The sequence below is a fragment of the Sphingomonas sp. SP3 genome, from assembly GCF_058514305.1.
Window position 1 is genome coordinate 1,769,400 of the sequence record NZ_JBZSOE010000001.1, and the last position, 54,920, is coordinate 1,824,319.

Here is a 54,920-nt window from a genome sequence, read left to right on the forward strand (position 1 = left end):
GGCCAGCGGCGGCAATCCCAACCTCAAGCCATGGCGCGCCAAGGAGCTCGACGTCGCCTACGAATGGTATGGTGACAAGGCGACATATTTCAGCGTCAACGCATTTTACATGCACGTTGACAGCTACATTTATAACCAGCTCATCCCGGGCGACTTCTCGGCCTTCCCGCTGCCGCCGTCGGCGTCAGGCATCCCGAGCAACGTGGTCATCAGCCCGATCGGCACCATCAATGCACCGGCCAACGGCCAGGGCGGTAAAGTGTATGGCGTTGAAGTCAGTGGCGCGGTCGATTTCGGCAGCTTCGCCAAGTGGCTGGATGGCTTCGGCGCGATCGGAAGCGTGTCCTATAGCAAGTCGAAGCTCAAAACCGAGGCGGCGACCCAGCTTGACCAGCTGCCGGGCTTCTCGAAGTGGGTCTACAACGCTACCGGCTATTACGAGAAGAACGGCTTCCAGGCGCGTGCGAGCTATCGTTACCGCTCGAAGTTCAAGGGCGAAGTGGTCGGACTGTTCACCAATCCGGACTTCCCCTTCATCCTGGCCGACAAGCAGCTTGACGCGCAGGTCGGGTACACCTTCCCGAAGGGCACCAAGTTCGAGAACCTTGGCGTCCTCCTCCAGGTGAACAACCTGCTGAATTCACCCTACCGGACGACGATGGTGGTCAACGGTACCCAGTTCCTCAACGTGTACGAGGAATGGGGAAGCCAGTGGCTGCTTGGCGTGAATTACAAGTTCTAGGACTGCTCAAATGCTGGCTTTGATTAAGGACGTGGGCGCCCGCCCACGAGTGATCCTTGGCGTCCTCGCCACCCTGCTCGCGTCGTGCCAGACTCCTCAGGCGCTATGGCCTCGCGCCGTCCCGCCTGTCGTGGCGTCCGACGCGGCGATCGACGCCAGGGCGCGCGCCATCGTCGCCGGCATGACGCTTGAGCAAAAGGTCGGGCAGATCACCCAGGCCGACATTCGCTCGGTCACGCCCGACGAGGTCCGCAAATATTATCTCGGCTCGATCCTCAATGGCGGCGGCGCATGGCCGGGCATGAACATGCACGCGAGCGTTGCTGACTGGTTGAAGCTGTCGGACAATTATTATCGAGCGTCGATGTCGACGGACATGGCGGTCAAGGTCCCGGTGCTGTGGGGCACGGACGCCGTCCATGGCCATAACAATGTCTACGGCGCCACGCTCTTCCCGCATAATATCGGGCTTGGTGCTGCGCATGATCCCGCTTTGATGACGCGGATCGGCCGCGCCACGGCCGAGCAGGTGCGCGCCACCGGTATTACCTGGGCGTTCGCCCCGACCCTCGCTGTGGTTCAGAACCCGCGCTGGGGCCGGACCTACGAAAGTTACAGCTCCGATCCGGCCGAAGTCCGCGCTTATGGCGAGGCAATGGTCAGCGGGCTCCAGGGGCAGCTCGGCTCGCCTACGTCGGTCCTGGCCACCGCCAAGCATTGGCTCGGCGACGGCGGCACCTGGCACGGCGTCGACCAGGGCGAAACGAGGACCAGCGAGGCTGATCTCTACCGGACCCATGGTGCGGGCTATTACGGCGCGCTTGCCGCCAACGTGCAGACGGTGATGGTCAGCTATTCAAGCTTCACAGACACCGCCACCGGCCGCGCTTGGGGCAAGATGCACGGGAACGGCTATCTCAACACGGACGTGCTGCGTGGCCGCCTGGGCTTCGACGGACTCGTCGTCAGCGACTGGAACGGCATCGGCCAGGTCCCCGGATGCACCAACTGGCATTGCCCGCAGGCAATCAACGGCGGGATCGATCTCGCCATGGTCCCGGACGACTGGAAGAAGTTCATCGCGGCGACAATCGAAGACGTTCAGGCCGGACGAATCCCGATGAGCCGGCTCGACGAGGCGGCGACGCGGATCATTAAGGTCAAGCTGCGCAGCGGTCTGTTCGATGCGTCGCCTGCTGCTGGTCCGCACCCTGACGCAGGCGTCATGTCATCGCCGGCCGTTCGCGACCTTGCACGCGAGGCGGTGCGCAAATCGCTCGTCCTCCTGAAAAACGATGGAGCCGCGCTGCCGCTGAAGCGCGGACGGATCCTGGTCGTCGGCAAGGGCGCCGACAGCCTGCCGATGCAGACCGGTGGGTGGTCGCTCACCTGGCAGGGCGACAACACCAAGACGTCCGATTACCCCAACGCCGACACGGTGCTGGCTGCCCTGCGCAAATCGCTTGGCAATGACGCGGTCGATTACAGCGCCGACGGCGCTGGCGTCGACATGAGCCGCTACAGCGGCGTGGTCATGGTCGCGGCCGAGGAGCCTTACGCGGAAACCGCGGGTGACGTCGTGTTCCCGGCGTCGCTGCGCCACACCGGTCGGTATCCTGAAGACCTCGCTGCGCTCAGCCGCGTGAGCGGTAAGGGAGTCCCGGTCGTCACGCTGCTCTTCTCTGGCAGGCCGGTGTCAGCCAACGACCTGATCAACCGCTCGGATGCATTTGTCGTGGCCTGGTTGCCGGGTACCGAGGGGCTGGGAATCGCCGACATGTTGCTGGGCGCCCAGGACTTCACCGGCCGCTTATCGTTCGACTGGCCAGCTGGCGACTGCCTGCCGCAGCAAGGCGGATATCAGTTCCGCCGCGGCTATGGGATGTCCTTGTCGAAGCCCTTGCGCGTGGGCCCACTGCCTGAATCCGCGCCAACCGTGGCTTGCCCCGCCGAAAGCCGTTAATCCGGCCGTTATGAAGAAGATTCTGATCGTTGGCGGCGGCACTGCGGGCTGGATGACCGCGGCGCTGTTCGGCAAGCTGTTCCAGGGCCTCTACGACATCGAGCTCATCGAGAGCGAAGCGATCGGCACCGTCGGCGTCGGCGAAGCCACCATTCCTGCGATCAAGAAATACAATGAGCTGGTGCAGCTCGACGAAGTCGAGTTCATGAAGCGCACCCAGGGGACGTTCAAGCTCGGCATCCAGTTCGTCGACTGGCTTCGTCAAGGCCACGATTATGTTCACGGGTTCGGAGTCATTGGACAGGATTGGGAATGGCTCCGCTGCCACCATTATTGGTTAAGTGCTAACCAGCGCGGCCGCGCCCGTGACTTCGCCGATTTTTCGATCAACACCGCCGCGGCGCTCGCCAACAAGTTCATGCACGCCCGGCCGGACATGTCGGAATCGCCGATCAGCCATATCGCTTACGCGTTTCATTTCGATGCCTCGCTCTATGCCAAATACCTCCGCAGCCTCGCCGAGATGCACGGGGTCAAGCGCACCGAAGGCAAGATCGTCAATGTCCAGCAGCATAAGAACGGCGACATTGCGTCCGTGACCATCGAAGGCGACCGCAAGGTCGAAGCCGACTTTTTCATCGACTGCTCGGGCTTCCGCGGCCTCTTGATCGAGCAGACGCTGAAGACCGGCTATGACGATTGGTCGCGTTGGCTGCCGTGCGACCGAGCGATGGCGGTGCCGTGCGCGCGGACAACGCCGTTGACGCCTTATACTCGCTCGACTGCAAAGGAGCCGGGCTGGCAATGGCGCATCCCGCTCCAGCACCGCACCGGCAACGGGCTCGTCTACTCGAGCCAGCATATCGACGACGATGCGGCGGAGAAGCTGCTCCTAAGCGGCCTCGACGGCGAGCAGCTCGCCAACCCCAACCGCCTCCGGTTCACCAGCGGCAAGCGCAAGAAGATGTGGAATCGCAACTGCGTCGCGCTTGGCCTTGCCGCGGGCTTCCTGGAGCCGCTTGAATCGACCAGCATCCACCTTGTCCAGTCTGCCGCCATCCGTCTCGTCAGGCTGTTCCCCGACGCTTCCACCGACCAGGCAACGATCGACGAATTCAACCGCCAGTCGGATTTCGAGTGGGAACGGACCCGCGACTTCATCGTGCTTCACTACTGGGCCAACCAGCGCGACGGCGACTTCTGGAAATATTGCCGGGAGATGGAGCTTCCCGCGACCTTGCAGCGCAAGATCGACCTGTGGCGCAATAACGGCCGCATCTTCCGCGAGGACGAGGAATTGTTCAGCGAGGAGAGTTGGATCCAGGTGTTCCTTGGCCAAGGCGTGGTCCCGAACAGCTGCGATCCGCTCGTTGCGATCAAGAGCAACGCGCAGATCGAGCAATTCCTCGGCAATATCGCCGCGACGATCGACCGCTGCGTCGAAGTGATGCCGACGCATGACGAATATGTCGCGCGCTACTGTCGGGCGGAGGAGATCGCTTGAGGCGCCTTGCGGCCGCGATCGCCGCCGTCGCGCTGACCGGTTGCGCGACTCTTCCGGCACCTCAACCGTCATCGGCGCAGACATGGCTGACGACGGCTGACGAAACGCAGAAGCTCGCGTCCCAGCCGGCGCTGACTCCGCTCGGCCCGGCGACCGGCGACGAAACCATCGCGATCGACAGCTCGAAGCGCTTTCAGCGGATGCACGGCTTCGGCGCGGCGATGACCGACGCGTCGGCAATCCTCTTTTCCGGCCTGCCGGAGGGCAAGCGCCGCGCAATCATGGCCGAGCTGTTCGGGCGCGCGAATGATGGATTGGGCCTGTCGTTCACGCGCCTGACCGTCGGCGCGTCGGACTTCTCGCCGACCCATTATAGCTATGACGACACGCCCGGGAATGCGCCGGACCCGGAGCTTAAATATTTCTCGATTCAGCCGGCCCGCCAATATGTCCTGCCGCGCGTGCGCGACGCGCTAGCGATCAATCCCGAGCTCAAGGTGATGATTAGCCCGTGGAGCGCGCCGGCGTGGATGAAGACCACGCGCAGCCTGATCCAGGGTCAGTTGCAGCCGCAATATTATCCTGCCTTTGCCAGCTATCTCGCGCGGACCGTCGAGGCGTTCGGCGCGGAAGGCGTGCCGGTGTCGATGCTGACCATCCAGAACGAGCCGGACTTTGAGCCCGACAGCTATCCGGGGATGCGGGTCAATTCGCCCGATCGTGCGAAGATCATTGGCGGTTTCGTCGGGCCGGCGTTGCGCGCGCGCGGCCTCAAGACGCAGATCCTCGATTACGATCACAACTGGGACAATCCGGAGATGCCGTGGACCGTGCTCTCGGACCCCGTCGCCCGGCGCTACGTCTCGGGCGTCGCCTGGCATTGCTACGAAGGCGACGTGCCGGCGCAAAGCCAGATCCACGACGCTTTCCCGGACAAGGATACGTGGTTCACTGAATGCTCGGGCGGTGACTGGTCGCCCAAATATGCCGAAGTGCTCGGCTGGATGACCGACAAGCTGATCATCGGCGGCGCCAACAACTGGTCGCGCGGGGTGCTGCTGTGGAACCTCGCGCTCGACCCGGCGCACGGCCCGCACAAAGGCGGCTGCGGCGATTGCCGCGGGGTGGTCACCATCGATCCAGCGACCGGTGCGATCACCCGCAATGTCGAATATTACATTCTCGGCCACGCCAGCCGGTTCGTACTTCCGGGAGCCTATCGCGTCGGCACGACCAAGCGCGATGACGGGGTGGAAGCCGCGGCCTTCATCAACCCCGACGGCAGCCGGGTCGCGATCCTCCATCGCGACAAGGGCGATGGGCCGGTGACCATTGCCCTCGATCGCACGCGTTACGCCGTGCCGTTGCCGGCCGGCGCGGTCGCAACGGTCCGCTGGAGCAGGTGAACGCGGCAGCGCAGGACAGCCGGCGTACAGCGCTGGCGCTCGCCGCGGTCACAACCTTGTTCTTCGCCTGGGGCTTCATCACCTCGAACAACGACCCCCTCATCGTGACCCTGCGGGCGGCCTTCAGCCTCAATTACACCGAAGCGCTCCTGACCCAGATCGTGTCCTTTCTCGCGAACGGATTGCTATCCCTGCCCGCCGCCTGGCTGTGCAGCCGGATAGGCTCGGTCGACACCATTCTCGGGTCGCTCGCACTGATGATGCTCGGCTGCCTCGCGGTCGTGCTCAGCACCGACGCGAGCGGCTTCGCGCCAATCCTTGCCGCATTGTTCGTGCTTGCGGCTGGGTTCACCGGCTTGCAGGTCGCGGCCAACCCGCTTGCCGCCGATCTAGGGCCGCCAGAGCGGAGTCATTTCCGTCTGAACTTCGCGCAGGCCTTCAACTCGCTTGGCGTCGTCCTCGGCGTGCATTTTGGCTCGCTCGTCATGCTCGGGGATCTGGCACCCGAGGCGAAAGCACCGGCGCGAAACGCGATCCTCGCCTCGGTCGACCGCGCTTATCTGATCATGGCGGGATTGCTGTGCGCGCTGCTCGTGCTGTTCGCCATGCTGCACAAATTCCTGTCCAGCGTCGCGCCCGACCAGCTCCGCCCGGCGCCGACCGGAATGTTCGAGGCGCTGCGTTCGCGTTGGGCGGTGTTCGGTGCGCTCGCGATCGCGCTCTACGTCGGCGCGGAGGTGTCGATCGGGAGCATCATGATCAACTTCCTCAACCAGCGCCAGGTGCTCGGCGTGCCGTTCGAAACGGCGGGCGGGTACCTCGCCAACTTCTATTGGGGCGGAGCGCTGTGCGGCCGGCTGGTCGGGACCGTTCTCTTGACTAGGATGCGCGCCGATCGGCTGCTCGCGGCGTGCGGAATGATTGCTTCAGCGTTGTGCTTGACAGTCCTGTTCGGCCGCGGCCCGTTGATCGGCTACGCCGCGCTCGCCATCGGTTTTTTCAATTCGATCATGTTTCCGACCATTTTCACCCTGACGCTGGAGCGCAGCGGCGTTTCGCAAAGCGCGACCTCCGGCCTGCTTAGCGCGGCTATCCTCGGCGGCGCGGTGCTGCCCCTTGCTGTGGGCGCGATCGCCGACCGCTTCGGCCTTAGCGCCGCCTTCGGCATCCCGCTGATCGGCTACGTATTTATCGGAATATTCGCGCTGGCGGCGCGCGAGGTTCGCGGCAAAGGTGCGATCCTGCCCGTGCAGGAACCGCCGTTTCCATGATTATTGCTTTCGCCCTTGCAGCCGCCTCGCCGTTCACGGTCACCAACTCGACCTATGCCGGCCCGGTGCGGCGGCCGGCCGGCATGCGCCTCGTCTTCCGCGACGAGTTCAGCGGCCGAACACTCAACCTTGCGAAGTGGCGTTACGAGACCGAGCGTAACAAGCGCGGCTGGTTCAACAAGGAACGGCAATATTATTCGGCCGGACGTTGGAAGAACATTCACGTGTCCAAAGGCCGCCTCGTAATGTCCGCGTACAAGGAACGGCTTGATCCGAAGCGCTATCCCGACTGGGGCGGCCAGGATTACACGTCGGCGCGGATCAAGTCGCGGCAGGCCTGGACTTACGGCTTCTATGAAATCCGCGCGAAGCTCCCCTGTGCTGCGGGAACCTGGCCGGCGATCTGGATGCTCCGCAAGCCGCTCAAGAAATGGCCCGACGACGGTGAGATCGACATCATGGAGCAGGTCGGCGCGGAGCCGAACCTGATCTACTCGACCTTGCACACCAAGGCCTACAACCACACGATAGGGACGCAGAAGAGCGCGCAACGCCTCGTGCCATCAAGCTGCGACACCTATCACCGCTATCAGCTCGATTGGCGGCCTGGCTCCATCACCATCGGGGTCGATGGCCGCGGCATTCTTCGCCTCCGCCGCCAGCGCACGGGCACCAAGGCCGAGTGGCCGTTCAACCGGCCGTTCGACCTGATCCTCAACCTCGCGATCGGCGGCGACTGGGCGAGCCAGAAAGGGATCGACGATGCTGCGCTGCCGCAGCGGCTGATGATTGACTATGTACGGATCTGGCAGGCCCCGCCGAGGGCCAGGAAGCGCGACAGATGGAAGACATCGAACAGAAGCTCGCTGAGCTAAAAACGAAGTTCCTAGCGCTCGGACTACAGCGCGCCGATGCGCTGGAGGCGGCGCTTGCCGCCGGCGACCGCGACGAGGTCAAGGCGATCGCTCACGGCATTTCGGGCACTGCCGGCATGTTCGGCCTAACCGACATCGGCCGGAGCGCCGCACGGCTGGAGGCGATCATCTTCGAAGGCGGCGATCCGCAAGACCAGGCGCAAAGCCTGGTCGCCGCGCTCCGGCAGCTCGGTGACAGTTAGAAGAGGAAGCTGGTCGCGATCGCCCCGTAAGCGCCGGCCTTGCGCGCCGACTGGTCGCGAATGCCGGCGGACAATTGGATCTGTGCGTCCTTCTGGAACTGGGTTCCAACGAACACGCCCGCACCTCGCGCCTTATATTTGGGGTCGCCCTGAAGGGAGCCCTCGACGCCAATCCTCGTTTGGGACTTGGAATCGATGAAGGGACCAACATCGGCCTTCACCAGGTAGGCGCCATCGCGGATGCCGACCGATCCGAGATAGGTCAGCCGCCACTTGGGATCGAAGTTGAAAGCGCCGTCGATCTGCGTGCCCACATCCCAGCGGCTGCCATCGCGCTTGTTGTCGGGGTCGTTGGGCGACAGCGATGTGTGCGTCAGGCGCGGGCCGGCGGAGATGTTCGACCAGCCCCAGTCGCCCGAGAATTGATAGACCAGTGCCGCTTCGCCGCCGATATATTTGCCGTGGATCCGGACGCCGGTGCCGGTGTCGTAGCGATAGTTTCCGCCGATCAGCGTACCTCGCACCGCAAGCCCGTGGCCGAGCCTTGCACCCGGCACTGCGACGACAAGTCCGGCATAACCGTTGGTCCCTTGGCCGAGCGATCCGCCCGCATATCCGACGCCATGATAGTCCTGCGCGTTGGCCGTGGCGGAGACGGAGCTAAGCGACATCGCCGCCAGCAATTTTGTCAGTTTCAACGGACTGCCTCCCTTTCGCCGCCCAACCCTTCGACGACGCCCGAGTTGCGCATAGCGCAAAATTCATAACAAAGGAGCGTTACGCAAGATGGCAGCGAGCGATATCTCTCTCCGGATCCTGGTCGTCGAGGACGATGAGATCGCGGCTGAGTTCCTTGCGCTCAAGCTCGCCCAGCTCGGCTGCACGGTGGAGACCGCCGCCGACGGCGAAGCCGGTCTTGCGCGATTGTCGGAAGCGCGGTTCGACGTGCTCGTCACCGACTGGATGATGCCGCGGATGGATGGGATCGAGCTCGTCCGCCGGGCCCGCGCGCTCGTCGACCACTACCTCCATGTGCTGCTCCTCACCGCTCCGGGCGAGGAGCGGACGATGGAAACAGCGCTGGAGGTCGGCGCCGACGACTTCCTCTACAAGCCGATCACGCCGGTCCAGCTGCAAATCGCGGTGGCGACCGCGCGCCGCGTCCTCGGTCTTCAGCGCCGCCTTGAGGACCGCAATCGGGAGCTCGCCGAGACCTACAATCAGCTGAAGGCGGACGTCGAAGCGGCGGCCGACATGCAGCGCAGCCTGATCCCTCGTGACGGTGTCACCGGCGCTCTCCGGCACGCTGCATTCCTCCAGCCCTCGATCGACATGGGCGGTGACAGTTTTGGCGTCGCGAAGGTCGCTGGCGGGACTTTCTTCTTTGCGATCGACGTGTCGGGCCATGGCGTTCCCGCGGCGCTCAACAGCTTCGCAATGCACCAGCGGCTGATGGAGCTGGCGACCGGGGGCGCCGGGCTTGAGGCCATTGCGGCGACGGTCAATCGCGAGCTCTTCAGCCAGCCCAACGACTCCTATCTCACCGCGCTGATGGGCCTGGTGCGCGAGGGCGGCTCGATGGAGCTGCTGCGCGCGGGTCATCCGCCGCCCTTGCTCATCGGGCACGGCGGCTCGTGCGGCAAGCTTGAGGATGGGGGCCTGCCGCTCGGCATGTTCGACAATGTCGGCTTCAAGCCGGTCGAGATTGCGTTTGGCGCGGGCGATCGCCTGGTCTGCTACAGCGACGGCGTGATGGAGAGCGGCATGGACGAGATGGGCTTCCATGATTTCTGCCGCGCTTCAGCCGGTTCGACGATCGATAAATTCGTTGCAACGGTACAGTCTGAGCTTGCGACGCGGCGCCGGGGACATGCGCCAGACGACGACATTTCCGTGTTAGCGATCGAACGAGTTTCGGGAGGCGATGAACAGTGACGAGCATTGAAGGTGACGGTGAATTGGCGGTGGTCCGGATCGGTGCGGACCGCCTCGATGCGGCAGTAACACCCGCATTCAAGTCGGCGCTGGATGAACAACTGCCGGCGGAGACCCGCCAGGTCATCCTCGACGCGAGCGGTGTCGGTTTCGTCGATTCGACCGGGCTCGGCGCGATCGTGGGATTGATGAAGCGCCTGCCGGAAGGTGGAACGTTGGTCGTCGCATCGGCACAGCAGCCGCTTCGCCGGCTGCTCCAGGTCACTGGCCTCGACGGGCTTTTCCAGCAGTTTGATAACGTCGAGGAAGCGCGGGCCGCCCTTGGCCGCTGACGATCGCTCGACCGTGATCGATGCGGACCTTGAGCAGATCCGCTCGCTCGCGTCATTCGTGCGGGATCGCGCCATCGCCGCCGGCCTGTCCGACGAGGCGCTGGCCGATCTCGAGCTCGCGGTGGTCGAGGCAGCCAACAATATCGTGCTCCACGGCTATGCAGGCGATCGCGGAAGCATCCGTGCGACCGCGGGTCTCACCGAAAACGAATTCATGGTCGAGCTGAGCGACGACGCGATCGCGCTGCCCGATCCCTTGTTCGGCGATGATCCGCTGCCCGCGCTGACGGCGGAAAGCGGGCGTGGCCTCGCGATCATCGCGGCTTGCGTCGATCGGGTCGCTTACCGGCGCGAAGGCGGCCGCAACTATCTCACCTTGTTCAAGGCGCGATAACTTCGCAGCTCGCGGCCTGGCCGCGAAGCTCGGCACAGGCTTGCTGCGCCTTGGTCGTATCCGGGAAAGTGGCGAGGATTCGCGGTTGCTGCATGGCGGCGTTGTGCCGCGAATTGGGATTGTTCGGATCCTGGGATTCGGCCCACAGGATGAAAGCCGCCGCGGCAAGCAGACCGGCGATGAAAATGAAGTGGCTGCGCCCTTTGATGATGTTGCTCTTGAAGCTCACTGGGCATTCTCCGGTTTCCAGAAGGCCGCTCGGATCATCAGCGACATTGCGGCGATATTGTTGATTCCCCAAAGCGTGTTCGCGAGCACGCCTTCCATCGTGTAATGCGCGGCCCCGCGCGACAATTGGAAGATGCCGTACGCGATTGCGAGCAGCGTCCCCACAGCGATCACCGTCTGCGGCCACACGATGTAGAGGAAATTCCCTTCCTGTCGCTGCTTCGGGGTCACGTGAAACTTGATCGGCTTGCCGCGGAGCACAGTCCACAGCGCCTGGAGCGACAGCGGAAACGAGGCGAGGAAGCTGATCTTGCTCTTATATCCGCTGTACCCCCAGAAACCGAACAGCATCGACAGTTCGACCGCGATCAGCACGGGAATGAGGTGGATAAAGAAGTCGGCGGTGTAGGCCGAAACCGGCGGGATCGAGGTCGCCAGGTAGATGATCGGTGAAACCAGGAACATCACATTCCAGATTGCGCCGAGGTACGACCAGAAGGTGCTGAGGTACATCAGCCGCTGCCCGAACGAGAGGCCCGGCTCCGTGACCGGATTGTCGTGCAGCATGATGTCCAGGCTTCCGCCCGCATATTTGAAGCGCTGGATCGTCCAGGTAAGCAGGTCCTGCGGTGACAGCATCCGCGATTCGACATGCGGGTGCATCACGCTTTTCCACCGGCGCGTGCGGTCCTGTTGGAGCACGATCGACGTGTAGATGTCTTCTGAGACGTGGAACTTGTACGGCGTCAGTTCCTCTTCGCGCGCGGCTTCCCACAGGCGAAGCGCGGCCGCCTCCGGATTATCGGTGCGGCGCCGGATGCGCTCGAGCAGCGAGCGCTTCTCCGACGACGCGCGCTTGATCGCCTCCCCGAACGCGCGGAGCGCGACGAACATCACCGCTTCGCGACGGTGGATCGAGCCCGCGCCGCAGCAAAAAGCTGCATTCGCCCGGTTTCGCCGGCGAAGGATCACCTGGTAGAAAATCGACGCGTCGTTGTTGAACGGGTCGGCGCGCACCTGAATCTTGCCGAACACGGCCTCGACCGCTTTCGCCGCCCACCGGCCCGGTCGCCCCACCGCCTTTTCCCAACTGTCGGGCAGGCGCTCGCCGGGCGGCAAGTCGTAGAACCATTGCGGTGTCTGGACGAACGCGACCTCGGGGTCGCGGAAATATCCGAGCGTGTGCTCGATCATCTGCGGGAAGAGGCGCGTGTCGGCGTCGCAGATGACGATGAAATCGCCGTGCGTCAGCTCCATCCCGTTGCGCAAATTCCCGGCCTTGAAGCCGATATTATTGTCGCGCGTGATGTAGTTGACGCCTTCCTCTTCCGCGACCGCACGCATGGTCGCGCGCCGTCCGTCGTCGAGGACATGGACCTGGAAGCTGACGCCGGGCGGCGCGACCGCCGCCTTGGCATCCTTGATCGATAGCCGGACGAGTTCCTCGTCCTCGCTGTAGGTCGTCAGGAAGATGTCGATCGTGATCCCGCGGTCAGGATCGGGCGCGTTCGGATCGCAATCGCCGATCCGCGTCGGAAGCGCATGGCGCGTCGGATCGTCGATCCCCCACAAATTATAGAAGAAAAGGATCAGGCCGAAGTAGGCGCAGGTCTCGCCGACCGCGAGCGGGATCGCGAACCACAAGGCGTCGTAATTGAGCGAGCTCGTCCAGCGCCAGGCAATGTACCAGCCGCCGAGCACGATCGAGATGGTGGCGAAGAATTGCCACAATGCCATCACCAGCGCGGTGGGATTTACAGGCGCGCCCGGACGCCGATTCTCGAACTTTTCGAAGTAGAACGGCGACGTGCTCACGAAATCGACACAGCCCTCTGTTCAGCCCGGTCTAATCGCTTAAACAGGTTAGTATCGACTGCAAGGTGCACGATTTTGGACCGGATCGTCTTCACTCCGCCAGCGATCTCAACTCGACGCCCCGCGTGACGGCAGCCAGGGGGCCCATCTTCGACACGGTCATGGGGCGGCGCATCCTCGCCGTGGCTGCGGCAGTGATGCTCGTACTGCTGGTCGTCATCCAGGTCAGTTCGGTGCGGGAAAGCCGCAATCTTCGGATCCAGCTCGATCAGACCTACCAGCACCGCATCTTGCTCGATCGCCTGCTATCGCTTCATCAGGACGTCGAAACCGGCCAGCGCGGCTTTACGATCACAGGCAATCCGGATTTCCTCCAGCCCTATTTGAGAGCGCTGCCGCAGATCGCATCGACCTTCGCGGCGGTGGATCGGTCGTCTGCGAACACGGGCGAGGGGAGCGATCTTGCCGCGCTGAAGCAGCTGAGCGCTGAGAAAATCGCGGTTTCCGAAAACGTGATCGCGGCGCGCCGTTCCGGCTCCGGTTCCGGAGCGGCGAGGCTGGTGGCGTCGGGCCGCGGCAAGCGGATCATGGATCGCTTTCGCGACGAGATCACGCGCCTTCGCAAAATCGACGATGCCCGTCAGCAGCGCCTCGTTTTGTCTTACTCGTCGTCCAATTTCCGTACCCAGTTGTGGACCGCGATCCTGCAGCTGCTGCTCGTGGGGCTGCTCCTCCTCGCCTTCGTGGCCTATGTCGCCAACCTGTCACGGCTGCGGCGGCTCAGCGCCATCGCTCAGGACGTCAGCAACCGGCAGGTGGCGATCTTCAACGCCGCGGGCGACGCCATGATGGTCGTCGACCAGGCAGGCTGCGTAGAAAGCCTCAACCCGGCCGCCGAAAAGCTTTTCCAGCTCGATGCCGGGGCACTGATCGGGAAGAGCGTCACCGAGATGTTCGAGGGCGGGACCCTTTATATAGAGGGCTTCAATGAGCGCCGGCAGAAGCGGCGCAACGGCGGCGCGTTCAGCAACCTCGTCGGTATCCGCGGCGACGATTCGCGCTTCGAGGCTGAGATCGCGACCAGCACCGTGACCCTCGCCGAGGGCGCGCGGACCCTGCTGCTGGTGCGTGACGCGACCGAACGCAACCGGATCGAGCGGATGAAGAACGAATTCGTATCGACCGTCAGCCACGAACTGCGCACGCCGCTCACGTCAATCCGTGGCGCCTTGTCGCTGCTCGACCATGCGATCGGCAAGGCGATGGACGCCAAGCCACTCCAGCTGCTCAAGATCGCCAAATCAAATTCGGAGCGGCTCAGCCTGCTCGTCGATGACATCCTCGACATCGAGAAGATCGGCAGCGGCAAGTTCGAGCTCGACCTACATGAAACCGATATGCGCGAGGTCGTCGAGCGAGCCGAGGAGCAAAATCGGACATATGCCGCGGATCGGAACGTGCGGCTGATCGTCACCTCGCAGCCTGAGCCGCTGATGGTTGTCGCCGACGAGAGCCGCCTCATCCAGGCGCTGACCAACCTCATTTCGAATGCAGCCAAATTCTCGCCCAAGGCCGGGGTCGTCAGCATCATCGTCGAGCGAATGGACAAGGCGGCGCGCATCAGCGTTGCCGATCAGGGGCCGGGTATTCCTGTCGAATTCCGGTCGCGCATTTTCGACCGTTTCGCGCAGGCGGCGGGCCACGAGAGCCGCCGCGCCGGGACCGGCCTCGGCCTCGCCATTGCCAAGGCCATCATCGAACAGCACAAGGGCAGCATCGAATATGAAACCGCGCTCGGCCGGGGCACGCGTTTCTGGATCGACCTCCCGCTTGCAGGAAAAACCAGGTGATGACTGATCAGCGCCGACGCATCGTCCTGGTCGAGGACGACGACGACATCGCGACCCTCGCGACCATGGCGCTGCAGGATATTGGCGGGTTCGAGGTTACGCGTTTCTCATCGGGCGAGGAGGCGCTTGCCGGGGTCGACAAGGCTAAGCCCGACGTCTTCATCCTCGACTTCTCGATGCCCGGCATGACCGGAGGGGACCTTCTGAAAGAGCTGAAGGCGCGTCCCCAAACCGCGAATGTTCCCGCGATCTTCATGACCGCGAGCGTGATGCCGTCGCACGTCGCCGAGCTCCGCAAGCTCGGCGCGATCGACGTGTTCAAGAAGCCGTTCGACCCGATGACGCTCAGTGACCAGCTTCGCGCGACGCTCGCCAAGGCGGGCTGCTAACCGCTGAGCGCATAAGAAAAGGGCGCCGCGGTTTCCCGCAGCGCCCTTCTTTCGCCTCCCCTGGCTTACCAGAAGAAGCTGTAGATCACGTCCACGACCTGGCCGCTCCACATGTCGACGAGGATCGCGTCGTCATAGTAGCGGACCCAGCGTGTGCCCGGCGGCGCGTAGGGCAGGCGATACTGCCACGGATCGTTGATCCAGTAGCGGCTGCCGTAATAGCTCGGCCATAGGCGCCACCCGATCTGGTAGGGATTGTAGCCCCAGCCGAACGGATCGAAGTAGAAGCCGAGGTGGAACAGCGACCGGTGATGGCGCCGGTGATTGTGCCAATCGTACCTGCTGTTGTTGCGCCAGCTGGTGCTCCACTGCGGCGCGGCCGTAGGGCGAACCGCCGCGGGCGGCGGCGGCTGGGTGCCAGCGCGCGGAACGTTGCTCACCACCGGCGTGCCGCCGCGATGGACGCGCGGAAGATCCCGGTTCGCCTGCCGGGTTTGCCGGTCGTCGCGAATCTGGTCGACGACCTGCTGGCGCTGGTCGAGCCGCTGCTGGCGAGCCGCATCGGCCGAGTCGCGCCGCGCGTCGCGGGCGTCGTTGCGATCCTGCAGGCGGGCCTGCCGGTCGAACTGCTGCTGCTGTTGCTGCTGCGGGACCTGGACCTGCCGCTCGGGACGCTCGGGACGGGCAGCCGCCTGCCGCTCGGCATTGTTGTTCGACCGCTCCTCGCGGGTCTGCTGCCGTGCCTGCTGGCGCTCTTCGCGGGCCTGGGCTCGCTCCTCGCGCTGCTGCTGGCGGTCGGTGTCGTCATTGGGCTGCGCAAACGCCGGGCTCGCCGCGGCGCCTGCCAGCAAAACGGATATCAGGAACTTACGCATGACAGTGACCTTTCAAGTTCATTACCCGGTCAAATGCGCCTGATCTGCTGACACGAAGCTTAACCGTTTCGGCGCCGTATATTCATGTTTGTAAGTTAGCCGACGGTGTTGGTTCTTGGCCCGGTCTCGATTGCGCCGCGCGGCGGATCGCCTTGCGAATGCGCGCGTACGCGCCGCAACGGCAAATGTTGGGCAGCGCGTTGACCTGTTCGTCGCTGGGGTTCGGGGTCGAATCGAGCAAAGCGGCAATCGCCATGATGAACCCCGGTTCGCAATAGCCGCACATGGTGACCTGCTCGGCGAGCCACGCCTGCTGCACCGGATGGCGTCCGCCGAGCCCCTCGATCGTCGTGACCCGCGCGCCCTCGAGGTCCTTGAGCGCAACCGCACAGCTCAGGGTCGCTCGGCCGTCGACGATGACGGTGCACGCGCCGCAATCCTTGCTGTCGCAGCCATATTTGGTGCCCGTCAGGTTCGACGCATCGCGCAGCGCCCACAGCAGCGGCATTTCGGGGTCGAGCTTATACTCAAGCGGCTCGCCGTTGACGGTCATCCTTGCCATTCGGCAAGGCTAGCGCGCCGCCCGCTGCGCTGCCAAGGGGAGCTTATGGCTCGGGTCCGCACAAATGCTGGCTATGACATTGGCTATGCCGAATCGGGCGGCGGCGAGAAGATGCCGATCGTCTTCCTCCACGGCGTCGGCTCGGACAAATCGGTGTGGCGCCCGCAGCTCGATCATTTCGGGCAGGAGCGGCGCACGATCGCCTTCGATTATCCAGGCTACGGCGACAGCGACCCCGCACCCGAAGGCACGACGCGCGACGATTATGCCGGGGCGATTGTCTCGGCGCTTGGCGCGCTCGGCGTATCGAAAGCGCATATCTGTGGCCTGTCGCTCGGCGGCGTCGTCGCGATCGCCATCCACCATGCCGCGCCCGACCTGTGCGCCTCGCTGATCCTCGCCGACACCTTCGCGTCGCACCCGGATGGGCAGGCGATTTACGACCGCTCGATCGCCGCCAGCGAACAGATGCGCATGCTGGCCGAGGGCCGCGTCGATGTTCTGCTCGCCCAACCTGCCGATCCGGCGGTTCGGCTCGACGTTATCGAAACCATGGCGCGGATCAACCCAGCGGCGTTCCGCATCGGGGCGGAGGCGGTGTGGCTCGCGGACCAGGCCGAGCGCGCCGACGCGATCCGAGTGCGGACGCTCGTCGTGTGCGGGACCGAGGACAAGGTCACGCCGCCGGCGCTGTCGACCTCGCTGACGCGGATGATCCCCGGCGCGCATTACGAGCCGATCGAGGGCGCGGGGCACATCTCCAATCTCGAGCGGGCGGACACGTTCAACACGATTGTCGGCGCCTTCATCCGCGGGGTGGATTCGCACAGCTGACGAACGCGGTGCAATTAACGCGCGATTTCCTTGCTCATGAAAATGCTGACGTCCCGAAATGTCTCGGGGATCGCATAATAAGCCTCGCACCGCACGAAACCCGCCCCTTCGTACAATCGCATTGCGCCCTGCATGAAACGGGTCGTTTCAAGGCACATGCGCGAATAGCCCGCAACCACCGCTCTTTCGACGAGCGAAGAGACCATCATCTGACCTAGCCCCGTCCCCCGAAATGTGGGCCGCACGTAGAGTCGCTTCAGCTCGCATGTTCCTGGAGTCATTTCGCGGTAGCCGATGCACGCGGCCGGGATCGAGTCTGCCGAAGCAAGCAACGTCATTGCCGGTAATTCATGTCCAACGGGATAGTAGAATTCCGCCATTTCATCCGCCGAAATACCGAGCTTTCGTGTTTCAGCGATGTCCCATGCGGCGAGCTCGGCGGCGAGCTCTGCCGCACTCGCAAAATCCTGCTCGCTCTCGCACTGCTTGATGGTGAACATCGGTTGGCGTGGCTTTCCCGCTCGGGTCCGCTAGGGTTAGACGTTGCCAGGGGGAAAAACCATGCAGCGATTAACCCAAGTTCCGCTCGGGATGCGGATCCTGGCGGGCGTCTTGGTGGGAATCGCACTCGGCCTTTTCCTCCCAAAGCCAGGAGCCGCGGCGTGGGCAGACGCTCTCGCAACATCAGGCCAGGTCGCCGGGCAATTGTGGCTTGCGTCCTTGCAAATGACTGTCCTGCCCCTCGTCTTCGCGTTGCTGACGACGGGCCTCGCCCGGGCTGGCTCCGGCGCCGGCGGAGGAGGCACTGCAAAACGCGCGGTTCTGGTTTTCGCCGTCCTCTATGCTCTCGGCTTGCTGACCGGCATCGTCCTCAATGTCTTGCTGCTCAAGCTGTGGCCGGTCTCTGACGCAGCGCTGGCGGCGTTTCAGAACGTCCGTTCGGCGTCGACAGATGTCAAAGCCCCGCTGGTCGGCGATGTCGTCTTGGGAATCGTCCCGCCGAACGTTTTCGCGGCCTTGGCTGCAGGCGCGGTTCTGCCGGTCGTTGTTTTCGCGGTCCTGTTCGGCCTCGCGATGACGCGGACCGATGAGCCACGGCGCAGGAGCATCATGAAGCTCATCGATACGATCGCAGATATCATGTTCACGATTGTCGGTTGGGTTCTCCTTCTGGCACCGCTCGGTGTGCTTGGCCTGGCGATGGGCACCGCTCACAGAACCGGCGTTGGAATGCTCTGGGGCTTGGGGGGCTATCTGCGCCACATGGTCACTGTCCTCCTTGTGATGCTCGCCCTCGCCTATCCGGTGGCCGTATTTTGGGGCCGGATCGGCCTTGGTCGGTTTTCAGCGCGCGTATTGCCAAGCCAGATGGTCGCGCTCGGGACGCAAAGCAGCGTGGCGTCGCTGCCCGTGATGTTGAAGTCCGCCGACGCGCTTGGTGTTTCCAAGGAGACCGCCAATGTAACCTTGCCGCTGGCCGTTTCGGTGTTCCGGTTTGTCGGACCGCCTCTGACCCTCACATATGCGGTTTACGCTGCGGCGATGGCGGGCGTCCCGCCATCGCTAACCTTGGTGGTTTTTTGCGCGGCTATTTCGATGTTGATGGAGTTCGCCGCGGTCGGGCTTCCCAATCAGGTCAGTCTTTTTGCGGTTGCCGCCCCCGCGTTCGCCGCCGTGGGCGCGCCTCTAGGGCTTCTGCCCGTGTTCCTGTCGGTCGATGTGATCCCTGACGCGCTCGCAACCACCGGGATCGTCAGCATGGACGTTGCTGCAACGACCGCAGTGAACCGAATGCACACTGCCGCTCGCGATAAGCCGCGCGTCCGCACGAAGCCGGGTGCGCTTTCAGCGCGCGCCTGATTCCATCTGTCCTACAGCCGCGCTGCTGTGCCATGTTACTGCTATGCGACTGGCAGCGCCCGGAACTGATCTCCCAATAGCTGCTCGAAACGCAGCGACTCCCGCGCGCGCGCGTAGAGGCGTGTGCTTCGTGTACTTTGGCGGCCCGTCGGCATGAAAATCGCCTGCGTCGGAGGCGGGCCCGCAGGCCTGTATTTCGCGATCTCGATGAAGCTTCGCGACCCGGCCCACGAGGTCGAGGTGTTTGAGCGCAACGCGCCCGGCGTTACCTTCGGCTGGGGCGTGGTCTTCTCCGACCAGACGGTCCAGAACATCAGCCGGAACGACCCGGTCTCGGCCAAGACCATCACCGATGAGCTCGCACACTGGGACGACATCGACGTCCATATCCACGGGGCAACCATCACCTCGGGCGGCCACGGCTTTATCGGCATCGGCCGCAAGCGCCTGCTCGAGATTCTGCAGGATCGTGCGCGCGAGCTCGGCGTGGTTCTTCATTTCGAGGCGGAGTGCGATCCGGCCGATCAAAGGTGGAAGAACTACGACCTGGTCATCGCCTCAGACGGCCTCAACTCGCGCTTTCGCAACGCGAACCCCGAAGCGTTCGGGGTCGACACCGACATCCGCAAGAACAAGTTCATCTGGCTCGGTACGAGCAAGGCGTTTGAGGCCTTCACCTTCGCGTTCGAAGAGACCGAGCATGGCTGGATCTGGGCGCACGCCTATCGCTTCGCGCCCGACTGCTCGACCTTCATCGTCGAATGTTCGGAGGAAACCTGGCGCGCGTTCGGCTTCGATCGAATCGAGCAGTCGGAAACGATCGCGATCTGCGAGCAACTGTTCGCCAAATATCTTGACGGCCATTCACTGATTTCGAACGCGGCGCACCTGCGCGGCTCGGCCGCCTGGCTCAACTTCCCGCGAATCAAGTGCGAGCGCTGGGCGAGCGGCAGTGTGATCCTCCTGGGCGACGCCGCCCACACCGCGCATTTCTCGATCGGCTCGGGGACCAAGCTCGCGCTCGAGGACGCGATCAAGCTAGCCGAGGTGTTGAACCGCCCCGGCCTCAGCCTCGAAGCCGCGCTCGACGAATATCAGGCCGAGCGGAACCTGGAGGTGCTGAAGCTCCAGAACAGCGCGCGCAATTCGACCGAATGGTTCGAGACGCTCGACCGCTACCTCCATTTCGAACCGCTGCAATTCGCTTATTCACTGCTCACGCGAAGCCAGCGCATCAGCCACGAAAATCTCCGGCTGCGTGACCGCGAATGGCTCGAGACGGTCGAGCGCTGGTTCTGGAAGCGCGCCACCAACGGCAAGTCGAACAAGACCGCGCCGCCGATGTTCGCGCCGCTGAAGCTCCGTGAGATGCAGGTCGAGAACCGCATCACCGTCTCGCCGATGGCGATGTATTCGGCGGTCGACGGCACGCCGAACGACTTCCACCTCGTCCACCTCGGCGAGCGCGCGCTCGGCGGCGCGGGGCTCGTTTTCACCGAGATGACCTGCGTTTCGCCGGAGGCGCGGATCAGCCCCGGCTGCACGGGCATGTGGAACGACGAGCATGTCGCCGCGTGGAAGAAGATCGTCGATTTCTGCCATGCTAATTCGAAGGCCAAGATCTGCCTCCAACTCGGCCATTCCGGCGCCAAGGGCTCGACCAAGCTAGGCTGGGAAGGAAATGACGTTCCGCTGGACGACGGTAACTGGCCGGTGATGTCGGCCAGCGATGTGCCCTGGTCGCCAGTAAACCAGGCGCCCACTCCCATGACCCGCGCGGACATGGAAGCGGTCCGCGACCAGTTCGTCGCGGCGACGCGGATGGCAATCGTCTGCGGGTTCGACATGGTCGAGCTTCACGCCGCGCATGGCTATTTGCTCTCCAGCTTCGTCACGCCGCTGCAGAACAAGCGTACCGACGAATATGGCGGCAGCCTCGAGAATCGCCTGCGCTACCCGCTCGAAGTCTTCGCCGCGATGCGCGCGGCCTGGCCCAAGGACAGGCCGATGTCGGTGCGCATTTCAGCCAATGATTGGGCGGGCGAGGATGGCATCACGCCCGGGGACGCCGTGCTGATTGGCGAAGCCTTTGCGCGCGAAGGTGCCGACCTGATCGATGTTTCGGCCGGGCAGACCTGGGCCGACCAACAGCCGGTCTATGGGCGCATGTTCCAGACGCCGTTCAGCGACCGCATTCGCAACGAAGGGCGACTCGCGACGATGGCCGTCGGCAACATCTACGAGCCCGACCATGCGAATTCGATTCTCGCTGCGGGCCGGGCCGACCTGGTCGCGTTGGCCCGGCCGCATCTCGTCGATCCGATGTGGACGCTGCGCGCCGCGGCGCAGTTCGACTACCGCGACATCTACATTCCACCGCAATATCTGAATGGAATGAGCCAGCTCGCGCGCAACCTGAAGCGCGAAGCGGAAGCCGCTGCGGCGCTCCGCGTTTAGAGGATCACCGGGTCGACGAACGCGCCGCCGCATTCGCCGCCGCGTACCCAGCGGATCACCGCGGCAACGGCGGGCAGTTTGTCGACCTTCAGCGTCACGCGCGACCCGACTTCGAGGCCGGTATCGCAACGGAGGCGAAAACCCATCGCCGACAGGTTGACGATTTGCGCCTCGAACGCATGGCCCTCGCAATCCACCTGGACGTCATAAGTGACGTCCGTTCGCGCCGGCCGGATTTCGCTGCCTTCCAATCGTCCTTCGAATTTCATGCCCTGGTCCCACTCTTTCACAGGACGCGCGAAAGCACACCGTTACGGCGGCCGCTCGTCAGATTTGATGGGATGGCGTCCACTCCATCCGCATCGGTTCCACATTGCTTGAATTTGCCCGGGATTAATTAATCAGCCGTCCAACAAAGGAGGTTGCCGCGTGGTTTACCTTGTTGTCACTGCCCAAGCGCTTCGGCGATCAGCTTGCGGCTGTTGTCGATCCCGTACAGGGCGATGAAACTGCCCATGCGCGGTCCCTGGCTCGACCCGAGCAGGGTTTCGTAGAGCGCCTGGAACCAGCCGCGCAGGCTCTCGAACGGATGGCGCTTGCCGACTTCGAACACCTGCGTTTGGATGTCTTCCGCCGACGCATCCGCCGGAAGCTTGGCGAGCTCCGCATCGAGATCGCGCAGCGCTTCCGCTTCCATCTCCGTGGGTGCGCGGCGCTTCAGCGTCGGCACGACGAAATCTCGCGCATAATTGACCGCAAGGCCGATCAGCGCGTCGAGCTCTTCATCCTTCTCGGGCGACGTATCCGGCGCGTAGCGCTGCACGAACTTCCAGGCGATGTCCTTGTCCTGCACGCCTGGCAGCGAGACGAGGTTGAGTAGCAGGCCATAGGTCAGCGGCAGCTCGCCCGCGGGGACGTCGCCGCCATGGATGTGATGCGCCGGGTTACCGAGCTTCTGCTCGATCGGCTGGCCGGGGTAATTGCCGCGGAACTGGTGATATTCGTCGACCGCGCGCGGCACGAGGCCGAGATGGAGGTTCTTCGCCTTCTTGGGCTCGCGGTAAAGATAGAAGGCTAGGCTGTTGTCGGAGCCGTAGGTCAGCCAGTCTTCGATGCCGAGGCCGTTGCCCTTCGACTTGGATATTTTCTCGCCCTTCTCGTCCAAGAACATCTCGTAGATCAGGCCTTCTGGCTTGCGGCCGCCGAGCACCGCCGCGATCCGTCCGGACTGGACGCCGCTATCGGTCAGGTCCTTCCCGTACATTTCATAGTCGACGCCAAGCGCGACCCAACGCATCGCCCAGTCGACCTTCCACTGGCACTTGGACTGGCCGCCGAGCGCCGATTGCTCGACCCGGCCGCCGTCCTCGTCGGTGAACGAGATCATTCCCGCGTCGGCATCGACGACTTCGACCGGCACCTGGAGGACGCGGCCCGAAGTGGGCGATACCGGCAGGATCGGCGAATAGGTCTGGCGCCTTTCCTCACGCAGCGTCGGCAGCATGATGTCGAGGATTTCGCCCCAGCGGCGCAGCACGTTGCGGATCGCATCGTCAAATCCACCCGAATTGTAGCGGTCCGACGCCGACACGAACTCGTAATCGAAGCCGTACTGGTCGAGGAAGCGGCGCAGCATGGCATTGTTGTGGCCCGCGAAACTTTCTTCACCAGTGCCGAAGGGATTGGGAATCCGGCTCAGCGGTTCGCCGAGATGCTTGGCCAGCATTTCCTGGTTGGGGACGTTGTCCGGGACCTTACGCAGGCCGTCCATGTCGTCGCTGAAGGCAATCAGCCTCGTCGGGTTGCCGGTCAGCTCTTCATAGGCCCGGCGGACCATGGTCGAGCGCAGCACTTCGGTGAAGGTGCCGATGTGCGGTAGGCCTGAGGGGCCGTAGCCAGTCTCGAAGATCATCGGACCGCCACCCGGCTTGCCATCCGGCCAGCGCTTCAGGAGCTTGCGCGCCTCCTCATAGGGCCAGGCCTTGGACGTCAGTGCTGCGGATCGGAGGTCGGTCATTTAGCAGGGCTCCTAGCGAAGGGGCGGCTGCGCTGCTAGCCGACAGGGGTGATGCGGCCGATCGCCGAACATGGACCGATGGATCGGGCGAGCTTCGAGCGCGAGATCGTCCCCAAGGGCGAGCCCGCGGTATTTCGCGGACTGGTCGATGACTGGCCGCCCGTCCGGGCCGCCAAGGACGGCGCCGAAGAGCTCGCTGGGATGCTTCGGTTTGCCGCGAATGATGAGCCGTTCCAGGCATGGATCGCCCCGCCAGAGGTCGAAGGCCGGTTCAACTACAACGCCGATTACAGCGGCTTCAATTTCGAGCGGCGGCTGGCGACGGTCGACCAGCTGTTGGAGTTGCTGCTGAACGAGCGCGGTGCCGAGAAGCCGCGTTCGATGTACGCCGGCGGGATTCCAATCCGTAAGCATTTGCCGGAGCTTGTTCCGAACATCCCCGTGCCGATGCTGGATATGACTCGGGAAACGATCATCTCCCTGTGGCTTGGCAACCGGACCCACACCGCGACCCACTGGGACCAGTCGTCGAACCTTGCCTGCGTCGTAGCCGGCCGCCGGCGGTTGACCCTGTTCCCGCCGGATCAGCTCAAGAATCTGTATGTCGGGCCGCTAGAATTCACACTCGCCGGCCAGCCGATCAGCACGGTCGACATCGACGCGCCCGACCTGGGCGCCCACCCTCGCTTCGCCGAGGCGTTGAACGAGGCGCGGCGGGCGGAACTCGGCCCGGGCGATGCAATCTATATGCCCGCCATGTGGTGGCACGATGTCCTGTCGCTCGAGGATTTCGGATGCCTGATCAATTTCTGGTGGCATGAAAGCGAAGTGCCGCAGCTGTCGCCGCTCGAGGCACTCTGCCATTCCGTGATAGCCCTGAAGCATTTGCCTCCGAACGAGCGGGCGGCATGGCGCGCGCACTTCGATCATTACGTCTTTGGCGAGCACGGTGACCCGGCCGCCCATCTTCCCGCACAGGCGCGGGGCATCCTCGGCGCCCGCACCCCGGATCTTGTTGAGCGCGTGAAAAAGCTGCTGATCAAAGCTCTTAGCTGACGATTTCGCGTTCCATTTTCGTTCCGCTCTGGCTTAAGGTCCGGCGATGCCCTCGCTGACCCTTCCGACGTTGCATGCGACCCACGCGGGAATCTGGCTGGCTAGCGGCGATGGGGAGGTTCGCGAGGCCACGCGAGGGGAGGCGATCGCACGTGCCGCGGAAACGCCGCACATCCTCCTTAACGCGCCATTGGTGGGCCAAAGGCTCGGTTATCCCGAGTTGAGCGGCCTCGATCTACTCGAGTTATTCGCGTTTCTCCATCCAGCCCGATTCGCGGTGCCGACGGTGGCCGGGTTGTGCAGAGCGCTGGCTTTGGCCCCGCCCGCGGCGGAAATCGATGCCGCCGGGCGCCTGCGCGAGATCGCAGAGCGCCTGCTGGCTGTGTTGGGCGATGGCGAATGGGGCGAGCGCGAAGGCGCATGGACGTCGAACGCGACCTTGCACCGCTTGGGCTGGGGTTGGGCGAGCCTGGTCGGCGCGCGGCTTGAGCGGCCGGAGCGGGGCGAGCGCATGCTGTTTTCCCGCCTGCAACAATGGGAGGAAGGCGGCGAACGGCCGCCTCCGCGAACGGTGCTCGTCGACCCGGCAGACGCGAGAACCACGCTTGACCGGCTGACCGGTCGGGTCGAGCCCCGCGAGGGCCAAAAGGCGATGGCGGAAGCCGTCACCCAGGTCTTCCATCCGAAGCCCGCAAAGGCCGTCCCCAACCTGCTGCTTGCGGAAGCCGGGACCGGGATTGGCAAGACGCTCGCCTACCTCGCGCCGGCATCGCTCTGGGCCGACCAGTCGGGCGGAACCGTCTGGGTTTCCACCTTTACCAAGGCGCTCCAGCGGCAGCTCGATGCGGAAGGGCCAAAGCTGTTTGCCGACCCGCAAGAGCGCGCCCGACGGATCGTCGTTCGCAAGGGACGCGAAAACTATCTGTGTCTGCTCAATCTTGAGGATGCGCTGCAGGGCGCATTCGCCGGGCGCGCCGCGATATTGGCCCAGTTGGTCGGGCGCTGGGCGGCGTACACTAAGGATGGCGACATGGTCGGCGGAGATCTCCCCGGCTGGCTGCCGAGCCTGTTCCGGAGAGCCGGTGCAGCCGCGCTCAGCGACCGTCGCGGCGAGTGCGTCTACGCGGGTTGTCCCCATTACAGGCGCTGCTTCATCGAGCGCGCCGAGCGAGCGAGCCGGGATGCCGATATTGTCATCGCCAATCACGCGCTCGTGATGGTCAATGCCGCCCGCGCCCGCGAAGATGCGCCCGGCCGGATCCTGTTCGACGAGGGCCATCACCTGTTTGACGCGGCCGATTCGACCTTTGCCGTCGCGTTCGGCGGGCAAGAAGCGATCGAGATGCGGCGCTGGATCGTCGGGCCCGAGGGCCGATCGCGCGGCCGCCGGCGCGGTCTCGCCGCGCGCCTCATGGATGTTGCGTCCTACGACGAAGAAGGCGCCTTTGCGCTCGACGCGGCGGTCGAGGCGGCGAAAGCACTTCCGTCGGACGGCTGGCTGCAGCGGCTGGTCGAAGGATCGCCCTTCGGGCCGGTCGAAGCCTTGCTCGCAGAGGTTCGGGGCACCGTCTACGCGCGGGCCAAGGCGCAGGAAGCCGGCTACGGGCTTGAGACCGAGCTTGCCGAGCCCGACGGCGCATTGGTGTCTTCCGCCGCAGCCGCCGCTGAGATTCTGGAAAGCCTGCACAAGCCGCTCTCAGCGCTCGCGCGCCGGCTCGAGGCGGTTCTCGAGGACGCGCCGGACTGGCTCGATTCGCAGGCTCGGGCGCGGGTCGAAGGCGCGATTCGCGGGCTGACCTGGCGGCGCGAAACGCTCGCTGCATGGATCGCATTGCTTGGAAGGATAGGCGGCGAGGCGGACCCCGAATTCGTCGACTGGCTTGCGGTCGATCGGATCGACGGGCGCGAATATGACATCGCCATTCATCGTCGCTGGCTGGACCCGACCAAACCGCTGGCAGGTGTGGTGATGGCGCCCGCGGATGGCGTGCTCGTGACCTCCGCGACCCTACGCGGCGGTGAGGAATGGCCTGCGGCCGAGGAGCGCACCGGAGCTCTCCATGTGCCGGGAGCGGTCCGGCATTTCGAAGCAGAAAGCCCGTTTGATTACGCTTCTTGCTCGGAGGTGCTGATCGTCACCGATGTCAAGCAAGGCGACATTGCCTCGCTTGCGGGGGGCTATGCGCGCCTGATCGAAGCCGCCCGCGGCGGTACGCTGGGGCTATTCACTGCGATCCAGCGGCTGAAGTCGGTTCATGCCCGGATTGCGGACCGGCTTGCGCGGGAGGGCTTGCCGCTGCTCGCGCAGCATGTCGATCCGATCGATGCGGGCACCTTGGTGGATATCTTCAGGGATGATCCGCGCGCCTCGCTGCTCGGCACCGACGCGCTTCGCGACGGAGTCGACGTGCCTGGCGAATCGTTGCGGCTGGTCGTGATGGAGCGGGTACCGTGGCCCCGGCCGACCGTGCTTCACGCAGCCCGGCGCATGGCCGGTGGCGGCAGCGCCTACGACGACCGCGTGGTCCGCGCCCGCCTAGCACAGGCGTTCGGCCGGCTGATCCGGCGGCAGGGCGATTGCGGAACCTTCGTGATCATGTCGGCGGCCATGCCGACGCGGCTTTTGAAAGCTTTTCCATCCGGCGTTCCGATCCACCGCGTCCCGCTCGACGTCGCAATCCAGCGCGTTCAGGACCGCTCAGCTGTGTCGGGAAGTGGCGAACTAAGGGTCGATGGCGTCAGCGAGACGGTTGCGCAGGCTGATTAGCCGGAAGACATCGACGGAAGGCGGCTGCGGCTCCGGCATTTCGGCCATCACGGGCGACGGACTAGCCACCTCATGGACCGCGTGCGCGACTACTACGGTCTGCGCTTCCTTGTCGCGCAATAGCTTCTGGACGCCCCGGACCGTATAGCCTTCCTGGTCGAGCAGGCGGTGGATCCGACGCGCGAGGTCCACGTCGGCGGGGCGATAATATCGGCGATTGCCGGCCCGCTGCATCGGTTTGAGCTGCGGAAAGCGCGTTTCCCAATAGCGAAGGATATGCTGGGCAACGCCCAACTCCTCCGACAATTCACCGATCGTCTTTAGCGCGCCCGGGTCTTTGTCTCCGGCCGCCACTCCGGGTTCAGCCCTTTGCGATCCGGTCGCGCATGATTTGGCTGGCGCGGAAGGTCATCACGCGCCGCGGAGCGATCGGCACTTCGATACCGGTCTTGGGATTGCGCCCGACCCGCTGGCCCTTGTCGCGAAGGATGAAGGTGCCGAAGCCCGAGATCTTCACGTTTTGGCCGACGGACAGCGCATGGCACATGTGATGGAGCACGCGCTCGACCACGCCCGCCGACTCCGCGCGTGACAGGCCGAGCCTGCGGTGGACAACGTCGGCGAGGTCCGCCCGCGTCAGTGTCCCGTTTGCGTCAGCGTCACTGTTGAGCCGCGCGATGCCGAGGTCGGCCATGATATTCTCCCGCCCTTAAAACGACGTGCCCCCGTCGATTCAATTACACTTTCGTAACGGAATTCGGGCTTGTCGGCAATTCGACAATCGCCGGATATTCCAATTTTTTCAATACCTGAGCGCAGCTGCGCCCCAAGTAAATCCTCCACCCATCGCTTCCAGCACGACAATGTCGCCGCGCTTGATCCGGCCATCCTTGACCGCCGTGTCGAACGCCAGAGGCACCGATGCTGCCGAAGTGTTCGCGTGCTGGTCGACCGTGACGACCACCTTTTCGGCAGGAAGCCCCAATTTCCGCGCGGTCGCATCAAGGATTCTGGCGTTGGCCTGATGCGGGACAACCCAATCGACCTCTGCCGACGTGAGCCCCGCGGCGTCGAGCACTTCATTCAGGACTTCAGCAAGATTGACGACCGCATGGCGGAAGACCTCGCGGCCCTTCATCCGGACCTTGCCGACCGTCCCGGTGGTCGATGGCCCGCCGTCTACAAACAGCAGGTCGTTGTGGCGCCCATCGGCGTGAAGCTTCGTCGCCAGGATTCCGCTTTCGGTTTCTTCCGCGCCGAGCACCAGTGCGCCGGCGCCGTCGCCGAACAAGACGCAAGTCGCGCGGTCTTCCCAATCAAGGATGCGGCTGAAAGTCTCCGCACCGATCACGAGCGCCTTCTTTGCATTCCCGCCGCGCAACATCGAATCGGCAACGGACAGTGCGTAAAGGAACCCCGTGCACACCGCGTGCACATCGAAGGCAACGCAATCCTTGATGCCAAGCGCGGCCTGGACCTTCGTCGCCGAGGAGGGGAAGGTCTGGTCGGGGGTAGCGGTGGCCAGCACGATCAGGTCGATGTCGGTCGCATCGACGCCGGCATGTTCCAGTGCCCTGCGCGACGCTTCAGTCGCGAGCGTCGCGGTGGTCTCACCGTCGCCAGCCACGTAGCGGCTGCGGATGCCCGTACGCTCGACGATCCATTCGTCAGACGTGTCGACAGTGCGCGCGAGTTCCTCGTTCGTGACCTTTCGCGCGGGCAGCGCGCTGCCGGCGCCAAGAACGACGGAACGCAGGCTCACTGCGCCGCCTCGTTAGCAAAGGCATGCGCGCGGAAATTGTCGAGATCGTCGCCGATCTTTCGTGTGATTCCGTGCCGAACCATGCTCGCGGCGACGTGAATGGCGTTGGCGACACCCTTGGCGTTGGCGCTGCCGTGGCTTTTCACCACCAGCCCGTTCAAGCCGAGGAAGACGGCGCCATTGTGATTGTTCGGGTCAAGATGGACCTTGAGCAGGTTGAGCGCCGGTTTGGACAAAGCAAATCCGGCCTTCGACCGAAGCGAGCTCTTGAACGCGCGCCGAAGCAGGTCGGTGACGAAACGGGCCGTACCTTCTGCGGTCTTCAGCGCGATATTCCCGGAGAAGCCGTCGGTGACCACCACATCGACCGCGCCGCGCGACAGCTGGTCGCCTTCGGTGAACCCGTCGAAGCGGAACGGCAGGTAATCAGCCTCGCGCAGAAGCGCGGCCGCATCCTTGAGCTCGTCGGTACCCTTCAGTTCCTCGGTCCCAATGTTGAGGAGCTTCACGCGTGGCTCCCTGATTCCGAGAACCGTGCGTGAGTAAGCCGCGCCCATCACCGCGAACTGGACCAAATTCTGTGCATCGCACTCGGTGTTCGCGCCCAGATCGAGCATGATCATGTCCGTATCGCCAAGCGTCGGGAGCAACGCGGCCAGCGCGGGCCGGTCGATCCCGGGCATCGTGCGCAGGGCGAGCTTGGACATGGCCATCAGGGCGCCGGTGTTGCCGCCCGACAACGCGGCATCGGCGCGACCTTCCTTCACCGCATTGATCGCCATGCCCATCGACGTAGTCCGCGCCCGGCGGATCGCCTGGCTCGGCTTCTCGCTCGAGGCAATCGCCTCGGGAGAGTGAACGATGCTGAGGTGCGAACGCAGGTTCACGTGGCCATCGAGCTCGGCTCGAACCCGCTCTTCATCACCATAGAAGGTGAAGCGCAGCGACGGATCCTTGCGCAACGCGCGCGAAGCGCCCGCAATCATGGCGACAGGGCCGGTGTCGCCCCCCATTGCGTCGATCGCGATGCGTGGGCCCTCGTCCACTGTGAGGGCTTTCGACTTAGGACTCGGTCGAGACGATTTCGCGGCCGTTATAATGACCGCAAGCCGCGCACATGTTGTGCGGCAGCTTAAGCTCTCCGCAATTCGGGCATTCCTGGAACTTGGTCGGCGTCAGCGCATGATGGCTGCGGCGCATGTTCCGCTTCGACGGCGAGGTTTTTCTCTTCGGGACAGCCATTGCGGCACCTTTAAAATCAATAAAAATTGCGACGATCTGCGCCTCATCTCACGGGGCTTCCCCCACGGGCGGCGGCTGGATCGTCGCGAACAGCGGCTCCTATAGCGAAGTGAGCCGCTGTTGCAAGTCAGGCTGCTAGCACCGCGTCACCGACCAGCGGGTTGGTCTGGCGCTCGTGGCCGAAGGTCGACATCGGCCCGTGACCCGGCACGAAGGCCGTATCGTCGCCCATTGGCCATAGCCGGCTGGTGATGGAGGTAACCAACTGCTGATGATCCCCGCGCGGGAAGTCCCAGCGGCCGATCGAGCCCTTGAACAGCACGTCCCCGACCAAAGCCAACTTCGATTCCGCGTGGTGGAAGACGATATGGCCGGGCGTGTGGCCGGGGCAGTGACGGACGTCGAAGGTAAGCTCACCCACAGTGACTTGGTCGCCGTCTTCGAGCCACCGGTCGGGATCGAACGGGCGCCCGGCGATGCCGTATTTAGGTCCTTCGCTGCCGAGCTTTTCGATCCAGAACAGGTCGTCCTCGTGCGGCCCTTCGATCGGCACGCCCAGCTCCTCGGCCAGGATACCGGCCTGGCCGCAATGGTCGATGTGGCCATGCGTCAACAGGATCTTCTCGATCGTGACGCCCGCTTGCTCCGCGGCAGCCTTCAGCCGCGGGAGGTCGCCGCCTGGATCGACGAAAGCGCCGCGCATGGTCGCAGTGCACCACAGCAATGTGCAATTCTGCTGGAGCGGTGTCACCGGGATGATCGCGGCCCGCAGCGGTTGATCGGTCATCCGGCGGGCGCTTCGTCGACCGGCGACATGGCGGCAGGCTCATCCTTCATCGAGGCCGACACGGCCTCGGCCTGGCGAAGAGCGCGAAGCACATTGCCGCCCGCGAGCTTGGCGAGATTCTGGTCGCTCCAGCCGCGCCGGATCAGCTCGGCGAATAGGCTGGGATAGTCTTCGACGCCGCTGAGGCCCTCGACGGTGTCGTCGATACCGTCGAGATCACCGCCGATACCCACGTGGTCGTACCCCGCGATCTTCGCAATATGCTCGATATTGTCAGCGACCGTAGCGATCGTCACGACCGGATGGGGATGTGCTGCAACCCACGCCTTAACGCCAGCCTCGACCTCGGCCGTGCTGTTGCGGTGAAAGGACTTGAGCCGAGCCTCCTCGGCGTCCTTCTCCGCGCCCCATTTCCACATAGCGTCGGAGATGAAGTTGGGGACGAAGTTGACCATCACTACGCCGCCATTCGCGGACAGCAACTGGAGCACATCGTCGGGGACGTTGCGAGGGTGGTCGACCAGCGCCCGGGCCGACGAGTGTGAGAAGATCACCGGCGCGCGGCTCGCGGCGATCGCGTCCTTCATCGTGGCCGGCGACACGTGGCTGAGGTCGACCAGCATGCCGATGCGGTTCATCTCATGCACCACCTGGACGCCGAAAGGATTTAGCCCGTCATATTTGGGGTCGTCGGTCGCGCTGTCGGCCCATTCGGTAGTCTGGTTATGACTTAGGGTCATGTAGCGCGCGCCGAGGTTGTAGAATTGCCGAAGCGCAGCCAGCGAACCGCCGATCTGCCGCCCGCCCTCAATCCCCATCATGGAGGCAATGCGTCCAGCTTTGTGTATGCGCACCACGTCGTTGGCTGTGCGCGCGAGCTCCAGGTCTTTGGGATAAGCGTCGATCATTCGGCGGATAGTGTCGATTTCCTCGATCGTCTCGCGGATCGCTGCGTCGCCTGTGATCGCACCGTTGATGTAGACCGACCAGAACTGCCCGCCGACGCGGCCCTGATGGAGCCGCGCCATATCCGTCATCAGAGGATGCGGCTGGCGCTGGTCGGTGCCGCTGGCAAGGCCGCTGATATCGCGTTTGTAATTCTCGGCAAGCTGCTCGGCGATATCGTTGTGGCCGTCGATTAGCGGCGTTTGCTTGAGGATACGGTCGATCCTGGTCTGGACCTTCGGATCGATCGGCTGGGCGGAAGACGCGGCGGGCACGATGGCGAGCATGGCAGCGGCGATGAGCGAGTTCTTCATGGTCATGTGCATTGGTGTAGGAACCGGCGCGTCTGGGTGCAATCGAGGGCTTGCCCTTCGTCGAATAGCCGACAATGAATAGAAGCAATGGCCGATCTTGAAGAGACGATGCGCTTCGACCCCGAAGAGGGAATTTCCAACCTCGACGAACATCTCGATCGGCTGAAAGCGGCCGCGGAAGCGCAGGGCTTTCGGTTTGACCGTCACGCAGCGCGCAATGAGCTTCAGGCCGCGACCTTTGGCAAGCGCAGAGCTGCCACCGCGCGCCTGCTCCTGTCGGCGACCGGCGCGATGGCGATCGAGGTTCGCGGCGGCGACTAAGCGGCCAGCGGAAAACGCAGCAGGCGGTCCGATACCGGGACCAGCGCGGCGGCATTGGTGCCGACCGAACGGATGATCTCCGGGTGATGGGCGTCGAGCCCGCCGGTCAGCGATCCGAACGCGGGCATGATGACCTTCGAGGACGAAACTACGAAGCACCGCCGGGAGACGCGGCGGCCGCGCACGCTAACTCTGAGCTTGGGGTGATAGTGGCCCGACATTTCCGGTTGGGTCTCGCCCGGCACGGCCTCGTGGCGAAGGATGATCCCGCCAACTTCGGCCTCATCTGCGATCCGCCCGCCGCAATGGTCGGCGAACCCGGGATCGTGGTTGCCGACGATCCAAGTCCAGTCGATGCGTCCCGTCAGCTCCTTGAGCAGGGCGCGCGCATTGACGGGCAGCCGGTCGCAACCGAAGCGGTCGTGAAAGCTGTCACCCAGACAATAGAGACTTGAAGCGCCTGTCTCCGCGATGACCGCGGCCAGTGCGCTGAGCGTCGCGTGTGAATCATAGGGTGGCAGGAACTGGCCCAGCCGCGCGAACCAGCTTGCCTTTTCGAGGTGAAGGTCGGCGACCAGCAGCGCCCCACGATCGCGCCAGAACAGCGCGCCGCCGGCCGCCGCGAAGAATGTTTCGCCTGCGAACGAAAAGGGAACCATGGGCCAGCTGTAACGCCGGCCCAAAGGTCAGGCTAGACGATTATTCGTAGTCGCCGCCCGACGGGGTCGGACGCGGCGGGGCGGCCGCGGTCAGGCGCAGCGCCTCGGCGGCATCGCTCAGCGACGCCAGCTCTTCGGTCTCGTCTTCCTCGTCGACGCGAACCTTCTGCAGGTTGGTGACGACGGCTTCCTCGAGCTCCTTGGGCTTCACCATCACTTCGGCGATCTCGCGCAGGGCGACGACCGGGTTCTTATCGCGGTCGCGATCGATGGTGAGGTCCGCGCCGCCCGAAATCTGGCGCGCACGCTGAGCCGCGAGCAGGACGAGATCGAACCTGTTCGGGATCTTATCTACGCAATCTTCAACCGTAACGCGCGCCATTGATCGCTCCGCAAAGCCATTCTGTTTCAAGAATGTGGGATTTCAGGAAGGCCGGCGCAATAGCTTGCAGGGCCGCGAAAAGTCAAGGAAAGCAGACCCGATGGCGGATCATCCCGCAGAGCCGGTCACTCACCCGCCGATCACCGCGGAGATCGCCGGCAATCGCCTGACCGTCATCGAAACGGGCGAAGCCCGGCTCGACGCGCTCCTCGGGCTTATCGGGGGCGCCCGGCAAAGCTTCAGAATGCTGATGTACATGTTCAACCCCGACCATGCGGGAAGCGCGGTCCACGACGCCTTGCTCGCGGCGGCCCGGCGCGGGGTGGAGGTCAAGCTGCTGGTAGACGGCTTCGGGTCAGATGCCCCGCCCAAATTTTTTGCTGACCTCGCCGAAGTCGGAGGCGAATATTGCGTATTCAACCCAAGCTACGGGCGGCGCTACCTGCTCCGCAATCACCAGAAATTGGTCACCGCGGACGACCAGGTTGCGATCCTCGGCGGCGCAAACATCGATGAGACCTACCTGACTGACACCGGCGCCCAGCATTGGCGCGACCTGTGGGTGCTGATCGAGGGTCCGGAGGTGGCGATGGCCAGCCGTTATTTCGACATGATCTTCCGCTGGTCCAAGCGCAAAGGGGCGCGGCTGAGTTCGCTGCGCCGGATGGTCGGCGAATATAGCGAATGGCAGGGCTTGCTGCAGTGGAAGTTCAGCGGCCCGATGAGCATGCGCAATAGTTGGTGGCGAAGCATTGGCCGCGACATGAACCGGGCCAAGCGGCTCGACATGATCTTTGCTTATTTTGCGCCGCCCGGCGCCATGCTCCGCCGCATCGGCCGGGTCGGCAGGCGCGGCGAGGCGCGTGTCGTCACGGCCGCCAAGTCCGACAATAATGCGACGATCGCGGCGGCTCGGCACAGCTACAGCCGGCTGCTCCGCCGCAATGTGAAGATCTATGAATATCAGCCGGCCAAGCTGCATACCAAGATGGCGATCGTGGACGACATTGTGCACATCGGCTCATCCAACTTCGATTACCGTAGCTTCTACATCAACCTTGAGGTGATGTTGCGAATCAAGGACGCGGGCTTTGCTGACGCCATGCGGAAATATTTTGAGCGTGAGCTCGAGGACTGCAGGTGGATTTCACCGGCGTTGCACAAGCGGCGTGCGAACGCGTGGCGGAGGGTGAAGTGGGCGATATCCCACTTCCTTGTCAACGTGATGGACTACACCGTAACCCGGCGGCTCAATTTCCGCGTCTAGGCCTTGGGTTCGCCCTTATAGGCCCAAAACAAGGTGGCCGGTGGGACGTTGACCCATTCGAACCCGCGCTTGATCGGCGCGAAGTGCGGCTTGATGAAATCGAGCACCTTGGGGCTGAACTGGTAGACCAGGAACGCACCGCCCGGCCGAATCACTTTAGCCGTCGCTTCGGCGATGGCGTCCCCTACGCCTGGTGGTAGTGTCGAAAAAGGCAGGCCCGACAGGACGTAATCGGCTGAGCCGAGGCCGCGCTCGAGCAAGATTTGCTCGACGTCGGCTGCCGATCCCGTAACCGCGAGCAGGCGCGGATCGTCGATCGATTCTTTCAGATAGCGGGTGAAGTCGGCGTTGGTGTCGATCGTCACCAGGGTCGCATCGTCGCCCAGTTTATCGAGCAGGGGCCGGGTAAAGGTGCCCACGCCGGGACCGTATTCGACGAACACCTTCGTCGTGGCCCAATCGACCGGCCCGAGCATCTTCTCGATCAGCACCTTGCTCGACGGAATGATCGAGCCGACCATCACCGGGTTCTTCAAAAAGCCGCGAAGGAACTGCCATTGCGGGCTCTTCGAGCGGCGGTCGCGACGGCGCTGAAGTCGGCGGGAACCTTTCAGCGTGCGCGCGGGTGAAGTCGACATGGAAGCTCCAGTAACGGCGAAGGGGCGGAGCGTTGGCAAATGCACCGCCCGTTGGCAAGGTTCCGAACGACGAGCGGAATGCGCTTCGCGCTATTCCTTTCCGCCTGCCTTGGGCCGAAGCATTCCCGGCAGAACGAAACCGATCCCGCCCATCGGCCGCGTCGCCTCACTCTTCAGCGTTTCCTGGATGCGATCATATTCCTCGAGCATCTCGGTGGTGACGGAGGCGCGTGTTTCGCCAAGCGCCACCTCGAAGTCTTCCATCGTGACCTTGCCGGCGTCGAGCCCGCGGCGAAGCGCCGTGAGGCCGGCACGACGCGTTAAGTCTTCAAGGTCGGCGCCGGTAAAGCGCTCGGTGCGCTGCGCGATCTTTTCGAGGTCGACATCGTCGGCCAGCGGCATGTTCCGGGTGTGGATCGCAAGGATCCGTCGCCGCCCGGCGGTGTCGGGTGTGCCGACATAGATCAGCTCATCGAAGCGCCCGGGCCGAAGAAGCGCCGGGTCGATCAGGGTCGGGCGGTTGGTAGCGCCGATCACGACGACATTCTGCAGTTCCTCGAGCCCGTCCATTTCCGACAGGATCGTGTTGACCACGCGCTCCGTCACCTGCGGCTCCCCCAAGCCGCCGCCGCGCGCGGGTACCAGGCTGTCGAGCTCATCGATGAAGATGATCGTCGGCGCGACCTGGCGGGCGCGATTGAACAGCCGCGCGATCTGCTGCTCGCTCTCCCCATACCATTTGCTGAGCAGGTCCGAGGACTTGGTCGCGATGAAATTGGCTTCGGACTCGCGCGCCGCGGCCTTGGCCAGCAAGGTCTTGCCGGTGCCCGGAGGACCGTACAGCAGGAAGCCCTTGGCTGGCCGGATGCCGAGCCTCCGGAACGCCTCGGGGTGCTTTAGAGGTAGCTCGACGCCTTCCTTGAGGCGATCGCGCGCCGCATCCAGGCCACCGATGTCGTCCCAGGTGATGGTCGGCGCTTCGACCATCACTTCGCGCATGGCGGAAGGCTGGACCCGCTTCAGGGCATTCTCGAAGTCCTTGAGCTCGACCGTGAGCGCATCGAGAATTTCTGGCGGAATCACATCCTCGCTGAGGTCGAGCTTCGGCATGATTCGGCGCACCGCCTCGAGTGCCGCCTCGCGGCACAGCGCTGCGATGTCGGCGCCTACGAAGCCGTAGGTTCGGCGCGCCAGATCATCGAGGTTAACGTCCTGCGCAAGCGGCATGCCGCGGGTGTGGATGCCGAGCACTTCGCGGCGGCCCGGCTGGTCGGGAACGCCGACCACGATCTCGCGGTCGAACCGGCCCGGACGGCGGAGCGCCTCATCGATCGCCTCGGGGCGATTGGTCGCGGCGATGACCACGGTGTTCTGCCGTGGCTCCATCCCGTCGAGCAGGGTGAGCAGCTGGGCGACCAGGCGTTTTTCAGCCTCGCCCGTTACCTGGCCACGTTTGGGCGCGATCGAATCGATCTCGTCGATGAAGATGATCGACGGGGCCGCCTGCGCGGCCTGCTCGAAGATTTCGCGCAGCCTCCGCTCGCTCTCGCCATAAGCCGAGCCCATGATCTCGGGGCCGGCGATGTGGAAGAAGTTCGCCGAGCTTTCGTTCGCGACCGCGCGCGCAAGCAAGGTCTTCCCGGTGCCGGGCGGGCCGTGAAGAAGCACGCCCTTGGGCGGGTCGACGCCGAGCCGTTGGAATAGCTCCGGGTGGCGAAGCGGCAGCTCAACCATCTCGCGCAGGGCGTCGATCGTATCGCGCATGCCGCCGAGATCGTCATAGGTGACGTCGGCGCGGCGTTCGCCTTCCTTGGCGCTATATTCGGGCAGGAGCTCGACTGCGGTCTTGGCATCGATGTGGACGATGCCCTTGGGCGCCGTCGAAACCACCACGAGCTTCAGTTCCTGGAGCGCGAAGGCCGGCGCATTGAGCATCTGGCGGATGTGCTCGGGCATGTCCGCGTTGACGCGCTGGTGGCCAGCGGTCGCGACGGTGTCGCCCTCGACCAGCGGCCGCCCGGCAAAGGTGCGCTTCAGCGCATCGGCGGACCCCTGGAGCCGGATGTTGGGCTGCGCCGGGGCGAACACGACGCGGGTAGCCGCCTTTGAGGTCGCCTTCCTGACTTCGACAAAGTCCGCCGAGCCGACGCCGGCGTTGGCGCGCTGAAGCCCGTCCAGCCGAATGATGTCGATCCCGGCATCCTCGCCATAAGGACGGATCGCGCGAGCGGCAGTGGTTCGCTTGCCGGTGATTTCGATGACGTCGCCCTCACTGAGGCCGAGCGCTTCCATCAGTGCTTCGGGGAGGCGGGCAAGGCCGCGGCCGCTGTCGGCCGGCGGCAGGCTCGCCACCTGCACCTTGCGCGACTTCGCGCGATCGATCGTGTCGGTCTCAGCCATTCTGGGTCCTTGCTCCCGCTTCTTGCCGCTTCAAACTGGTGCGCAATCCTTCTGGTTCAATATTTGATGGCACCTGCGATCTTGCGAACGATCGAGCGCGGGGCGAACCGCCCGCTGTTCGCCGTCAGCTTGTTCATCCATCCCGGAACAATCACGGCCTTGTTCCTGTCGAGGCCATCGAGGCCTGCTTTGACCACCGCGGGTGATTCCATCGCGACGCGGTCGAACAGGCCATTGCCGCCGAAGCCGGCAACATCGCCAAACTCGGTCCGGGTCGGCCCGGGGCAGAGGCAGCTGACCTTGATCCCGTGCGGCTTCAGTTCCTCGTGCAGCGCCTCGGACAGCGACAGCACAAAGGCCTTAGTCGCGAAATAGACCGCCATCTTCGGTCCCGGCTGGAAAGCGGCGGTCGAGGCCACGTTGAGGATCGCGCCCGACCTCCGCTTGATCATCTGGGGCGCGACCGCGCGACACAGGTCCGTCAGCGTCGCGACGTTGAGGTCGATCATCTGGCGCTCACGCTGGGCGTCGAGCTCGGCGAACTTGCCGATCAGACCGAAGCCAGCGTTGTTGATCAGCATATCGACGGTCTCACCGTTCTTCTCGATATCCGCCATCAACTTTGCCGCGGCGCCGGCCTTGGAAAGGTCCAGCGCCACGGCACGCGCCTTGCCCAGCTCCTTGGCCAACTCCTCGAGCCGCTCCTTGCGCCGAGCGACCAGCACCAGGCGATGTCCGCGCTCGGCCAGCGCCTTCGCGAACTCGACTCCGAGCCCGGCGGACGCGCCGGTGATGAGCGCGACTTTCTTCAAGCTCAGGAAACCGTCGCCTTGACGATCTTGCCCGGTTCGCGCGGCGGTTCGCCGACCGGGAGGGCATCGACATATTCCATGCCGCTCTCGACCTGCCCCCAGACCGTATATTGGCCATCGAGGAAGCCAGCGTCGCCAAAGCAGATGAAGAACTGGCTGTTGGCGCTGTCCGGGTTGGGCGTGCGCGCCATCGATGCCGTTCCACGCACATGCGGCTCCCGGCTGAACTCGGCCTTGAGGTCAGGCAGGTCGGATCCGCTCGTGCCGGTCCCGCTCGGATCGCCGCCCTGCGCCATGAAGCCTGGAATCACGCGGTGGAACACGACGCCATCGTAAAAGCCGCTGTTGGCGAGTTCGGTGATGCGCTGAACGTGACCCGGCGCAAGGTCAGGGCGAAGCTTGATGACGACGTCGCCACCACTCGAAAGGCTAAGGGTCAGGCGGTCGTCGGCCATCATTCACTCCATCGGACAAAGGGTAGAAAGTGCGCGATTTAGGAGCCTAACAGTGGTTGCGCCAGAGCGGCCCCGACCATAGGAGGGCGCGACCGGGTCCAAACGAGAGGGAAGCGCGAATGAGCGAGAGCGAGCACATCGCCGCCGCGCCCCCGGTCGAATCCGATGCGATCGACGATGAGGACCAGCTTCGTCCCGAGTTCGTCGAAAAGGTCCTCGACGCGGTTGACGAAGGGGACGACGAGACCGCGCGCAAGCTGGTCGCGCCGCTGCATCCTGCCGACGTCGCCGACCTGATCGAGGCCGCGGCGCGCGACGAGCGCGAAGGGCTGGTCAAGGCGCTCGCCGGAATCGTCGACGCCGACGTGCTCGCGGAAATGAACGACTTCGTCCGCGAAGGCCTGCTCGACGAGATGGAGCCGCAGCAGGTCGCGGACATCGCGGGCCAGCTCGATACGGACGATGCGGTCGCGCTGATCGAGGACCTCGATCGTGACGAGCAGCAGGCGGTCCTCCAGCGCATGGAACCCGACGACCGCGCCGCGGTCGAGGAAGCGCTCAGCTATCCGGAGGAATCCGCCGGTCGCCTGATGCAGCGCGAGCTGTGCGCGGTGCCCGAGCATTGGAAGGTCGGCGAGGTGATCGATTACCTGCGCTCGACCGACGATTTGCCCACCGACTTCTGGGAAGTGTTCGTGGTCAACGCATCGCACCACCCGGTCGGCACGTGCAAATTGTCGACCATCCTGCGCATGCCGCGCAGTACCCCGGTGACCGAGATCATGGCGCGCGAGCAGACCCTGATCCCGGTCGACATGGACCAGGAAGACGTCGCGCTTCGCTTCCAGAAATACGCGTTGGTGTCTGCCGCTGTCGTCGACGACGAGGAGCGGCTGGTCGGCATGATAACCGTCGATGACGTGGTCCACATCATCCAGGAAGAAGCGGGCGAGGACGTCCTGCTGCTCGCCGGCGTCGGCGACGAAGGCGACATCAACGAACCCGTGCGCCTGACCGTCCGCCGGCGTTTGTTTTGGCTCGTCATCAATCTTGGGACGGCGATCGTCGCCGCCAGCGTGGTCAGCCTGTTTCAGGGCGAGATCGGGAAATACGCGGTTCTCGCCGTGCTCATGCCGATCGTTGCGGGGATGGGCGGCAATGCCGGTACGCAGACGTTGGCCGTCGCCGTTCGCGCGCTGGCCACCAACCAGCTGACCGAATCGAATACGTTGCGCGCATTTGGCCGCGAACTGACCATCGCGCTTGCGAACGGAATCTCGCTTGGGGTTCTGATCGGTGCGGGCGTGGCCCTGATCTTCCATAACCCGCTGCTCGGCGCGGTCATGGGGGCGGCCATGGTGATCAACAACCTCGCCGCCGGCCTGGGCGGGATCCTGGTCCCCGTAACCCTCGACCGCTTCCGCATCGACCCCGCGGTGTCGTCCGCGGTGTTCGTGACGACGATCACCGACGTGACCGGGTTCTTCAGCTTTCTCGGGCTCGCCTCACTGGTCGGGCTCGGCCGCTAAGCGCTTGAAACGGCTGCGCAAGCGCGCCAGATCGGTGCCATGCCGCTTCACCTGACCAAGGTCGCTTACAGCTGCGCGAGCCTCGAGACCCTTGAGCGTCGAGTCGAGCGCTGGTCCGAGAATGGCGAGCTTCGAGTGCCCACCCGAATGCGCCCCAAGCGCGCGGACGAATGTATCGGCGGCAAGCTCCACTACATCCTGAAGCATCGCATCGTTGCTCGGGTGGAAATCCTCCGCTTCGAGGAGCGGCGCGATGGCCGGATCGACATCGTTTGCTCCAACCAGCTGGAACTGGTCTCGCCGGTGCCCAGGCGCGCGCACCAGGGTTGGCGCTACCTCGAGGATAAGGACGCGCCGACCGGCGATGAGGACGGCACCGGCCTCGGAACGCTCCCGACGCGGCTCTACGGCAAGCTTGCGTCGCTCGCCCTCGTTTAGGTCGCCTTGCCGACGGTCGGGCGCTTGATTATCGCGGCACCAACAACTCAGCAGGAGCAAGCTCATGTCCATCGTCAACGTTTCCACGGCAATTGACACGAAGGTCGCCGAGCGCGCGATGCTGAAGCACCCGTTTTACCAAGCGTGGACCGAGGGCCGCCTGCCGCTCGACACGCTCCGCGCTTATGCCCGCCAATACTTCCATCATGTCGAGGCCTTTCCGCGGGCGGTGAGCGCGGTGCACTCGGCGTGCCCCGATCGCGACGGGCGCCGAATGCTCGCGGAAAACCTGGCTGAGGAAGAGGGCATCGAAGCGGGCAAGCAGGACCATGCAAGCCTGTGGCTGATGTTCGCCTGCGGTCTCGGAGAGAATGAAGCCGAGGTTCGCGGTCAACAGCTCAATGCCGAGACCCAGGCGCTGATCGACACGTTTCGTAAGCTCTCACGCCAGTCTTACGCGGCGGGTCTTGGCGCGCTTTACGCGTATGAAAGCCAGTTCCCGGGCGTCGCATCGGCCAAGATCGAAGGGCTCGTCGACCGCTACGGGATCAGCGACGAGGAGACGCTGCGGTTCTTCCGCGTCCACGAAACTGCCGACGTCGAGCACAGCTCGGTCTGCCGGGCGTTGCTCGATCAGCTGCCGGCCAAGGAGAAGGCTGAAGCGGTTACTGCGGGCGAGGAGCTCGCCGCCGCGCTGTGGAACTTCCTGTCCGGCGTCGAAGCCCGCGAGAGGGTGAACTAAGCTATTTGCAGCCGCTGACGCTGGCCGATCCGTTCGCCCGCAGGGTGCAGGCGGGCCGACCGCCAAGCGTAATCGACACCGGCCCGTTGGCGTCCACCGTGGCGGTGTTCGTCGCGTTGGCCTTGATCGTCGCTGCGCCTTCGGCGCCGATGGTTGCGTCCTTGGAGGACAGCCCGGATGCGTCGAGGCTGGAAATCCCGCGCACGATTGCCGTCACTTTGTCGCTGCGCCCGGCAAGAACCGCGCTCGAGGTGCCGACGACACTGACGTTCAGTTGATCGACATCGACCCGGCTGACGCCGATCGATCCCGAACCCTGGGTTGAAAGATCGAAGGACAGGCCTTCGATCCGGTTGATCGCCAATGTCCCGGCGCCGCTCAGCCAGGCCGACCGCAAGTCGTGCGTTCCGATGCTAATCTCTACCGGCCCACTGTCCTGTCCGGGATAGCCGCCCCACGACGACAAATTGCCATGAACGACGAGGGTATCGCCCCGCACATCGATCGCGATCCGATCCAGGGCGGCGGCCGAGCCCGACGCACGGGCATAAGGAGCGACGCCGGTCGTCAGGACGACCTTATAGGGTCCCTCGATCCGAACCTTCTCGAAGCTGGTGATACCGAAATTGCGATTGGCCGCTCCCACTGGGGCGGCGATCGAGAGAAGCAGGGCGGCGGTTAGGAAGGTGCGCATCTGCTCACCTTCCTACCTCATGGTTAAGGCCGGTTTAAGAGCAGCTGACGTTGCCCGAACCGGCCTTGCTTACGGTGCACTTGGCGCCGCCACTCACATTGACGTTGCCGGAACCCATGATGTCGACCGCGGCGGTGGAGGTCGCGTTGGCCTTCACGCTTCCCGATCCGGCGATGCTGACCTTCGCCTGTGTGGCACTGACGCCCGCGGCATCGATGCCGCCCGAGCCCGCGATTTCATACTCGGCGACCTCCGCTTTGCCGGTGCCGGTTTTGATCCCGCCGGAGCCGCCAATGGACAGCTTCAGCGATTTCACCTCGGTGGTGTCGAGCTGCAGGCCGCCCGAGCCCGCGATGGTCCCCTCGAACGAATCACCGGCCACCTTGTCGACCTTGATTCCGCCCGATCCGGCGATGGTCGCCCCGCTAAGCTCGGGGACGGTGACGATGAATTTCGCCTTGCCGTTGTGATGCCAGCCCATGTTGAACCAGCTGTTATGCTCTTCGGGGTGGATCGAGAGTGTGTCGCCCTTCACTTCGACCACCGTCCGTTCGAGCAGCTTTTCAGATCCGTTGGCGGCGACGGTCGGGTTGGCGCCGGTGCGGACCTCGACGTCGTAAGGACCGGCCACTTCGATCTGCTTGAAGGAACCGACCTGATAGTTGCGGGCCACGGTCGGTCCGGCTCCCTCACGATTGCCATGGCTGCACGCGGTCAACACCGCGGCGAGCGCGCCGATGCCGACGGTTGCTAGGATCTTGCGCATGGTTCCTCCTGTCATACTGTATTAGCTGAGCAATACAGATAGAGATCTAGTGCGGCAAGTTAAAAAAAAGGGCGCCCGGAGGCGCCCTTTCGAACTGCATTAGCGTGGAAGCTTATGCGGGTTCCTTGGTCTTGTGATGGATCGTCGCAGCCTTGTTCAGGATGTCGAGGATCTTGGCGAGCGCCGACTTCTCGTCGGTCTGCTCCATGGCGCCAAGCTCGCGCGCCAGGCGCGACGAGGCGGCTTCGAAAATCTGGCGCTCCGAATAGCTCTGCTCGGGCGCATCGTCCGGGCGGAACAGGTCGCGGGTCACTTCGGCGATCGAGGTGAGGTCGCCCGAGTTGATCTTCGCTTCATATTCCTGAGCGCGGCGCGACCACATGGTGCGCTTGACCTTGGGCTTACCCTTCAGCGTCTCGAGCGCGTCCTTCATCGTCTTGTCGGACGAAAGCTTGCGCATGCCGACCGAGTCCGCCTTGTTCACCGGCACGCGGAGGGTCATCTTCTCTTTCTCGAAGCGAAGGACATAAAGGTCCAGGCGGGTGCCGGCGATTTCGGTGCTTTGAAGCTCAACGACGCGGCCCACACCATGCTTGGGGTAAACAACATAATCGCCAACGTCGAAGCTAAGCGCCTTACTAGCCATTGCTAACCTTTCCAGTTGCGGCAGCGGAGCGGACACATTTACGTCGTCCCCCAAAACGACCAGCGGTCGTGGCTCCATGCCTATTTCGTGGCTTCCTTAGAAGTTAAGGCCGCAGCTGAATCGCTGACGGCCCCTCATGTGACAGTTGTATAACAGAACTTACTTCAAATTGCGAGTCCGAGTTGGACCGGCTCGCTCTGCTCTTCTTCGGATAGATTATGAAGGCCGAGGCCGAGCAGTCGGATTCCCTTGGGAAGCGGGTGGAGGGCCGAGAGCAAACTTTGCCCTGTGGCAATAAATGCCGGCAAATCCGGCACCGGCGCCGTGAAGCTCTTCGACCGCGTGATAATGGTGAAATCTGCGTACTTCACCTTTAGCGTCACGGTTCTTCCCGCGACGTCCGCGCGCCTGATTCGGTCCCAGGCATAGCCGGCCACGCGCTCCAGCTCGGCCGCTAGGCGGTCCGGATCGCGCAAATCCTCATCAAAGGTCCGCTCGGCGCTCACCGACTTGTATGGCCGATCAGGCCTCACCTCGCGCTCGTCGATCCCCCGGCAAATACGCCAGTACCACTCGGCCGAGCTCCCGAACTTCGCCTGGAGTGCGGGAATGCTCCACTCCCGAAGGTCGGCCCCGGTGTGGATGCCGAGCCGCTCCATCTTGCGCGCCGTCACCGGCCCGACGCCATGGAAACGGGCAACCGGCAACGAGGCGACGAAGTCGGGCCCTTTCTCCGGCGTGATCACGCACAATCCGTCGGGTTTTCGATGGTCGGAGGCGAGCTTGGCGATGAACTTGCAGTAGCTGACGCCGGCCGACGCGGTGAGCTGGCACTCCTCGCGGATCCGCCTCCTGATGTCCTCGGCGATCGCCCGCGCGCTGCCGAGGTCAAGGCGGTCTTCGGTGACGTCGAGATAGGCTTCGTCCAGGCTCAGCGGCTCGACGAGGTCGGTATAGCTGAAGAAGATTTGTCGGATTTGTTGGCTGACGGCGCGGTAGACGTCGAACCGCGGCTTGACGAATATAAGTTCAGGACAGCGTCGCTTGGCCGTGACGGAAGGGAGGGCCGAGCGCACCCCGAATGGCCGCGCTTCATAACTCGCTGCGGTGACGACCCCGCGGTGCCCGCCGCCGACCGCGACCGGCTTGCCCCGAAGGCTCGGATCGTCGCGCTGCTCCACCGACGCGTAGAATGCGTCCATGTCGACATGGATGATCTTGCGGGTGGGGCGGTCGGCGCTTTGCATCACGAGCCGGTTCTGATTAAGGCCCGCGGCCATGAACATCCACGAATATCAGGCGAAAGAATTGCTCGCCAAGTATGGCGTCCCGGTCCCCGCGGGCCATGCGGCGATGAGCGTCGAGGAAGCGGTCGAGGCAGCCAAGCAGCTTCCCGGGCCGCTTTGGGTCGTGAAGGCGCAGATCCACGCCGGCGGCCGCGGCAAGGGCAAGTTCAAGGAACTGGGCGAGGGCGCCAAGGGCGGTGTTCGGCTGGCTCATTCGATCGACGAAGTCCGCGAGAATGCGGCGGAGATGCTCGGCAAGACCCTGGTGACGGTCCAGACGGGGCCGCATGGCAAACAGGTCCAGCGGCTTTACATCACCGACGGCGTCGACATCGCCAAGGAATTCTACCTGGCCTTGCTGGTCGACCGTGAGACCGGCCGCATCGCCATCGTCGCCTCGACCGAGGGCGGCATGGACATCGAGGCAGTCGCGCACGACACGCCCGAGAAGATCCAGACCATCACGATCGATCCCGCCACCGGGCTGATGCCGCATCATGGCCGCGAAGTCGCCGCTGCGCTGGGCCTATCGGGCGACCTCGCCAAGCAGGCAAGCAAGGTCCTCGCCAAGCTGTACGATGCCTTCATCGGCACCGACGCGTCGCAGATCGAGATCAACCCCCTGGCCGTGACTGACAAGGGTCAGGTGATGGTCCTCGATGCCAAGGTCGGCTTCGACAACAACGCCGAGTTCCGCCATCCGGATCTCGAGGAGCTTCGCGACCTCACCGAGGAAAATCCCGCGGAGATCGAGGCGTCCAACTACGACCTCGCCTACATCAAGCTCGACGGGAACATCGGCTGCATGGTGAACGGCGCCGGCCTTGCCATGGCAACGATGGACATCATCAAGCTGGAAGGCGGCGAACCGGCCAACTTCCTCGATGTCGGTGGCGGCGCGAACAAGGAAAAGGTCACCGCGGCGTTCAAGATCATCTTGTCCGACCCGTCGGTGAAGGGCATCCTCGTGAACATCTTCGGCGGAATCATGCGCTGCGACATCATCGCCGATGGCATTGTCGCCGCCGCGCGCGAGGTGCAGCTAAGCGTGCCGCTGGTCGTCCGCCTCGAAGGCACCAACGTCCAGCAGGGCAAGGACATCCTCGCCAATTCGGGCCTGCCAATCATCGCCGCCAACGACCTTGGCGACGCCGCAAAGAAGATCGTTGGCGAAGTGCACGCCACCGTCGCCGCTTAATCCTGGAGTGATGCAATGAAGCTGCTGGTCGCCGTCAAGCGGGTGATCGATTACAACGTGAAGCCGCGGGTCAAGATGGACGGCTCCGGGGTCGATCTCGCCAACGTCAAAATGTCGATGAACCCGTTCGACGAGATCGCGGTCGAGGAAGCCATTCGCCTCAAGGAAAAGGGCGTCGCGACGGAGATCGTCGCGGTGTCGATCGGGCCGGCCAAGGCGCAAGAGACGCTTCGCACTGCGCTTGCGATGGGCGCCGACCGGGCGATCCTGGTCCAGACCGAGGAAGAGGTCGAGCCGCTCGCCGTTGCCAAGATCCTCGCCAAGATTGCGGAACAGGAGCAGCCGCAACTGGTCGTGCTCGGCAAGCAGGCGATCGACGACGACAACAACGCCACGGGGCAGATGCTCGCGGCGCTTCTGGACTGGCCGCAGGGCACTTTCGCCTCGAAGGTCGAGGTCGCTGGCGAGGCTACCGTAACCCGCGAAGTCGACGGCGGTTTGGAGACGGTGAAGCTCAAGCTCCCGGCAGTGGTCACGACCGACCTTCGCCTCAATGAACCGCGCTACGCCTCGCTTCCGAACATCATGAAGGCCAAGTCGAAGCCGCTCGAGACCAAGTCGCCCGGCGATTACGGCGTCGATGTCGCGCGCCGGCTTGAAACGCTGAAGGTCGTCGAGCCGGCGAAGCGCCAGGCTGGCATCAAGGTCGGATCGGTCGACGAGCTGGTCGATCGCCTCAAAGGTCTGGGGATTGCGAAATGAGTGTGCTCGTTCTCGTTGAACATGACGGTAAGGCGATCAAGGACGCGACCCTCGCGACCGTGACGGCCGCGGCCCAGCTCGGCGAAGTCCATGCCCTGGTTGCTGGCAGCGATGAGGTCGCGCAGGCGGCGGCGAAAATCGCCGGTGTGGCGAAGGTTCATGTCGCAAGCTCGCCGTCGCTCGACCACCAGCTTCCCGAAGCGGTCGCGCCTATAGTGGCGAAGCTGATGGAGGGTCATGACGCGTTCGTCGCGCCGGCGACCACCACCGGCAAGAATATCGCGCCGCGCGTCGCCGCGCTGCTCGATGTCATGCAAATCAGCGACATCCTGTCGGTCGAGGACGCCGACACGTTCACCCGGCCGATCTACGCCGGGAATGCGATTGCGACGGTGAAATCCAAGGACAAGAAAAAGGTCATCACGGTTCGTGCGACCGCGTTCGAAAAGGCGGCGCGCGACGGCGGCAGCGGCTCGGTCGAGAAGATCGACGCGGCCGGCGATCCTGGCAGCAGCAGCTTCGTTGGGCTTGAGGCTTCCGAGAGCGCGCGTCCTGAGCTCACCAGCGCCAAAGTCATCGTCTCGGGCGGCCGGGCGTTCGGCAGCTCCGACCAGTTCCATTCGCTTCTTGACCCGCTTGCCGACAAGCTCGGCGCCGCCGTCGGCGCAAGCCGCGCCGCGGTCGACGCGGGCTATGCTCCCAACGATTACCAGGTCGGCCAGACGGGCAAGATCGTTGCTCCCGAAGTCTATGTCGCGATCGGCATCTCGGGAGCGATCCAGCACCTCGCCGGAATGAAGGATTCGAAGGTCATCGTCGCGATCAACAAGGACGAGGAAGCGCCGATCTTTCAGGTCGCGGACATCGGCCTGGTCGGCGACCTGTTCAAGATCGTCCCGGAGCTGACCGAAAAGCTCTAGGCTGGACGCTGAGTTGAACCGAGCATAGCTTCTCCGGGCTCGGGTTCGGAGGTGCCATGCGTACGAACTCAATCATTGGGCTTTTAGCGGCGACCCCTCTGCTTGTCGGCGCGGCGGAGCCGCTGCGGCTGGGAGCGACAAGCCCTTGGGTGCTCGACTATGCGGCCGACAGCTGCAAGCTGAGCAGGCAGTTCGGGACAGATAAAAATATTACCGTGCTTCAATTCGAAAGCACGGCGCCCGGCGAGCTGAGCATGCTTGTCATCGGCAAATCCGTTCGGACCACGTTTGGAGCAGTTCCCGCCAAATTCCTGCCGTTGCAGGACAAGGGAATCATGGGGGAGCCTCAAACAGCCACGGACAACCAACCGGCCGTCCTTTGGACACAGATGTTCTTGTTGCCGCTGTCGTTTCTTGAACGGCTCGGCGACAAAGCCTCAGCTCAGAAGCTGGACCCGGCCATCCGGCCGCCTGCAACCAACCCTGATGACCGCGCCGCAGAACGTGCCACTCGGCAGGCATTTGTCCAGGCCGTGAAGGAAGTAGAGATCGATGTTCGCCGCAATCGTCCCCTGATCCTCGAGACCGGTTCGCTTGGGGAGGCGATCAAGATGTTCGACAAATGCAGCCGGGATTCGCTCCGGGACTGGGGAGTTGACCCCGACGTTGAAGATCAGATCGTACGACCAGTGTGGGCGCCGAACCCACATAGCTGGTTCTCGGCGAGCGACTACCCGCTCAAAATGGGGCGGAACGGAGAGGAATCCGAGGTCAGGGTTCGCCTGCTGGTTGATAGCGCCGGCAACGCTACCAAATGCACCAGTCTCAGCCATTATGATGAGCCGATCTTCAACACGACCGTGTGCGACATCTTCATGAAACGGGCGAAGTTTGAGCCGGCGGAGCTCGCGGACGGAACGAAGGTTCCCAGCTATTACATCAACACCATAGTCTTTCAGCTGCCCCGGTAGCTCATAGCCAGCCTACTAGGCGATGGAACGCATCCTGCTTCAAAGCGCTTCGCACGCTGGGAGAATTGGGAGTCGGCTGTGATGCGTTCAACGAAGGTGGCCCTCGTGACCGGGGGTGCCGGATTTATTGGCTCGCACCTATGCGATCGGTTGCTCGGCGAGGGCGGCCGGGTGATTTGTCTCGACAATTTTCAGACCGGGCGGATCGAAAACGTTCGTCACAATCGCCAGAGCCGGCGCTTCGAACTGGTCGAACATGACGTGATCGACGACCTGCCGCATTGGCTGCGCGGATCGGGCCTGACGCATATCTATCACCTCGCCAGCGCGGCCTCGCCGCCGCATTACCAGGCCGATCCCGAGCATACGATGCTGACCAACGTGGTCGGTACGCGCAATGCTTTACGCCTGGCCGAGGCGACCGGCGCACGCCTGCTGCTGACATCGACGAGCGAGGTCTATGGCGACCCGGAGGTTCATCCGCAGGCCGAGGATTATCGAGGCTCGGTCAACTGCACCGGTCCCCGGGCTTGCTACGACGAGGGCAAGCGCGCCGCCGAAGCGCTCGCGTTCGACTTCCTCCGCCTTGGCCGTGCCGATGTCCGCGTCGCGCGCATCTTCAACACCTACGGGCCGCGTATGCGTTGCGACGACGGCCGGGTCGTGTCCAACGTGATCTGCCAGGCGCTCTCGGGCCAAGACATCACGATCTACGGCGACGGCACGCAGACCCGCTGTTTCGGCTATGTCGACGATACTGTCGAAGGCCTGCTGCGGCTGATGGACAGCGACAGCGCCGCCGGCCTGCCGGTTAACCTGGGTGACCCGCAAGAAATGACGGTGCGCGAGCTGGCGGTGATGATCGTCGGTCTGTCGGGCGCCCGCGCAAGCATCGTCGAGCAACCGTTGCCCGAAGACGATCCACGCCGCCGCAGGCCCGACATCAGCCGCGCAATCGAGTTGCTCGACTGGCAGCCGAAAATGCCGCTGGAGGAGGGCCTCAAAACCACGATCGACTATTTTCGCGCCGAGCTCGCAGCGGGCGTCCGGACGGAAGAGCTGGTCGTCGCCGCAGAATGAAGAGGAATGGTGCCCAGGGACGGGATCGAACCGCCGACACCGTGATTTTCAGTCACGTGCTCTACCAACTGAGCTACCTGGGCGCGCTTGGCAGAGGGCGAAGCCCTCGCGGCGAACGGCTCCCCTAATCGTCGCCCTCGCCGCTGTCCACCCTGTCGGGCGCGGCGGCTGGACCGGGAATGCGATAGCCTTCGCCGAGCCATTTCAGGAGGTCGCGGTCCTTGCACCGCGGGCCGCAGAACGGCGCATTGTCCGCATGCTCTGGCTTGCCGCAGATCGGGCAGCTTTTGTCAGATCGGTTCGGCATATCCACCGGACATGGGAATGGCGGGATCGGCCCGCAACCCGACCGCGCCGCCAACCTGGCGCGCCAACGCCTCGGTCCACTCGCGTTTTCGTTCGAGCACCGCAATCACGGCAGGATGTGTGGCCAGGCGCAGTGCGCCCGGCCCCTCGGCCGCGGCCCGTCGCAGCAGCGCGCGCGCTTCGAACGCAGCACGATCCTGCGCCAACTCGATGAGCGACGCGCGTTGGCGCGGCCGCACGATCTGGATGAAGCCGAAGCCGTTTACGGCCGTGCGCTCGAAAGGCTGCGGTAGGAGCCCGTCGACCGCAGCTGCTGCGCCTTGGCGACCGTCCTTGCCACTTGTAGGCAGGTCGATGCCGATCGAGCCATTAATGTCGAGACGGCGGATCGCCTTGGCCGCTTCGGCCGCGCCGAGGACCGCAAGCTCGTCGGGCGCCAGGAATCCGTCGACGTCGATCAGGGTCATTGCAGGCGTGGCGGAGATGCGAAGCTCACCGCCGGCGAAGGTGATGGCGCCGGTCCTCGCTTCGTCGATCAGATCATCCCAACCCTCGATCCGGCCTTCACGCGCACCGAGGCGCTCGGCCAGCGGCGCGAGGTCGACCGGTGCCTTGTCCGTCACTCGCCCAAGCGGCCGTTTCCATGGTTCACCACCCGGAATGGCCTCACGCGTTACTTCGACTGCCAAGGTTGCACCCTGGGTCGATCCCCCCGCGCCGCGCGGCAAAAGATATTCGGTCCCACCCTCACTGACAGCGATTGCATTGCGACCGTTGGTGCCGGTGTTGACCAGCCGCACCGCCCTCACGGTTCCAGCGGGCCGCACGCGATCGAGCTCGATTCGTGCTTCGATGATCTCGCCGCCTTCCACCAGCGCGGCGCGGGTTTCGCCAATCCCGCGCTCGATGAGCCATTCAGGCGATGTCATACCCAGCGCTCTTCAGCAGCACCCGAGTTTCGGCAAGCGGCAGTCCGACGACGTTGGAATAGCTGCCGGCAATATGGCGCACGTAGACCTCGCCATAGCCCTGGAGCGCATAGCCGCCCGCCTTGCCCCGCCATTCACCATGGCTCGCGTAATAGTCGATCTCTTCGTCGCTCAGGCGCTTCATCGCGATCATCGTCTCAACGATCCGTTCGCGGATTCCGCCGCCCGGAATCGCGAGGGCCACCCCGGTGAGCACGCGGTGCCGCCGACCCGACAGCAATCTCATGCAGGCGCGCAAGGTCGCCTCATCCTCGACCTTGGGGAGGATTCGGCGGCCGACAGCGACGACCGTATCGGCGCCAAGCACCAGCGCGTCGGGTTCTCTGGCCGCCACGGCTTGCGCCTTCTCGCGAGCGAGCCGCATCGCATGGTCGCTTGGGCGCTCCCCCCTCGGCACGCTTTCATCGACATCGGCAGGGAGCACGGCGTCCGGCGTGACGCCAATGCGGGCAAGCAGGTCGAGACGGCGCGGGCTCGCCGAGGCGAGGATCAGCCGCATAATACTGGATTAGCCCGTATAGCCGGGCGGGCCTCCGCGGCCGGGCATGAAGCGGTAGGTGATGCGGCCCTTGGTCAAATCATAGGGCGTCAGTTCGACCAGCACTTCGTCGCCGGTGAGGACGCGAATGCGGTTCTTGCGCATCTTGCCTGCGGTATGGCCGAGGATCTCATGGCCGTTCTCGAGCTCGACGCGGAACATCGCATTCGGCAGCAGCTCGACCACCCGTCCGCGCATCTCGAGCAATTCTTCTTTGGCCAAAAGTCTCTCTTCCTCGTGTCAAAAAGTCGCGGAGCCTTACTCTGCGCTCCCGTAAAATGGAAGGCGGGGGCAATTAGATCGTGAGGATGGTCGATCCGGTCGTCTTGCGCGCCTGGAGCTGGCGATGAGCTTCGGCCGCGTCCTTGAGCGCGAACCGCTGCTGGACCTCGATCCTGACCTTGCCCTTGGCAACGACCTCGAACAGCTCTTTCGCGCTGTTCTCGAGCTGCTCGCGCGACGCGACGTAATGGAAGAGCGTCGGCCGGGTGAGGTAGAGCGAACCCTTCTGCGACAGCACCAGTGGCGAAAAGGGCTCGACCGGCCCTGAAGCATTGCCGAAGCTGACCATCAGCCCGCGAACCTTCAGGCAATCCAATGAGCGCATGAACGTATCGCGGCCGACGGAATCATAGACCACCGGCAGCTTCTCGCCGCCGGTGATGCGGTCGACCTCGGCAACGAAGTCCTGCTTGGAATAGACGATCGGATGCGCGCAGCCGTGAGCCTTTGCGAGCTCCGCCTTCTCCTCGGTCCCGACAGTGCCGATCACCGTCGCGCCGAGCGCTGCGGCCCACTGGCACATGATGAGGCCGACGCCGCCAGCGGCGGCATGGACCAGGATCGTATCGCCCTTGGCGACCGGGAAGACGGAGCGGAGCAGCATCTGCGCGGTCATGCCCTGAAGCATCATCGCCGCGGCCTGCTCGGTCGAGATATCCTTGGGAAGCTTCACCACCCGATCGGCGTCGATCAGCCGCTCCTCCGCATAACCGCCGATCGGCCCGGCATACGCGACGCGGTCGCCTTTTTTGACGTTGGTCACGCCCTCGCCGACCGCCTCAACCACGCCTGCGCCCTCGGTGCCGGGCGTGAAGGGCAGGGGCTGCGGGTAAAGTCCCGTGCGGTGGTAGACATCGATGAAATTGAGGCCGGCGGCTTCCTGGCGAAGCCTGATCTGGCCGGGACCGGGATCGCCGACTTCGACTTCTTCCCACTGGAGAACATCGGGCCCGCCGACTTTATGGACTCTGATTGCGTGTGGCATGGGGGCGCTTCAAGCCGCTTGAGCGGCAAAAGAAAAGCCCCGCGCCGATTGAAATCGACACGGGGCTTCCCTTTTCAGCTTATGAGGCGATTTAGCGGGCTGCTCCTCCCGCCAGCGCCGCGAGCAGCAGCAGCGCGACGATGTTGGTGATCTTGATCATCGGATTGACGGCCGGGCCGGCGGTGTCCTTGTAGGGGTCACCGACGGTGTCGCCGGTCACGGCAGCCTTGTGGGCTTCCGATCCCTTGCCGCCGTAATTGCCGTCTTCGATATACTTCTTGGCATTGTCCCATGCGCCGCCGCCCGAGGTCATCGAGATGGCAACGAACAGTCCGGACACGATCACGCCGAGGAGCAGCGCGCCGAGGGCGGCAAAGCCCGACGCCTGACCAGCCACCAGGGTGATCAGGTAATAGACGGCGATCGGCGCCAGCACCGGCAACAGCGACGGGATGATCATTTCCTTGATCGCCGCGCGGGTGACGAGGTCGACCGTCCGGCCGTAGTTCGGGCGGACCTTGCCTTCCATGATTCCGGGGTTGTCGCGGAACTGCGCACGGACGTCCTCGACCACCGATCCGGCGGCGCGGCCGACTGCCGTCATGCCGAAGGCGCCGAAGCTGTACGGCAGCAACGCGCCGATCAGCAGGCCGACGATCACGTACGGGTTGGAGAGCGAGAAATCGACCGCCACATCGGGGAAGAATTGGCGAAGATCGGTGGTGTAGGCGCCAAACAGCACCAGGGCGGCGAGCGCGGCCGAGCCGATCGCATAACCCTTGGTCACCGCCTTGGTAGTGTTGCCGACCGCGTCGAGGGCGTCGGTGCGCGCGCGAACGTCCTCCTCAAGCCCCGCCATTTCGGCGATGCCGCCCGCGTTGTCGGTAACCGGACCGTAGGCATCGAGCGCAACGACCATGCCGGCCATCGCGAGCATCGAGGTCGCACCGAAAGCGACGCCGATGACGCCGGCGAGCTGGTACGCTGCGATGACCGCAATCACGATCACGATCGTCGGCAGCGCCGTCGATTCAAGGCTGATTGCAAGGCCCTGGATGACGTTGGTGCCATGACCGGTCTGCGACGCTCGCGCGATGCTCTGGACCGGGCGGTAGTTGGTGCCGGTGTAATATTCGGTGATCCACACCAGCAGACCGGTAAGGCCGAGGCCAATCAGCATGCAGTAGAACAACTTCATGCCGGTCAGCTGGATCTGGGCATCGCCGACGCCGGGAATCGTCGCGAGGACGGCATTCATGTCGCCGAGCACATACTGGGTCACTGGGTAAGCGAGGATCGCGCCAAGAACGGCCGAGGTCCAGAAGCCCTTGTAGAGCGCGCCCATGATCGTGCCCTTGCCGAGCCGCACCATGTAAGTGCCGATCACGGAAGTCACGATGCACACGCCGCCGATGATGAGCGGAAGGCTC

General features: G+C 64.1%; 58 protein-coding genes and 1 tRNA gene (2 of these 59 cut by a window edge). 27 read left to right on the top strand and 32 right to left on the bottom strand.

Translation table 11 applies throughout. The annotated features are described in order from the left end of the window. The 7 genes in view from AC4K8G_RS09260 to AC4K8G_RS09290 are tightly spaced (at most 10 nt apart) and all read left to right on the top strand, a layout consistent with a single transcriptional unit that may run on beyond the window. Positions 1-742 carry the 3' portion of a TonB-dependent receptor gene (locus AC4K8G_RS09260; protein ID WP_491733859.1) on the top strand. The gene continues 2,138 nt to the left of window position 1, outside the view, so only the last 742 of its 2,880 coding nucleotides appear in the window; the start codon falls outside the window, past its left edge; the stop codon is at positions 740-742. Positions 743-752: 10 nt separating this feature from the next. Then, complete coding sequence (locus AC4K8G_RS09265) at positions 753-2,705, top strand: glycoside hydrolase family 3 protein (protein ID WP_491733860.1); 1,953 nt, start codon at positions 753-755, stop codon at positions 2,703-2,705. A gap of 10 nt (positions 2,706-2,715) precedes the next feature. Next, positions 2,716-4,209 (top strand): tryptophan halogenase family protein, encoded by a 1,494-nt coding sequence (locus AC4K8G_RS09270; RefSeq protein ID WP_491733861.1) that lies wholly within the window; start codon positions 2,716-2,718, stop codon positions 4,207-4,209. After that, positions 4,206-5,615 carry a glycoside hydrolase family 30 protein gene (locus tag AC4K8G_RS09275; RefSeq protein ID WP_491733862.1) on the top strand — a complete coding sequence of 470 codons (1,410 nt, stop codon included), beginning with the start codon at positions 4,206-4,208 and terminating at the stop codon, positions 5,613-5,615. Before AC4K8G_RS09270 ends, AC4K8G_RS09275 begins: the two co-directional genes overlap by 4 nt. Continuing rightward, positions 5,612-6,886: a sugar MFS transporter gene (locus AC4K8G_RS09280; RefSeq protein WP_491733863.1), complete on the top strand. Its 1,275-nt coding sequence runs from the start codon at positions 5,612-5,614 to the stop codon at positions 6,884-6,886. The genes AC4K8G_RS09275 and AC4K8G_RS09280 overlap by 4 nt, the downstream gene beginning before the upstream one ends. Continuing rightward, complete coding sequence (locus AC4K8G_RS09285; RefSeq protein WP_491733864.1) at positions 6,883-7,761, top strand: glycoside hydrolase family 16 protein; 879 nt, start codon at positions 6,883-6,885, stop codon at positions 7,759-7,761. Before AC4K8G_RS09280 ends, AC4K8G_RS09285 begins: the two co-directional genes overlap by 4 nt. Continuing rightward, the gene (locus AC4K8G_RS09290) at positions 7,728-8,003 is read left to right on the top strand and encodes an Hpt domain-containing protein (RefSeq protein ID WP_491733865.1); all 276 of its coding nucleotides are present in this window, start codon (positions 7,728-7,730) and stop codon (positions 8,001-8,003) included. The genes AC4K8G_RS09285 and AC4K8G_RS09290 overlap by 34 nt, the downstream gene beginning before the upstream one ends. On the opposite strand, the gene bcsS is transcribed toward AC4K8G_RS09290, so the two are convergent. Continuing rightward, a complete protein-coding gene (bcsS, locus tag AC4K8G_RS09295) occupies positions 8,000-8,701 on the bottom strand; it encodes a cellulose biosynthesis protein BcsS (protein WP_491733866.1) in 702 nt (233 codons plus the stop codon). The genes AC4K8G_RS09290 and bcsS overlap by 4 nt on opposite strands. An 88-nt stretch (positions 8,702-8,789) precedes the next feature. Between bcsS and AC4K8G_RS09300 the strand changes: the two genes are divergently transcribed. From AC4K8G_RS09300 to AC4K8G_RS09310, 3 genes are read left to right on the top strand one after another with little or no spacing between them, the layout of a single operon-like run. After that, on the top strand, positions 8,790-9,938 hold the full coding sequence (locus AC4K8G_RS09300) for a PP2C family protein-serine/threonine phosphatase (protein ID WP_491733867.1): 1,149 nt from the start codon (positions 8,790-8,792) through the stop codon (positions 9,936-9,938). Next, positions 9,935-10,270 (top strand): STAS domain-containing protein, encoded by a 336-nt coding sequence (locus tag AC4K8G_RS09305; protein WP_491733868.1) that lies wholly within the window; start codon positions 9,935-9,937, stop codon positions 10,268-10,270. The genes AC4K8G_RS09300 and AC4K8G_RS09305 overlap by 4 nt, the downstream gene beginning before the upstream one ends. Continuing rightward, on the top strand, positions 10,260-10,664 hold the full coding sequence (locus AC4K8G_RS09310; protein WP_491733869.1) for an ATP-binding protein: 405 nt from the start codon (positions 10,260-10,262) through the stop codon (positions 10,662-10,664). Before AC4K8G_RS09305 ends, AC4K8G_RS09310 begins: the two co-directional genes overlap by 11 nt. On the opposite strand, the gene AC4K8G_RS09315 is transcribed toward AC4K8G_RS09310, so the two are convergent. Continuing rightward, positions 10,651-10,893 carry a hypothetical protein gene (locus AC4K8G_RS09315; protein ID WP_491733870.1) on the bottom strand — a complete coding sequence of 81 codons (243 nt, stop codon included), beginning with the start codon at positions 10,891-10,893 and terminating at the stop codon, positions 10,651-10,653. The two genes, AC4K8G_RS09310 and AC4K8G_RS09315, sit on opposite strands and share 14 nt — an antisense overlap. After that, positions 10,890-12,707 carry a glycosyltransferase gene (locus tag AC4K8G_RS09320; protein ID WP_491733871.1) on the bottom strand — a complete coding sequence of 606 codons (1,818 nt, stop codon included), beginning with the start codon at positions 12,705-12,707 and terminating at the stop codon, positions 10,890-10,892. The genes AC4K8G_RS09315 and AC4K8G_RS09320 overlap by 4 nt, the downstream gene beginning before the upstream one ends. Positions 12,708-12,832: 125 nt before the next feature. Between AC4K8G_RS09320 and AC4K8G_RS09325 the strand changes: the two genes are divergently transcribed. Further along, the gene (locus AC4K8G_RS09325; protein ID WP_491733872.1) at positions 12,833-14,557 is read left to right on the top strand and encodes a sensor histidine kinase; all 1,725 of its coding nucleotides are present in this window, start codon (positions 12,833-12,835) and stop codon (positions 14,555-14,557) included. Beyond that, positions 14,557-14,946 (top strand): response regulator, encoded by a 390-nt coding sequence (locus AC4K8G_RS09330; RefSeq protein ID WP_491733873.1) that lies wholly within the window; start codon positions 14,557-14,559, stop codon positions 14,944-14,946. Before AC4K8G_RS09325 ends, AC4K8G_RS09330 begins: the two co-directional genes overlap by 1 nt. Before the next feature lie 65 nt (positions 14,947-15,011). Here the strand turns inward: AC4K8G_RS09330 and AC4K8G_RS09335 are convergent, their stop codons facing one another. Then, a complete protein-coding gene (locus AC4K8G_RS09335; protein WP_491733874.1) occupies positions 15,012-15,821 on the bottom strand; it encodes an RcnB family protein in 810 nt (269 codons plus the stop codon). An 82-nt stretch (positions 15,822-15,903) separates the two neighbouring features. Continuing rightward, positions 15,904-16,383 carry a (2Fe-2S)-binding protein gene (locus AC4K8G_RS09340; RefSeq protein WP_491733875.1) on the bottom strand — a complete coding sequence of 160 codons (480 nt, stop codon included), beginning with the start codon at positions 16,381-16,383 and terminating at the stop codon, positions 15,904-15,906. Between the two features lie 45 nt (positions 16,384-16,428). Between AC4K8G_RS09340 and AC4K8G_RS09345 the strand changes: the two genes are divergently transcribed. Further along, positions 16,429-17,217: an alpha/beta fold hydrolase gene (locus tag AC4K8G_RS09345; protein WP_491733876.1), complete on the top strand. Its 789-nt coding sequence runs from the start codon at positions 16,429-16,431 to the stop codon at positions 17,215-17,217. A gap of 14 nt (positions 17,218-17,231) precedes the next feature. Here the strand turns inward: AC4K8G_RS09345 and AC4K8G_RS09350 are convergent, their stop codons facing one another. Continuing rightward, positions 17,232-17,717 (bottom strand): GNAT family N-acetyltransferase, encoded by a 486-nt coding sequence (locus AC4K8G_RS09350; protein WP_491733877.1) that lies wholly within the window; start codon positions 17,715-17,717, stop codon positions 17,232-17,234. Positions 17,718-17,778: 61 nt separating this feature from the next. Between AC4K8G_RS09350 and AC4K8G_RS09355 the strand changes: the two genes are divergently transcribed. After that, positions 17,779-19,077 (top strand): dicarboxylate/amino acid:cation symporter, encoded by a 1,299-nt coding sequence (locus tag AC4K8G_RS09355; protein ID WP_491733878.1) that lies wholly within the window; start codon positions 17,779-17,781, stop codon positions 19,075-19,077. A gap of 153 nt (positions 19,078-19,230) precedes the next feature. Continuing rightward, positions 19,231-21,534 (top strand): bifunctional salicylyl-CoA 5-hydroxylase/oxidoreductase, encoded by a 2,304-nt coding sequence (locus tag AC4K8G_RS09360; protein WP_491733879.1) that lies wholly within the window; start codon positions 19,231-19,233, stop codon positions 21,532-21,534. On the opposite strand, the gene AC4K8G_RS09365 is transcribed toward AC4K8G_RS09360, so the two are convergent. Both AC4K8G_RS09365 and AC4K8G_RS09370 read right to left on the bottom strand, forming a co-directional pair. Continuing rightward, a complete protein-coding gene (locus tag AC4K8G_RS09365; RefSeq protein WP_491733880.1) occupies positions 21,531-21,824 on the bottom strand; it encodes a PilZ domain-containing protein in 294 nt (97 codons plus the stop codon). The two genes, AC4K8G_RS09360 and AC4K8G_RS09365, sit on opposite strands and share 4 nt — an antisense overlap. A 155-nt stretch (positions 21,825-21,979) precedes the next feature. After that, positions 21,980-23,551 (bottom strand): lysine--tRNA ligase, encoded by a 1,572-nt coding sequence (locus tag AC4K8G_RS09370; RefSeq protein ID WP_491733881.1) that lies wholly within the window; start codon positions 23,549-23,551, stop codon positions 21,980-21,982. Positions 23,552-23,602: 51 nt separating this feature from the next. On the opposite strand from AC4K8G_RS09370, the gene AC4K8G_RS09375 reads away from it, so the two are divergent. Together AC4K8G_RS09375 and AC4K8G_RS09380 are read left to right on the top strand one after the other, a co-directional pair. Beyond that, positions 23,603-24,607, top strand: a complete 1,005-nt coding sequence (locus AC4K8G_RS09375) for a cupin-like domain-containing protein (protein ID WP_491734446.1) — start codon at positions 23,603-23,605, stop codon at positions 24,605-24,607. A 46-nt stretch (positions 24,608-24,653) separates the two neighbouring features. Next, entirely contained in the window at positions 24,654-27,374 is a 2,721-nt protein-coding gene (locus AC4K8G_RS09380) for an ATP-dependent DNA helicase (protein WP_491733882.1), read from the top strand. Here the strand turns inward: AC4K8G_RS09380 and AC4K8G_RS09385 are convergent. The 7 genes from AC4K8G_RS09385 to AC4K8G_RS09415 form a co-directional block, all read right to left on the bottom strand. Continuing rightward, positions 27,330-27,728, bottom strand: coding sequence for a MerR family transcriptional regulator (locus AC4K8G_RS09385; protein WP_491733883.1), 399 nt, complete (start codon positions 27,726-27,728; stop codon positions 27,330-27,332). The two genes, AC4K8G_RS09380 and AC4K8G_RS09385, sit on opposite strands and share 45 nt — an antisense overlap. A 7-nt stretch (positions 27,729-27,735) precedes the next feature. Then, complete coding sequence (locus tag AC4K8G_RS09390) at positions 27,736-28,068, bottom strand: integration host factor subunit alpha (RefSeq protein ID WP_491733884.1); 333 nt, start codon at positions 28,066-28,068, stop codon at positions 27,736-27,738. A gap of 108 nt (positions 28,069-28,176) precedes the next feature. After that, positions 28,177-29,136, bottom strand: coding sequence for a beta-ketoacyl-ACP synthase III (locus AC4K8G_RS09395; protein WP_491733885.1), 960 nt, complete (start codon positions 29,134-29,136; stop codon positions 28,177-28,179). Then, positions 29,133-30,182: a phosphate acyltransferase PlsX gene (plsX, locus tag AC4K8G_RS09400; protein WP_491733886.1), complete on the bottom strand. Its 1,050-nt coding sequence runs from the start codon at positions 30,180-30,182 to the stop codon at positions 29,133-29,135. The genes AC4K8G_RS09395 and plsX overlap by 4 nt, the downstream gene beginning before the upstream one ends. 16 nt (positions 30,183-30,198) lie before the next feature. Beyond that, on the bottom strand, positions 30,199-30,378 hold the full coding sequence (gene rpmF, locus AC4K8G_RS09405) for a 50S ribosomal protein L32 (RefSeq protein ID WP_491733887.1): 180 nt from the start codon (positions 30,376-30,378) through the stop codon (positions 30,199-30,201). A gap of 127 nt (positions 30,379-30,505) precedes the next feature. Beyond that, the gene (locus AC4K8G_RS09410) at positions 30,506-31,165 is read right to left on the bottom strand and encodes an MBL fold metallo-hydrolase (RefSeq protein ID WP_491733888.1); all 660 of its coding nucleotides are present in this window, start codon (positions 31,163-31,165) and stop codon (positions 30,506-30,508) included. Beyond that, positions 31,162-32,430: a dipeptidase gene (locus AC4K8G_RS09415; protein WP_491733889.1), complete on the bottom strand. Its 1,269-nt coding sequence runs from the start codon at positions 32,428-32,430 to the stop codon at positions 31,162-31,164. Before AC4K8G_RS09415 ends, AC4K8G_RS09410 begins: the two co-directional genes overlap by 4 nt. A gap of 81 nt (positions 32,431-32,511) precedes the next feature. Here AC4K8G_RS09415 and AC4K8G_RS09420 point away from each other — a divergent pair, with 81 nt between their 5' ends. Then, complete coding sequence (locus tag AC4K8G_RS09420) at positions 32,512-32,745, top strand: aminotransferase class IV (RefSeq protein WP_491733890.1); 234 nt, start codon at positions 32,512-32,514, stop codon at positions 32,743-32,745. On the opposite strand, the gene pdeM is transcribed toward AC4K8G_RS09420, so the two are convergent. Beyond that, positions 32,742-33,404, bottom strand: coding sequence for a ligase-associated DNA damage response endonuclease PdeM (gene pdeM / locus AC4K8G_RS09425; RefSeq protein ID WP_491733891.1), 663 nt, complete (start codon positions 33,402-33,404; stop codon positions 32,742-32,744). The two genes, AC4K8G_RS09420 and pdeM, sit on opposite strands and share 4 nt — an antisense overlap. A gap of 40 nt (positions 33,405-33,444) precedes the next feature. Continuing rightward, positions 33,445-33,786 (bottom strand): DNA-directed RNA polymerase subunit omega, encoded by a 342-nt coding sequence (rpoZ, locus tag AC4K8G_RS09430; protein ID WP_491733892.1) that lies wholly within the window; start codon positions 33,784-33,786, stop codon positions 33,445-33,447. Between the two features lie 100 nt (positions 33,787-33,886). Here rpoZ and AC4K8G_RS09435 point away from each other — a divergent pair, with 100 nt between their 5' ends. Continuing rightward, a complete protein-coding gene (locus tag AC4K8G_RS09435; RefSeq protein WP_491733893.1) occupies positions 33,887-35,053 on the top strand; it encodes a phospholipase D-like domain-containing protein in 1,167 nt (388 codons plus the stop codon). Here the strand turns inward: AC4K8G_RS09435 and AC4K8G_RS09440 are convergent. The 4 genes from AC4K8G_RS09440 to AC4K8G_RS09455 all read right to left on the bottom strand — a co-directional run bounded on the left by AC4K8G_RS09440 (position 35,050) and on the right by AC4K8G_RS09455 (position 39,358). Further along, complete coding sequence (locus AC4K8G_RS09440; protein ID WP_491733894.1) at positions 35,050-35,691, bottom strand: class I SAM-dependent methyltransferase; 642 nt, start codon at positions 35,689-35,691, stop codon at positions 35,050-35,052. The two genes, AC4K8G_RS09435 and AC4K8G_RS09440, sit on opposite strands and share 4 nt — an antisense overlap. 90 nt (positions 35,692-35,781) lie before the next feature. Beyond that, positions 35,782-38,091: a CDC48 family AAA ATPase gene (locus AC4K8G_RS09445; protein WP_491733895.1), complete on the bottom strand. Its 2,310-nt coding sequence runs from the start codon at positions 38,089-38,091 to the stop codon at positions 35,782-35,784. Positions 38,092-38,147: 56 nt separating this feature from the next. Beyond that, positions 38,148-38,903, bottom strand: a complete 756-nt coding sequence (locus AC4K8G_RS09450; protein WP_491733896.1) for an SDR family NAD(P)-dependent oxidoreductase — start codon at positions 38,901-38,903, stop codon at positions 38,148-38,150. A 2-nt stretch (positions 38,904-38,905) separates the two neighbouring features. Next, positions 38,906-39,358 (bottom strand): peptidylprolyl isomerase, encoded by a 453-nt coding sequence (locus AC4K8G_RS09455; protein ID WP_491733897.1) that lies wholly within the window; start codon positions 39,356-39,358, stop codon positions 38,906-38,908. A gap of 119 nt (positions 39,359-39,477) precedes the next feature. Between AC4K8G_RS09455 and mgtE the strand changes: the two genes are divergently transcribed. From mgtE to AC4K8G_RS09470, 3 genes are all read left to right on the top strand, one after another. Then, entirely contained in the window at positions 39,478-40,887 is a 1,410-nt protein-coding gene (gene mgtE, locus AC4K8G_RS09460) for a magnesium transporter (protein ID WP_491733898.1), read from the top strand. 39 nt (positions 40,888-40,926) lie between these two features. Beyond that, positions 40,927-41,325: a DUF1489 family protein gene (locus AC4K8G_RS09465; RefSeq protein WP_491733899.1), complete on the top strand. Its 399-nt coding sequence runs from the start codon at positions 40,927-40,929 to the stop codon at positions 41,323-41,325. A 64-nt stretch (positions 41,326-41,389) separates the two neighbouring features. Beyond that, a complete protein-coding gene (locus AC4K8G_RS09470) occupies positions 41,390-42,067 on the top strand; it encodes a CADD family putative folate metabolism protein (protein WP_491733900.1) in 678 nt (225 codons plus the stop codon). A 1-nt stretch (position 42,068) separates the two neighbouring features. Here the strand turns inward: AC4K8G_RS09470 and AC4K8G_RS09475 are convergent, their stop codons facing one another. The 4 genes from AC4K8G_RS09475 to dinB all read right to left on the bottom strand — a co-directional run bounded on the left by AC4K8G_RS09475 (position 42,069) and on the right by dinB (position 45,453). Beyond that, positions 42,069-42,761: a GIN domain-containing protein gene (locus tag AC4K8G_RS09475; protein ID WP_491733901.1), complete on the bottom strand. Its 693-nt coding sequence runs from the start codon at positions 42,759-42,761 to the stop codon at positions 42,069-42,071. Positions 42,762-42,795: 34 nt separating this feature from the next. Beyond that, the gene (locus tag AC4K8G_RS09480; RefSeq protein WP_491733902.1) at positions 42,796-43,527 is read right to left on the bottom strand and encodes a head GIN domain-containing protein; all 732 of its coding nucleotides are present in this window, start codon (positions 43,525-43,527) and stop codon (positions 42,796-42,798) included. A 112-nt stretch (positions 43,528-43,639) separates the two neighbouring features. Continuing rightward, positions 43,640-44,173 (bottom strand): CarD family transcriptional regulator, encoded by a 534-nt coding sequence (locus tag AC4K8G_RS09485; RefSeq protein ID WP_491733903.1) that lies wholly within the window; start codon positions 44,171-44,173, stop codon positions 43,640-43,642. Positions 44,174-44,337: 164 nt separating this feature from the next. After that, positions 44,338-45,453, bottom strand: coding sequence for a DNA polymerase IV (dinB, locus tag AC4K8G_RS09490; RefSeq protein ID WP_491733904.1), 1,116 nt, complete (start codon positions 45,451-45,453; stop codon positions 44,338-44,340). Between dinB and sucC the strand changes: the two genes are divergently transcribed. The 5 genes from sucC (at position 45,452) to AC4K8G_RS09515 (ending at position 50,390) form a co-directional block, all read left to right on the top strand. Then, positions 45,452-46,657, top strand: coding sequence for an ADP-forming succinate--CoA ligase subunit beta (gene sucC, locus AC4K8G_RS09495; RefSeq protein ID WP_491733905.1), 1,206 nt, complete (start codon positions 45,452-45,454; stop codon positions 46,655-46,657). The two genes, dinB and sucC, sit on opposite strands and share 2 nt — an antisense overlap. 15 nt (positions 46,658-46,672) lie before the next feature. Next, on the top strand, positions 46,673-47,419 hold the full coding sequence (locus AC4K8G_RS09500) for an electron transfer flavoprotein subunit beta/FixA family protein (RefSeq protein ID WP_491733906.1): 747 nt from the start codon (positions 46,673-46,675) through the stop codon (positions 47,417-47,419). Then, positions 47,416-48,339: an electron transfer flavoprotein subunit alpha/FixB family protein gene (locus tag AC4K8G_RS09505; RefSeq protein ID WP_491733907.1), complete on the top strand. Its 924-nt coding sequence runs from the start codon at positions 47,416-47,418 to the stop codon at positions 48,337-48,339. The genes AC4K8G_RS09500 and AC4K8G_RS09505 overlap by 4 nt, the downstream gene beginning before the upstream one ends. 56 nt (positions 48,340-48,395) lie before the next feature. Continuing rightward, on the top strand, positions 48,396-49,310 hold the full coding sequence (locus AC4K8G_RS09510; protein WP_491733908.1) for an energy transducer TonB: 915 nt from the start codon (positions 48,396-48,398) through the stop codon (positions 49,308-49,310). A gap of 81 nt (positions 49,311-49,391) precedes the next feature. Continuing rightward, entirely contained in the window at positions 49,392-50,390 is a 999-nt protein-coding gene (locus AC4K8G_RS09515; protein WP_491733909.1) for a UDP-glucuronic acid decarboxylase family protein, read from the top strand. A gap of 7 nt (positions 50,391-50,397) precedes the next feature. Here the strand turns inward: AC4K8G_RS09515 and AC4K8G_RS09520 are convergent. The 7 genes from AC4K8G_RS09520 to AC4K8G_RS09550 all read right to left on the bottom strand — a co-directional run. Further along, positions 50,398-50,473 (bottom strand) — tRNA-Phe (locus tag AC4K8G_RS09520). Between the two features lie 41 nt (positions 50,474-50,514). Beyond that, complete coding sequence (locus AC4K8G_RS09525; protein WP_491733910.1) at positions 50,515-50,697, bottom strand: DNA gyrase inhibitor YacG; 183 nt, start codon at positions 50,695-50,697, stop codon at positions 50,515-50,517. Continuing rightward, complete coding sequence (locus AC4K8G_RS09530; protein WP_491733911.1) at positions 50,681-51,625, bottom strand: ribonuclease; 945 nt, start codon at positions 51,623-51,625, stop codon at positions 50,681-50,683. Before AC4K8G_RS09530 ends, AC4K8G_RS09525 begins: the two co-directional genes overlap by 17 nt. Continuing rightward, positions 51,612-52,184, bottom strand: coding sequence for a Maf family protein (locus AC4K8G_RS09535; protein ID WP_491733912.1), 573 nt, complete (start codon positions 52,182-52,184; stop codon positions 51,612-51,614). Before AC4K8G_RS09535 ends, AC4K8G_RS09530 begins: the two co-directional genes overlap by 14 nt. A 9-nt stretch (positions 52,185-52,193) precedes the next feature. Then, complete coding sequence (gene infA / locus AC4K8G_RS09540) at positions 52,194-52,445, bottom strand: translation initiation factor IF-1 (RefSeq protein ID WP_168067748.1); 252 nt, start codon at positions 52,443-52,445, stop codon at positions 52,194-52,196. Positions 52,446-52,518: 73 nt separating this feature from the next. After that, complete coding sequence (locus AC4K8G_RS09545; RefSeq protein ID WP_491733913.1) at positions 52,519-53,490, bottom strand: quinone oxidoreductase family protein; 972 nt, start codon at positions 53,488-53,490, stop codon at positions 52,519-52,521. Positions 53,491-53,581: 91 nt separating this feature from the next. Then, positions 53,582-54,920 carry the 3' portion of a sodium-translocating pyrophosphatase gene (locus AC4K8G_RS09550; protein ID WP_491733914.1) on the bottom strand. Its footprint extends 785 nt past the window's final position, so the window shows 1,339 of its 2,124 coding nt (coding positions 786-2,124); the start codon falls outside the window, past its right edge; it ends in the stop codon at positions 53,582-53,584.

Coding starts and splice junctions, on each gene's coding strand:
- AC4K8G_RS09465 (WP_491733899.1), top strand. CDS start 40,927: ATGCCGCTTCACCTGACCAAGGTCGCTTACAGCTGCGCGAGCCTCGAG.
- AC4K8G_RS09360 (WP_491733879.1), top strand. CDS start 19,231: ATGAAAATCGCCTGCGTCGGAGGCGGGCCCGCAGGCCTGTATTTCGCG.
- AC4K8G_RS09545 (WP_491733913.1), bottom strand. CDS start 53,490: ATGCCACACGCAATCAGAGTCCATAAAGTCGGCGGGCCCGATGTTCTC.
- AC4K8G_RS09535 (WP_491733912.1), bottom strand. CDS start 52,184: ATGCGGCTGATCCTCGCCTCGGCGAGCCCGCGCCGTCTCGACCTGCTT.
- AC4K8G_RS09525 (WP_491733910.1), bottom strand. CDS start 50,697: ATGCCGAACCGATCTGACAAAAGCTGCCCGATCTGCGGCAAGCCAGAG.
- AC4K8G_RS09485 (WP_491733903.1), bottom strand. CDS start 44,173: ATGGCTAGTAAGGCGCTTAGCTTCGACGTTGGCGATTATGTTGTTTAC.
- AC4K8G_RS09415 (WP_491733889.1), bottom strand. CDS start 32,430: ATGACCATGAAGAACTCGCTCATCGCCGCTGCCATGCTCGCCATCGTG.
- mgtE (WP_491733898.1), top strand. CDS start 39,478: ATGAGCGAGAGCGAGCACATCGCCGCCGCGCCCCCGGTCGAATCCGAT.
- AC4K8G_RS09420 (WP_491733890.1), top strand. CDS start 32,512: ATGGCCGATCTTGAAGAGACGATGCGCTTCGACCCCGAAGAGGGAATT.
- AC4K8G_RS09335 (WP_491733874.1), bottom strand. CDS start 15,821: ATGCGTAAGTTCCTGATATCCGTTTTGCTGGCAGGCGCCGCGGCGAGC.
- AC4K8G_RS09265 (WP_491733860.1), top strand. CDS start 753: ATGCTGGCTTTGATTAAGGACGTGGGCGCCCGCCCACGAGTGATCCTT.
- AC4K8G_RS09340 (WP_491733875.1), bottom strand. CDS start 16,383: ATGGCAAGGATGACCGTCAACGGCGAGCCGCTTGAGTATAAGCTCGAC.
- sucC (WP_491733905.1), top strand. CDS start 45,452: ATGAACATCCACGAATATCAGGCGAAAGAATTGCTCGCCAAGTATGGC.
- AC4K8G_RS09455 (WP_491733897.1), bottom strand. CDS start 39,358: ATGGCCGACGACCGCCTGACCCTTAGCCTTTCGAGTGGTGGCGACGTC.
- AC4K8G_RS09270 (WP_491733861.1), top strand. CDS start 2,716: ATGAAGAAGATTCTGATCGTTGGCGGCGGCACTGCGGGCTGGATGACC.
- AC4K8G_RS09475 (WP_491733901.1), bottom strand. CDS start 42,761: ATGCGCACCTTCCTAACCGCCGCCCTGCTTCTCTCGATCGCCGCCCCA.
- AC4K8G_RS09375 (WP_491734446.1), top strand. CDS start 23,603: ATGCGGCCGATCGCCGAACATGGACCGATGGATCGGGCGAGCTTCGAG.
- AC4K8G_RS09410 (WP_491733888.1), bottom strand. CDS start 31,165: ATGACCGATCAACCGCTGCGGGCCGCGATCATCCCGGTGACACCGCTC.
- rpmF (WP_491733887.1), bottom strand. CDS start 30,378: ATGGCTGTCCCGAAGAGAAAAACCTCGCCGTCGAAGCGGAACATGCGC.
- AC4K8G_RS09355 (WP_491733878.1), top strand. CDS start 17,779: ATGCAGCGATTAACCCAAGTTCCGCTCGGGATGCGGATCCTGGCGGGC.
- AC4K8G_RS09445 (WP_491733895.1), bottom strand. CDS start 38,091: ATGGCTGAGACCGACACGATCGATCGCGCGAAGTCGCGCAAGGTGCAG.
- AC4K8G_RS09435 (WP_491733893.1), top strand. CDS start 33,887: ATGGCGGATCATCCCGCAGAGCCGGTCACTCACCCGCCGATCACCGCG.
- AC4K8G_RS09345 (WP_491733876.1), top strand. CDS start 16,429: ATGGCTCGGGTCCGCACAAATGCTGGCTATGACATTGGCTATGCCGAA.
- AC4K8G_RS09380 (WP_491733882.1), top strand. CDS start 24,654: ATGCCCTCGCTGACCCTTCCGACGTTGCATGCGACCCACGCGGGAATC.
- AC4K8G_RS09505 (WP_491733907.1), top strand. CDS start 47,416: ATGAGTGTGCTCGTTCTCGTTGAACATGACGGTAAGGCGATCAAGGAC.
- AC4K8G_RS09470 (WP_491733900.1), top strand. CDS start 41,390: ATGTCCATCGTCAACGTTTCCACGGCAATTGACACGAAGGTCGCCGAG.
- AC4K8G_RS09350 (WP_491733877.1), bottom strand. CDS start 17,717: ATGTTCACCATCAAGCAGTGCGAGAGCGAGCAGGATTTTGCGAGTGCG.
- AC4K8G_RS09300 (WP_491733867.1), top strand. CDS start 8,790: ATGGCAGCGAGCGATATCTCTCTCCGGATCCTGGTCGTCGAGGACGAT.
- AC4K8G_RS09500 (WP_491733906.1), top strand. CDS start 46,673: ATGAAGCTGCTGGTCGCCGTCAAGCGGGTGATCGATTACAACGTGAAG.
- AC4K8G_RS09515 (WP_491733909.1), top strand. CDS start 49,392: ATGCGTTCAACGAAGGTGGCCCTCGTGACCGGGGGTGCCGGATTTATT.
- AC4K8G_RS09390 (WP_491733884.1), bottom strand. CDS start 28,068: ATGGCCGACCTCGGCATCGCGCGGCTCAACAGTGACGCTGACGCAAAC.
- AC4K8G_RS09530 (WP_491733911.1), bottom strand. CDS start 51,625: ATGACATCGCCTGAATGGCTCATCGAGCGCGGGATTGGCGAAACCCGC.
- AC4K8G_RS09480 (WP_491733902.1), bottom strand. CDS start 43,527: ATGCGCAAGATCCTAGCAACCGTCGGCATCGGCGCGCTCGCCGCGGTG.
- AC4K8G_RS09440 (WP_491733894.1), bottom strand. CDS start 35,691: ATGTCGACTTCACCCGCGCGCACGCTGAAAGGTTCCCGCCGACTTCAG.
- AC4K8G_RS09290 (WP_491733865.1), top strand. CDS start 7,728: ATGGAAGACATCGAACAGAAGCTCGCTGAGCTAAAAACGAAGTTCCTA.
- AC4K8G_RS09285 (WP_491733864.1), top strand. CDS start 6,883: ATGATTATTGCTTTCGCCCTTGCAGCCGCCTCGCCGTTCACGGTCACC.
- rpoZ (WP_491733892.1), bottom strand. CDS start 33,786: ATGGCGCGCGTTACGGTTGAAGATTGCGTAGATAAGATCCCGAACAGG.
- AC4K8G_RS09330 (WP_491733873.1), top strand. CDS start 14,557: ATGACTGATCAGCGCCGACGCATCGTCCTGGTCGAGGACGACGACGAC.
- pdeM (WP_491733891.1), bottom strand. CDS start 33,404: ATGGTTCCCTTTTCGTTCGCAGGCGAAACATTCTTCGCGGCGGCCGGC.
- AC4K8G_RS09370 (WP_491733881.1), bottom strand. CDS start 23,551: ATGACCGACCTCCGATCCGCAGCACTGACGTCCAAGGCCTGGCCCTAT.
- dinB (WP_491733904.1), bottom strand. CDS start 45,453: ATGGCCGCGGGCCTTAATCAGAACCGGCTCGTGATGCAAAGCGCCGAC.
- AC4K8G_RS09510 (WP_491733908.1), top strand. CDS start 48,396: ATGCGTACGAACTCAATCATTGGGCTTTTAGCGGCGACCCCTCTGCTT.